Origin of the sequence: Lutibaculum baratangense AMV1 (genome assembly GCF_000496075.1) — a bacterium.
Taxonomy (GTDB): domain Bacteria; phylum Pseudomonadota; class Alphaproteobacteria; order Rhizobiales; family Tepidamorphaceae; genus Lutibaculum; species Lutibaculum baratangense.
This window is the reverse complement of the sequence record NZ_AWXZ01000029.1, coordinates 166656-222198: the sequence shown is the minus strand read 5'-3', so window position 1 is coordinate 222198 and position 55543 is coordinate 166656. Positions and strand designations below refer to the sequence as shown.

Below are 55543 nucleotides of genomic sequence, written 5' to 3'. Positions count from 1 at the left end.
CATACATGGCGCGCGCGCTCGGCGAGGCGAGGGCGGCGGCGGCGCGGGGCGAGGTCCCGGTCGGGGCAGTTCTCGTGAAGGACGGCGAAATCCTCTCGAGCGCCGGCAACCGGACGCTCGAGCTGAAGGATCCATCCGCGCATGCCGAGATGCTGGTGATCCGCGAGGCGGCGCGCCTGCTCGGCTCGGAGCGGCTCGTCGGCTGCGACCTCTGGGTGACGCTCGAGCCCTGCGCGATGTGCGCCGCGGTGATCTCGTTCGCGCGCATCCGGCGCCTCTATTACGGCGCGAGCGATCCGAAGATGGGCGGAGTCGAGCATGGCGGGCGCCATTACGCGCAGACCACCTGCCATCATGTCCCGGAGGTCTATCCCGGCATCGCCGAGCGGGAGGCGGGAGAGCTTCTCAAGACCTTTTTTGCCGGACGGCGGGACTAGAGTCCTGCGCAGTGGCCGTTTTGGTGGCGTCCCGCGGTACTTCGACGCCGCGCCTCACGCCTGCGACTTCACCATCAGCCGGTCGATCTCGCGCTTCAGCCGCTCCTTCGTCGCCTCGGTCGATTCGAGGATTTCCCGCGCTTTCAGGAAGTCGAGCACGCGGTAGGGTGCGATTTCGGGGCGGATCAGGATGTCGGGCGGTCGGCTCGCCATCTTCGCCTTGACGATCGACTGCATCATCAGCTGGCTCGCGCCGAACGCCGTCTCATACGCAGTCGGGATCTTGCCCCCGGGCCCGTGCGGCCCGTTGATGACGTCCACGGCGACCACGAAGTCGGCTCCTTGCGCGGCGATCTCGACCGGGAGGGGATTGCAGGCGCCGCCGTCGACCATCACGCGCTTGTCGACGATCACGGGCTTCAGGACCATCGGGATGGCGATCGACGCAGCGATCGCTCGACGAAGCGGGCCCGCCGTCAGCGCCACCTCATGCCAGCCGTAAAAGTCGGAGGCGACGATCGCGAGCGGGATCTTCGTGTCCTCGATGCGCCCGTCGACCGCGTGCGGCAGGAAGGCGTGCAGCAGGCGCTCGGGATTGGCTTGGGCGCGGTTCGTGAGGTTCGGTGTCATCAGATCGCCGAACCTGCCGCTGCGCGCCCGCCAGAGACGCGCGAAGACCTCCCGGCGATCCTTGAAGACCTCGACCATGTGCTGCCGGATCTCCCGCGCCGAAAGCCCGGCTGCGTATGCCGCGCCGACCACGGCACCCATGGAGGTGCCGGCGATGCGGTGAGGCTTGAGGCCGAGCTCGTCGAAGGCCGCGAGCGCCTGCACATGGGCGAGGCCGCGCGCGCCGCCGGCAGAAAGGGCGAGACCGATGCGGGGTTCCGAGGTCGAGGTCAGGTGGCGCTCAAGCGTCTCCGGCGGCTGTTCCACGAGCTCCGGCAAGGGGCAGTCTCCAAGCTACGTGACATGGGGCGACACCGCCTCCGCCACGGGAGCGAGAAGGCGAGCCGGCAGCCTTTGCACCAGCCATTATGGCTGCGAACGCGGCGAGATGGAGGAGAGAAGCCCCCACTGGATGGACTGCGGCGTTGGCGGTTGGGGGAATAACGGCTAGTCGTCCTCCTCGGGCCGCTCGTCGACCAGTCGCGCGAGCGCGCGCCAGCCGATATCGCGGCGGCAATAGCCTTCGGGCCAGTCGATCCGGTCGATGGCCGCGTAGGCGCGGCTGCGCGCCTCCTCGACCGTTTTCCCGAGCGCCGTCACGCCCAGCACGCGACCGCCCGTCGCAACGAGACGCCCGTCCGGCGTGCGCTCGGTGGCGGCATGGAAGATCATCACGTCCTGGTCCTCGCCCGCCTCGTCGAGGCCCCGGATCTCCGAGCCGGTGTCATAGGCGCCGGGATATCCGCGCATGGCCATCACGACCGTCAGCGCAACCTCGTCCCGCCACCGTATGCTGATCCTGTCGAGAGTGCGGTCGAGCGCCGCGAGGATGATCAGCAGAAGATCGTCCTTGAGGCGCATCATCAGAGCCTGCGCCTCGGGATCGCCGAACCGGGTATTGTACTCGAGGAGCTTCGGCCCGCTCTCGTCGATCATCAGGCCGGCATAGAGTATGCCGCGGAAGGGCATGCCCTCGGCCGCCATCCCCCTGATCGTCGGCTCGACGATCTCCTTCAAGACCCGTTCGCAGAGCTCGGGCGTGAGGACCGGCGCGGGCGAGTAGGCGCCCATGCCGCCCGTGTTGGGGCCGGTGTCGCCGTCGAAGGCACGCTTGTGGTCCTGGGCGGTGGCGAGGGGAACGACCGTCTCGCCGTCGCTGACGCAGAAGAAGCTCGCCTCCTCGCCGGTGAGGAACTCCTCGATCACGATCTCGTCGCTGATCTCGAGGAGGGAGGCGATTGCGCTTTCCGCCTCGCCCCTCGTTTCCGCGATGATCACGCCCTTGCCCGCCGCCAGACCGTCGGCCTTCACGACGCAGGGGAGGCCGACCCTGTCGAGATATGCGGTGGCCTCGGCGGCATCGCTGAAGCGGCCGTAGCGGGCGGTGGGGATGCCGTGGCGGTCGCAGATCCCCTTGGTGAACGCCTTCGAGCCCTCGAGCTGCGCCGCCAGCCGGCTCGGGCCGAAGGCGCGGACGCCGGCGGCCTCCAGATGATCGACCAGGCCTGCGACGAGCGGGGCCTCGGGTCCGACGACGACGAGCTCGATCCCCTGCTCGCGGCAGAAGGCGGTCACCGCCTCATGGTCGCCGACGTTCAGGTCGACGCACTCGGCCACCTCTGCAATCCCGGCATTGCCCGGCGCGGCGTAGAGGCGCTGCAGGAGGGGGCTGGCGGCCAGCGCCCAGGCCAGAGCATGCTCGCGTCCGCCCGATCCGATCAGAAGAACCTTCATGTCGCCCCTTGAAGGTGAAGTTGCGTTTGGCGTCGAACTACCACGCCCTCCGCGCCGGCGTCACCCTCGCTTCGCTGTCCCGCATCACCTATGGTCGGCGGCCATGAACGAGCAGACGAATCTACCCGAGATCACGGTCGGCGAGCTCTCGCTGTCGATCAAGCGCACCATGGAAGACGCGTTTCCCTACGTGCGCGTGCGTGGCGAGATCTTCAACTACAAGGGCCCGCACGCCTCCGGGCACGCCTATTTCTGCCTGAAGGACAGCCAGGCGCGCATCGACGCGATCGTCTGGCGCACGGCGATGCCGCGGCTGAAGTTCAAGCCCGAGGAGGGGCTCGAGGTCGTCGCCACGGGCAAGATCTCGACCTATCCCGGGCGCTCGAGCTACCAGCTGATCATCGAGCAGCTCGAGCCCGCGGGCGCGGGCGCACTCATGGCGCTGCTCGAGGAGCGCAAGAAAACGCTCGCGGCCGAAGGGTTGTTCGCCGAGGAGCGCAAGCGCCCGATTCCCTACCTGCCGCGGGTGATCGGCGTCGTCACCTCGCCGACCGGCGCGGTCATCCGCGACATTCTCCATCGCCTGACGGACAGGCTTCCGACCCACGTCCTCGTCTGGCCGTCTCGGGTTCAGGGCGAGGGGGCGGCGGAGCAGGTTGCGGCGGCCATTCGCGGATTCAATGCGCTGGCGCCCGACGGAGCCCTTCCGCGGCCGGACGTTCTGATCGTCGCGCGCGGCGGCGGCAGCCTCGAGGACCTCTGGTGCTTCAACGAGGAGATCGTCGTCAGGGCCGCCGCCGAGAGTGGCATCCCGCTGATCTCGGCCGTGGGACATGAGACGGACTGGACGCTCATCGATCTCGCCTCGGATGTGCGTGCGCCCACGCCGACGGCCGCCGCCGAGATGGCCGTGCCGGTTCGCGCCGAGCTGGCCGCCATTATGGAGGACCGCTCGCGGCGCCTGTGGGGCTCGTTGTCGCGTCTCGTCCAGGAGCGGAGAAACCAGCTGAGGGCCGCCGAGCGTGGACTGCCGCGCCTGTCCGACCTGCTCGCCATGCCGCGCCAGCGCCTCGACACGCTGTGGGTGAGCCTGCCCATGGCGCTGCGGAACAACACGCGCCAGCACCGCAACCGGCTCGACGTGACGAGGTCCCGCCTGTCGCGGCGCCACCTCGACGAGCGCATCGTCCGCGCTCGCGAGCGCGTCGAATGGCTGGGGGAACGCAAGGAGCGTGCGGAAGCCGTCGCGCTGCAGCGCCGCCGCGAGGTGCTCGACAGGCTCGCGGGACTCCTGTCGGCGCTCTCGCACGAGAAGACGCTCGAAAGGGGCTTCGCGCTCGTCTACCGGCAGGAGGGCTCGCTGATCCACCGCGCAGGGGAGGGGCGGCCGGGCGAAGAGGTGCGGCTGAAATTCGCCGACGGCGAGATCGGCGCCAAACTCGACGGCGAAGAGCCGCCGCCGCGGCCCGCGAGGGGCTCCAAGCCGAAGTCGCCGCGCGTCCCGGCCAAGCAGACGGACCTGTTCGACGAGTAGCCGGCGGGGACGATCCGGCAAAACGTCTCCTTAACGTCCACACGCTAGTAACCTTTCGATCAGAGAGGTTCAGCGATGCGTAGCGTATTTGTCGTGGTCCTTCTCCTGCTCGTCGGCGGGTGCGCGACGGCTCCGAGCAATATCGGGAACACGTGCGCCGTCTTCGATCAGCGCGATGGCTGGTTCAACAACTGGCGCAAGGCGGCCTATCGCACGGAGTCCGAGTTCGGGGTGCCCGTGCACATCCTGATGGCGACGATGTATGTCGAGTCCGGATTCCAGCCGCGGGCGAGGCCGCCGCGCAACAAGCTCTTCGGCTTCATCCCGTGGAAGCGGCAATCGTCCGCGTATGGCTATGCCCAGGCACTCGACGGGACGTGGAAGACCTATCAGCGCGCCACCGGCCGGTCGAGCGCGAGCCGCACGAACTTCGCGGACGCGATCCACTTCGTCGGCTGGTATCATTCGGAAAGCCGCCGCAGGAACGGGATTTCCGTGAACAATCCTTACGACCTCTATCTGGCTTATCATCTCGGCCATACCGGCTATGCGAGAGGCGCTGCACGCAACCACGCCGGCGCCCGGGCCGCAGCGAAGCGCTTTGCCGACATTTCCGGGAAGTACGCGGTGCAGCTGCGCTCCTGCGGCCGGTAGCCGGGCTTGGAAGCGACCCTCCCCATCCCCTATGTTGGGGAGAGGGGCGATCGCCCCGCGCGAACAGGGACCGCAAGCGATGAACCGTTTCGAGCGGCCGATGCCGCAGGGCGAGGCCGTGCTTCAGTATCTCGACGGCGACTTCCGCATCGTGAAGCCGGGCGCCTACGTGACCTGCGCCGTCACCGGCGAGAGGATCCCGCTCGCCGACCTGCGCTACTGGAACGTCGATCGCCAGGAGGCCTACGCCAACCCGGAGGTGGCGATGAGGCGCTATGTCGAACTGCGTGAGGCATCGTCCGGCTGAGTCTTCCGTCGGCGACCGTCCCGCTTCGCGTCGGGTTCGCCCGAGGGCTCGGCGTCGAGGTCGCCGAACGCGCTCGCGACGAGGCCGAAGACGACGGGGGCCGATTCCTCCGAGAATTCGAGTTCGACCGGCAGGGTGAGGACCTGATCGTGAAGCCGTCGCACGGCCTCCGGCTGGTCGCCCCCGAGCCGCGCGGCATCCTTCTCCGTCGTCACCGGATGGGCGTCGAGCTTGCGCGCCTGGTTGAGGATCTCCTCCGCTTCGGCCACCGTATAGGGATGATGGTCGGCGAAGGCCCAGACGCCGGCGACATCTGCGCCCGCCTCTTCGAGCGAGGCGAAGAACTTGGTCGGCCGGCCGATACCTGCGAAGGCGTAGACGCGCTGCCCGGCGAGCCGCCGGCGACCTTCCAAAGGCACTTCGAGCGTCGCTCGCAGCACTGGCAGCCCACGCTTCCGGGCCGCCTCCTCGACCGCCGCCGCGCCGGTTCCGGTGCCGACGACGATCACCCCGTCGGCTCGGGCGAGCTGAGCCTTGAACGGCACCCGCAGGGGGCCGGCGGGGATGATGCGTCCGTTGCCGATCCCGGTCTCCGCGTCGATCACGAGGAGCGACAAGTCCTTGAAGAGGGCCGGGTTCTGGAAGCCGTCGTCCATCACGATGACCTCGCCGTGCTCGACGGCGAGCTTCGCGCCGGCGACGCGGTCGGCGGAGACGATGGTCGGCGCCCGTCGCGCAAGCAAAAGCGCCTCGTCACCCACCTCCGCCGAGCTGTGCTTGTCCTCGACGAGCACGGGGCCCTTCAGCGACCCGCCATAGCCCCTCGTCAGGAACACGGGCTGGCGCCGCGCCGCCAGGAGCATGGAGGCGATCCGCAGGCAGGTCGGGGTCTTGCCGGAGCCGCCGACGGTCGGATTGCCGATGCAGATGACCGGCACCGGCGCGCGCCATCGCGGCTTCCGGGCGAGGCGGCGGCCCGCCACGCCCCCGTAGACCAGGCTCGCGGGCGCCAGAAGGCGCGAGGGCCAGCCGCCTTCGCTGCGAAACCAGAAGGTCGGTGCCCTCATCGTCACCCCTCGGTCGTCATGCGCTCCAGGATGGGCGAAACCGCGTTCAGCGTTCGCGCGATCGCTCCCTCGAACGGGATGATAGCCTCCTTGGCCGCCTCGCCGCGACGGGTCGCGGACGAAGGAGACGACAGAAAACGGTCGACGAGCCGCGCAAGATCCCGGCTGCCGTTGACGATCTCTGCCCCGCCGACCGCATCGAGGGCTTCATAGACCTCCGCGAAGTTCATCACGTGCGGACCGTGCAGAACGAGGCGACCGAGCTTGGCGGGCTCGATCGGGTTCTGCCCCTGGTGCGGGACGAGGGAGCCGCCCATGAAGACCACGGGAGCGAGGCGCATCGCCAGGCCGAGTTCGCCGATCGTGTCGAGGAGGTAGATCTCGGTCTCTGGAGCCACCCGTCCGGCCTGGGTGCGAAGCTGGACCGTCAGGTCTCGCTCGGCCGCCAGATCCAGGACCGCCTGCCGTCGCTCGGGATGGCGCGGCGCGATGATGGTGAGAAGGTCGCGGTGTCGGCCCGCGATCTCCCGGTGAGCATCGAGGATGAGCTCCTCCTCGCCGGGATGCGTGCTGCAGGCCGTCCAGACCGGTCGCCTGTTCAGCGCGTACTGGAAGGCGGCCAGATCGGTCGGGCGGGCGGGAAGGACGGGCGCATCGAACTTCAGGTTGCCGACACTCGCAGCACTCGAGGTGCCGAGTTCTCGATAGCGCCGCGCATCCTGCTCGCTCTTCGCGAGGCAGAGGTCGAAGGCCGGGAAGAGGTCGGCCGCCGCCCTCGGCCTCTGGCGCCACCGCTCGAACGAACGTTCCGACAGGCGCGCATTGACGAGAACGAGCGGAACGTGCCGCTTATGGGCGCTCGAAATGATGTTGGGCCATATCTCGGACTCGACGAAGATCGCGGCGCCGGGGCGCCAGTGGTCGAGGAAGCGCTCGACGAAACGCGGCGAGTCGAGCGGCGAGAACTGATGGAAGGCGCCCTGCGGCAGCCGCTCTCCGGCCAGCCGTGCCGAGGTCACGGTGGTCGTGGTGAGAAGAACGTGCACCGGCCAGTGCGCGAGGATCCGGGCGATCAGCGGGAGGACCGCCATCGTCTCGCCCACGCTGGCGGCATGAACCCAGAGAAGAGGACCTTGCGGCCGCGGTTCGGAGGGAATGCCGAAGCGCTCTCCGCGCCGCGCCATGTCCTCCTTGCCCTTCCGCGCGCGCCACTTCACGAACGAACCCGCGAGCGGCGTGCCGAGACGGGTGGCGATGCGGTAGGCACGCAGGAGCGAGGAGCGCGGGCTCGTCATCGGCGCACTCCCACCGATCGCTCGGCTCTCTCCGTCGCCTCGTTCAGGCTTTCCTCGACGCGAAGCCGTGCGGCCTCCAGCGCGTCGTCGTCGGCGTCGGCGGGAACGAGGATGTGCTCTCCGAAGGCTATGATGCCTCGGCTGAACGGGCGATCGAGCGACGTGCGGTCCCAGGTGTTCAGGACCTTGCGCCGGCTCGTCGCGATGGCGACGGGGACGATCGGTCGCCCGGACTTCTGCGCGAGCGTGACGATGCCGAGCCCCGCCTTGCGCGAGACCTTCGGCACGTCGGCCGTGAGCGCGACGCCGATGCCCTGGTCGAGGGTTTTCAGCAGCGTGCGGAATCCGGTGGCGCCGCCCTTCGTGTTCGTGCGCCGCCGCGTGTCGCCGGAGCCGCGAATGGCTGTCACTCCGAGCCGTTCCGCCGCCACCGCATTGATCTCGCCGTCGCGATGCCTGGAGATCAGCACCCGGAACTCCTGGTGAGGCCGCCGGATCGAGGCCAGGAGAAAATGCTGGCCGTGCCAGATCGCGATGATCGGCGGCCAGGCGGCATCGACCCTCTCGTAGCCGTCGGGGGGATCGACCTCGAACCGGCTCGTGCGGAAGACGAGGGAGAGGTAGGCCGCGATGGCCGCGCCGGCGGCGTGCTGAACGCGCCTCGAACGTCCGATCCGCTTCAGCATGGGGTCAGTCGCCGTTATCGGCAGCCAGGACCTTGTCGAGGTCGGCATCGGGCGCACCGTATTGTGTTCGGTGGAGCCGGGCATAGGGGCCGTCGCGGGACAGGAGCTCCTCGTGCGTGCCTGCCTCGACGACCCGGCCGCGGTCCATCACGTAGATGATGTCGGCCTTGCGGACGGTCGACAGCCGATGGGCGATCATGATGACCGTCCGGCCCTTGAGGAGCTCGTCGAGCGCCGCCTGCAGCTGCGCCTCGGCCTGGCTGTCGAGCGCGCTCGTGGGTTCGTCGAGGAGCAGGATCGGCGCGTTGCGCAGCATCGCGCGGGCGAAGGCGACGCGCTGGCGCTGTCCGCCCGACAGCCGCCCGCCCGCTTCGCCGACGGGGGTGTCGTAGGCTTCGGGGAAGTTCATGATGAAGTCGTGCGCCACGGCGGCCTTCGCGGCGGCGACGATTTCGGCCTCGCTCGCCCCTTCCGAGCCGTAGGTGATGTTCGCGCGGACCGTGTCGTCGAAGAGAACGGGCTCTTGCGTGACGAGAGCGCTCACCTTGCGCACGCTCGTGATCGTGCAGTCGGAGATGTCCTGCCCGTCGATTAGGACGCGGCCCGACTGCGGGTCATAGAAGCGCAGGAGAAGGTTGAGAACCGTGCTTTTTCCGGCCCCGCTCGGCCCGACGAGCGCGACGCGCTTGCCCGCCGGCACAACCATCGAGAATTCCCGCAGCACCGGCTCGCCGGACTTGTAGCCGAAATCGACGTTTTCGAAGCGAATCTCGCCCCGGCCCGGCGTGAGGTCCCTCGCGTCGGGCTTTTCCTCGACGAGACGCGCCTCGTCGAGGATTCCGAACACGCGATTGGCGGCCGCTACCCCCTCCTGTAGCGTCGTCTGGAGCTGCGCGATCGACTTCATCGGCGGGTATACGAACATCGCGGCCGCCGCGAAGCCGGAGAACTGCCCCGCCGTCAGCGTGCCCTGGATGCCCTGATAGCCCGCGTAGAAGATCGCGAGCGCGAAGCCGACGCCCGTCAGCGCCTCCGTCGTCGGCCCCGAGGCCGCGCGCGTGCGCACGCCGCGCATGATGTAGTCGAAGGTGCGGTCGATCGTCGCCCGCGCCTTCTGCGTCTCCTGCTCCTCGCGGTCATAGGCCTTCACGACGCGGATGCCGGTCAGCGTCTGCGACACGAGGGTCCCGAGGTCGCCCGTCTCCTGGAACATCCGCTTGGCGGAGGCGTGCATGCTCTTGCGCTGCTTGCGCATGAACCGGAGCGCCACCGGCATGGCGATCAGCGCGAGGATCGACAGCCGCCAGTCCATGTAGAACATCGCGCCGGTCAGCACGACGACCTTGAGGAGGTTCTGCCCGAGCGCGACGAGCGACGTCGAGGCGGCCTGCCTGATCGACAGGACGTCGTTCATGAAGCTCGACACGAAGCGGGCCGAATGCGTCCGCTGCAGCCAGCCGAGGTCGGCGCGCGCCAGCGTCTCGAACATCCTGACGCGAAGATCCGCGAGCAGCACGTTGCCGATATGGGCCTGCCACACGGTCGCGTAGTACTCGGCGATGCCCTTCGTCACGACGATGGCGATGATCGCCAGCGGCAGGATGATGACGAAGCTCATCTGCTGCTTCACGAAGACCTCGTCGACCGCCTTCTGCAGGAGGAAGGGCATGGCGCCCGTCGTCGCCGCCGACACCGCCATCACGCCGAAGCAGGCATAGAGGATCTTGCGCTGCGGCCACAGGTGCTCGCGGGTGATCCGCCGCGCGACCTCCATCGTCGTGAAGCGGTCGGCATGCAGACTGTCTTCGCGCTCGAGATCGGCGCTCTCAGCGAGTGTCTCGGAAGCCAAGGCGTCTCGTTTCCATGGGCCGTGGTGCCGCGCCGCCGGTCCTAAGCGTCGCGCGGTGCGCCTCGTTGTGGCCGATACGGCGGATCGGCACAAGGCGCCGTCTTTCCTCAGGTGGCGTCGGGCGTCAGCAGCCGGTGCAGGTGGACGATGAAGTAGCGCATCTCCGCGTTGTCGACGGTGCGATGCGCGGCGGCCTTCCATGCGTCGTAGGCCGTGCGGTAGTTCGGGTAGATCCCGACGACGTCGACCTTCGACAGATCCTTGAACTCGATGCCCTGCACGTCCTTCAACTCGCCACCGAAGACGATGTGCAGGAGCTGTTTCGGGGTCTCGGCGGTCTCGGCCATGTCAGCGATCTCCTTCTTGCATGACTGGGGATGTCCGGCGGTGGCGCTCGAGGAGCGCGGCGTGCATCAGGGGCGCCGCTCCCACGAGGGGCGGGTGGCGCGGCTCGTGGCGGTTGAAGACGAGCGGCCGGCCGTCGAAGTCGGTCAACCGGCCGCCTGCTTCGGTCAGGATGAGGGCGGCGGCGGCGAGATCCCAGTCAGCCGCGTTCCGCGAGGCGATGGCGGCATCGTAGGTGCCGCCCGCCACGAGCGCGATGCGCCGCGCGAGCGACCTGTCATAGGTGCGGCGCACCCGGTCGTCGTCCTCGAGACCGATTTCCTTCGCCATCTTCTTCGTCGTGGCGAGATGGGCGCCGGACAGGGACCGCCGATCCGCGACCGCCAGCGGAAGGCCGTTCCGTCTCGATCCTCCGCCGAGCGTCGCCGTCCAGGTCTCGCCGGTGACAGGGGCAATCAGGATGCCCGCCCGCGGCACGCCGGCCTCGACGACGGCCGCGCTGATGACCCAGCCGCTCTCGCCGGCGATGAAGGCGCGGGTGCCGTCGATCGGGTCCACGACGAAGATGCGGTCGCAGCCCAGCCGCCGGGGATCGTCCTCGCGCTCCTCCGACAGCCAGCCATAGGCGGGTCGCGCCGACCTCAGGCTCTCGAACAGCAGGCGGTCGACCGCGATGTCGGCCTCGGTGACGGGCGAGTCGTCGCCCTTCGTCCAGCTCCGGGGGCCGGCGCCGAAGAACCCGCGCGCGACGTCGGCCGCCACCGCGACGGCCTCGGTGAGGAGGTCGAGATCCTGAAGGTCAGCGTCCGCCAACGGTCATCCCCTCGATCAGGATGGTCGGCGCGGCTATCCCCGAGTACCAGGTCGTGTCGCTCGCCGGCCGGAGCCTCAGGAACATGTCCTTCAGGCTGCCGGCGATGGTGATCTCGCTGACGGGATAGGTCAGCTCTCCATTCTCGATCATGAAGCCGGCCGCGCCGCGGCTGTAGTCGCCCGTCACCATGTTGGTGCCGTGGCCGAACATGCTCGTCACGTAGAACCCGCGCCCGATGCCGCCGACGAGCTCCTCCGGAGAGATGGAGCCCGGCTCGAGCATGAGGTTGCTCGAGCCGGGGCTCGGCGCGGAGCCGGCGCCGCGGCCCGCATGGCCGGTCGTCTGAAGGCCGAGCTCCCGCGCGGTGGCGAGGTCGAGGACGTAGCTCTTCACGACGCCCCCCCGACGAGCGCGAGCCGGCGCGGCGCGATGCCCTCCGCGTCGAAGGGGTGCGACCGCAGGCCCCTGCGGATCGTGGCGTCGTCGACGATCGTGACGTCGTCCGGCAGGATCTTCTGGCCGAGCGAGCGGCCGAGGAAGGTCGAGCCCCTGGCGATCGCGCTGCCGTTCAGGGCGCCGGCCACGCTGCCGACGAGCCCCGTCGCCACCCTCGGGTCGAAGACGACCGGCAGGCGGCCCGTCTCGATCTTGCGGGGGCCGAGCCGCTTCACCGCGCGTTCGCCGGCCCGGCGGCCGATCGTGGCGGCGTCCTCGAGATCGTCCATATAGGCGGCGACGGTGTAGTCGTAGTCCCGCTCCATGGCGGTGCCCGTTCCGGCCACGGCCTGGAAGGACACGGAATGGCGCGAGCCCATGTGCCGGCCGGAGAAGCCCTCGCTCGTCGCGAGCACGATTCCCGACAGGCTCCAGCTCGCCGAGGCGCCGCCGCTGTTCGTCACGCCCGCGACGGAGAGCCCGGCCTCCTCGGCCGCCTTGGCGCGGGCCACGAGCTCCTCGGCCGAAACCTCGGTGCGGTCGAGAAGGTCGAGATCCGGCAGATCATGGGCGTAGAGGTCGGCGGTGGCGAGGCCGGCATAGGGATCGGCCGGGGCGCTTCTCGCCATGGCGACGGCGCGCTCTGCGAGAGAGGCGAACCCGGTGCCTTCGGGGTCGCGCGTGGAGACCGTCGCCTGGCGCTGCCCGACGAGGACGCGGAGGCCCAGGACGTCCGTTTCCGACCGCTCCATCTCCTCGAGATCGCCGTGGCGGACCTGCGTGCCGAGCGACACCGAACGTGTCGCCAGCGCATCCGCCGCGTCCGCGCCGGCCTTCCGCGCAGCCTCGACGAGAGCCTCGGCGCGGGAAGCGAGGGCGGACTGGTCGAACAGATCGGACATGGAGCTTCTTCTCGGGTGGCGTGGAGCAAGGTGTAGGGGGCGCTTCGCTGCGTTGCAAGATGGCGCGGCGGGCACGGATGCCGAGGCGCCGCGCAGCTGGCCCACCTGACCCAGAGGTGATGCAGGGCCCCCGGAAAAGCAAGGGTTGCGCGGGTCGTCGCAACCCGAGCGACCACGCTTATATCCTTTTAACCCAAACCCTTAAGCCGAACGGAACGCCCTTCGGTCATGATGCTTCCAGATCCGGCCCCGCCAGAAAATCCATAAGGGCCGCAGGGAGTAGCAGTGATGACGACGTGTTCCGCCGCGGGCGCCATGCCCGGGGATCGGGGAAGGTGTGTCCGGCCCGATCCGCATCAGATGCCAATCCGTATCGGCTATAGCGGCCGCGGCCGGCGCGGCCCCGTGCCGCAGCTTGCCGTCATCCGCCGGGAGACGGTGGTGATCCGCCGCGAATGCGAGGCGGGGGTGCCGCTCTACATCCAGGTGCCGACGCGCTCCTACCGTGGTGTCGTCCTCTCGGCCCGCGCGGGCACCGACGGCCAGGAGATCAGCCTCAGGCTCGAGCACGGCAACGCCGATCTCGCCGTGCCGCTGCCCGTGGAGGGCTCGCCCGAGGACGCCCTCGAGACATGGCATGTGTGGGCCGAGCTCCTCGGATGCCCGCTCCTGATCGAGGATGCCGACGGACGTATCCACGACGTGGAGCGCAGGCTGGGCGGCCTGGCGGTTCGCCCGCCGCGGGCGCGCCGGGCGAACAGGTTCTTCGCGGAGCGCCGCCCGCGCTTTCTGACGCGCCGCAGGGTCGGCGGCGTTGCAACCGGCCCCGTTCTGCGCGAGGACGAGATCATCGCGCGGGGTGTCGAGGACTGACCATCGCCCCCCCGCGCCGCCGGGCAGGGAGGGACGAGACGTGAAGCCGCAGCGAGCCGACAGGGCGCCCCGGGTCTATGTCGAGGCGCCGCTCGCCGACGGCGCCTCCGTCGCTTTCGCGCCGGACACGGTGCACTACCTCGCCAACGTGCTGCGCCGGGTCGAGGGCGATCCCGTCATCCTCTTCAACGGCCGCGACGGCGAGTGGCGGGCCGAGCTCGCCAACCTGCGCAAGAAGGCCGCCGAGGCCCGCCTCGTCGAGCAGCTGCGGCCGCAGGCGCCGGCCCCCGACCTCCACTACTGCTTCGCACCCATCAAGCGCGCCCGCGTCGACTACATCGCCCAGAAGGCGACCGAGCTCGGCGCCGCTCGTCTCGTGCCCGTCATCACCCACCACACGAATGCCGAGCGGGTGAAGACCGAGCGGCTGCGCGCGAACGCCGTCGAGGCGGCGGAACAGTGCGGCATCTGCTGGGCGCCGGAGGTCGAGGAGCCGGTCAGCCTGTCGATGTTCCTGAAGGGGCGGGAGGCCGGCCGGCTTCTCGTCTTCTGCGACGAGGCGGCGCCGGTCGCCGATCCGATCGCGGCGCTTCGGGGCGCTCCGGCCGGACCGATCGCGGTCCTCGTCGGCCCGGAGGGCGGCTTCTCCGGAGAGGAGCGGGCGCTGCTTCTGCGGCAGGAGAACGTGCTGCCGATCTCGCTCGGCCCCCGCGTGATGCGCGCCGACACGGCGGGCGTCGCGGCGCTCGCCCTGGTGCAGGCCGTACTGGGGGACTGGCGGAACGGCGCCGCAGGTGGCACATAGCCGGGTGAAACCTGTGTCACCGGCACCCGCAGCGGCACGCGCGCGGCACACGCCCCCCTGATTTCGAGTTTGCCCGACATGGCCCGAGACGAGACCGACACGATGCCGATCGAGGACCGCGACGCGCTCGTCGCCCACCTCGAGAGCGGCTGCAAGGACCCCGCCGATTTCCGGATCGGCACCGAGCACGAGAAGTTCGGCTTCTACACGCACGACCACACCCCCGTGCCCTACGAGGGGCAGAGGGGCATCCGCGCGCTCCTTCAGGGCATGCGCGACCAGCTCGGCTGGGAGCCTGTGATGGACGGCGACGCCATCATCGGGCTCTACGACGCGAAAAATGGCGGCGCGATCTCGCTCGAGCCCGGCGGCCAGTTCGAGCTGTCGGGAGCGCCGCTCGAGAACGTGCACCAGACCTGCCGCGAGGTGCACGCCCATCTCGGCATGCTGCAGGAGGTGGCCGATCCCATGGGCATCGGCTTCCTCGGCGTCGGCTTCTCGCCGAAGTGGACGCTCGAAGAGACGCCGCACATGCCGAAGAAGCGCTACGAGATCATGACGCGCTACATGCCGAAGGTCGGCACGCGGGGCCTCGACATGATGTACCGCACCTGCACGGTGCAGGTGAATCTCGACTTTTCGAGCGAGGCCGACATGGTCGCCAAGATGCGGGTCGGGCTCGCGCTCCAGCCGCTCGCCACGGCGCTCTTCGCGAACTCGCCCTTCAAGGAGGGCAAGCCGACCGAATTCCAGTCGCTGAGGAGCGAGGTCTGGCGCGACACCGACAACCAGCGCGCCGGCATGCTGCCCTTCGTCTTCGAGGAGGGCTTCGGCTTCGAGCGCTACGTCGACTATGCGCTCGACGTGCCGATGTACTTCGTGAAGCGCGACGTCTACCACGACGTCGCCGGCCAGTCCTTCCGCGACCTGATGGAGGGGCGGCTGCCCGGCCTGCCGGGGGCGAAGGCCTATCGCTCGGACTGGGTGAACCACCTCTCGACGATCTTCCCCGAGGTGCGGCTCAAGCGCTTCATCGAGATGCGCGGCGCCGACGGCGGGCCGTGGCGCAGCCTGTGCGGCCTGCCGGCCTTCTGGGTGGGGCTTCTCTATGACGAGCAGTCGCTCCGGGCGGCGGCCGACCTCGTCGCCGACTGGACGGTCGAGGAGATGCAGGACCTGCGCGACCAGGTGCCGCGGACCGCGCTCGACACGCCCTTCCGCGGCGGCACGCTCGCCGACATCGCCCGCGAGGTCGTCGCACTGGCGCGCGCCGGGCTCGAGCGGCGGGCGCGGGCCTCGGGCCTCGAGACGAGCGAGGCGTGCTTCCTCGACGACGTCGAGGAGATCGCGACGAGCGGCCGGACGCGCGCGCAGACGCTGCTCGAGCTCTACCGCACGACGTGGAATGGCGACGTCGACCGGATCTTCGACGAGTACGCGTACTGATTTTTCCGCGCCACTTCGCGAGGAGCGCCGGCGCCCTGTCAGCAGGGTGTCAGGATCACTCCGCCGCCTCGAGCCGCGCCGCCGGCAGGTTGCCGATGCGCGACACGATGTGGTCGGCGAGCGCGTCGTGGATGGCCGAGGTGGCATGCCTCGCGCGCAGCATGCCGATCTCGCACGGCGGCAGCGGCGGGAAGCCGTCGCGCTCGTCGAGAATGCGCATCTCTGGCCGTATCGCGCTCTCCGGCAGGATCGACACGGCGAGGCCGGCGATGACCGCGCCGGACAGGGCGTTCGCGGATTCGCTCGTGTAGGCGATGCGGTAGGGGATGCCGGCGAGGTCGAGCGCCTCGGTCGCCGAGCGCCGCCAGGCGCAGCTCGGCGCGCCGACCGCGATCGGCAGCGGCGTGCCGAGATAGGCGCCGTGGCCCTGACCCGACACCCAGTGGAGCTTCTCGCGCCGGACGACCTGCGCGGGGGCGGTCATGTCGCAGAGCGTGACGATCGCGATGTCGACCTCGCCCCGCTCCAGGCAGCCCTTGAGGGTGAGCGAGCTCGTGCAGTGGACGGCGAGCTCGATATGCGGGTGGGTGCGGGCGAAGGCGGAGAGCACGCCCGGCAGCAGGCGGTCGTAGTCGTCGGGCAGGCCGAGGATCACGCTGCCCTGGAGCTGCGGGTCGGTGAAGGCGGCTGAGGCCTCGAGGTTCAGCCGGACGAGGCGCTGGGCGTAGTCGAGGAGGCGGAGCCCGTCGCGCGAGAGGCGGATGCGGCGCCCGTCGCGCTCGAAGAGCGGCCGGCCGATCTGCTCCTCGAGCTTCTTCATCTGCATGGAGACCGCGGACTGCGTCTTGTGCACCTCCTCGGCGGCGCGGGTGAACGACCCGCTCTCGGCGATCGCGACGAAGGTGCGGAGGAGCTCGATGTCCAGCATCGTTTTGTTTCATCAAGAATGATGATGGAGATCATTACAAACATTCGTTGGATTAATCAATCCCCTGCGGCGCATGGTCGCTCCCGACGTGACGGAAACACCCAGGAGAGTGCCATGCAGCACACGATCGAGAGAGCCGGGCTCGGCACCGTCGGGCCCGTGCTGGCAGCCACCCTCGCCTTTGCCCGGAGGGCTTTCAGGGCCTATCGCCACCGCCGGGAGGTCGAGATGCTCCTGACGGCGAACGACCACATGCTGGCCGATATCGGCCTGTCGCGGGCGGACGTCGTGGGGGCGCTTCAGGTCCCGATGGGCGACGACCCGTCGCTCGAGCTGATCCGCGCCCGCCAGGAGCGGCGCCGCGCGCGCATCCGCACCAAGTGAGGCGGAGCGGAGCCCGCGGGCCAAGGGCCCTGCGACATCTCATCCGATGTTCTGAAATCGCCCGGGCGATGACGCAAACAGGATCACGAGGGCCCGCGGCCCGTGACATCAAGACGCTCATTGGACGCCTCGCCGGCAAAGCGGGGCGTCCTTGGTTTCAGTCACACGAAACGGGAGCTGTGATCGATGGCAACCACCTACGCCGCCGGCGAATTCCAGCCCCGCAAGACACGGTCGATCACCGCGTTCTTCCGGGGTGTCCAGAAGCGCATGGGCCTCACGTCGCGCCGGCAGGGAGACGTCCTGTCGCTGCGCAACGCGGACGACCGGATGCTCGCCGACCTCGGCCTGAACCGCGGGCAGCTGTCGCGCATCCTGAATGCGACGACGCCCTTCGCGGGCTACGACCAAGCCGACATCATCGCGCGGAACCAGTTCCGTCGCATCTGAGCGCCAGACGCAACCGACGTGATAAAGGCGGCTCATGGGCCGCCTTTTTCGTCTTGCGGGCGGCAGTCCGCCTCAGCCCGTGCCGCCGACGGTGATCGCGTCGATGCGGATCGTCGGCTGCCCGACGCCGACCGGCACGCCCTGGCCGTTCTTGCCGCACGTGCCGATGCCGGGGTCGAGCTTCATGTCGTTGCCCACCATGCGCACGCGGGTCAGCGCGTCAGGCCCGTTGCCGATCAGCATCGCGCCCTTGACGGGCGGGCCGATCCTGCCGTTCTCCACGAGATAGGCCTCGGTGCAGGAGAAGACGAACTTGCCCGAGGTGATGTCGACCTGTCCGCCCCCGAAGGACACTGCGTAGAGGCCGCGCCCGACGCTCTCGAGGATCTCGCCCGGATCGTGCTCGCCCGCGCGCATGTAGGTGTTCGTCATGCGCGGCATCGGGTTGTGGGCGAAGGACTGGCGGCGACCGTTGCCGGTCGCCTCGCGGCCCATCAGTCGCGCGTTCTGCCGGTCCTGCATGTAGCCGACGAGGATGCCGTCCTCGATCAGGACGTTGCAGCGCGAGGGCGTGCCCTCGTCGTCGATCGTGATCGAGCCGCGGCGGTCGGGCAGGGTGCCGTCGTCGACCACGGTGACGCCCGGCGAGGCGACGCGCTCGCCCATCAGCCCGGCGAAGGCGGACATCTTCTTGCGGTTGAAATCTCCTTCGAGCCCGTGGCCGACGGCCTCGTGAAGGAGGATCCCCGGCCATCCCGGCGCGAGCACGATGTCGAGCTCGCCCGCGGGGGCGGGCACGGCCTCGAGATTGACGAGCGCCTGCCGCAGCGCCTCGTCCGCCACGGCCCGCCAGTTCTCCGGCGTCACGAAGCGCAGGAAGCCCTCCCGTCCGCCCATGCCGTGGCTGCCGGTCTCCTGACGCTCGCCGTCGCCGACGATGACCGAGATGTTGATCCGGACGAGAGGCCTGACGTCCCGGTGGGTCTGGCCGTCCGCACGAATGATCTCGACCGTCTGATGCTCGGCTGCCAGGCTCGCCGACACCTGACGGACGCGGGGATCCCTGGCCCGGAGATAGGCGTCGATCTCGGCGAGCAGGTCCGACTTCGCGGAGAAGCTCGGCGCCTCCAGCGGATTGGCCGCGCCGTAGAGGTGCCGGTTCGTCCCCTGCGGCGGCATGGCGAGCGTGCCGCCGCGCCCCGCGGAAACGGCGCGCACGGTGTCGGCCGCGCGCTTCAGGGCCTCCGCCGAGAGCTCGGTCGAGTGGGCATAGGCGGAGGTCTCGCCGGCGACCGCCCGCATGCCGAAGCCGCGCGAGGTGTCGTAGGTCGCGGTGCGCAGCCGCCCGTTGTCGAAGGCGAGCGCCTCGAACATGCGGCTCTCGACGAAGAGCTCCCCGTCGTCGGCGCCCTCTAGAGCCCCCGAGAGGATGCCGCGCGCCTGCTCCGGATCGATGCCGGCCGCGTCGAGAAGCCGGTCGCTTTTGTCGCTCATGAGCTTGTGCCTCGAATGGTGTCGGTTCCCAACATAGGTGTGCGGCCGCCCCGCGTCAGGTCCCGGGGATCGGCCGGGGCACGAATTCGCCGCCCCGACGTTGGCTCCTGCAGAAAGAGGGAGGCAACGCATGTTCTTCGACAGCTGGAGCGATCTCGTCCGCATCCTGGTCGTGGGGACGCTGGCCTATGCCGGGCTCGTCCTGTTCCTCCGGATTTCCGGCAAGCGGACGCTCGCGAAGATGAACGCCTTCGACCTGGTCGTCACGGTGGCTCTCGGCTCGACGCTCGCGACCGTGCTCTTGTCGAAGGACGTGGCGCTGCTCGAGGGGCTCCTCGCCTTCGCCCTGCTGATCGCCCTGCAATACGGGATCGCCTGGGCCTCGGTGCGGTCCGAGACCGTGACGAAGGTGGTGAAGGCGGAGCCCACCCTCATCCTTCACGAGGGGAGGATACTGCCCGACGCCCTGCGGCGCTCCCGCGTCGTCGAGGCCGAGGTGCTGGCCGCGCTGCGCGAGCAGGGCCATGCCGACATGCGGGAGGTGCTGGCGGTCGTGCTGGAAACGGACGGCAGCTTCAGCGTCATCGGCAAGAGGCCCGAGGGCGGTGCCACCGCCAGCACGCTGCGCAACGTCGACCGCGCCGGCGGCTCGTCCGGGAGTCAGGGCAGCGCGGCGTAGCCTTCGGTGAAGCCGTCGAGGGAAACGGGGATGCCGATTCCCTCCTCTGGCGTCTGGAAGATCACGAAGGTCGCCGATTCGCCGTTCCTGAGCTTGGAGACGAGGTCGCCGTCCACGATGACCTCCGCCACGCAGCCATTGGGCAGGCACCGGATGAAGGCCGCCCGCCCGATGTCGGCGTCGTCGACATAGAGGCCGAGGCCCGAGGGCAGCAGAACCCCGAGAGGCGCGAGCACGCGCAGGATGTGGTCCTGCCCGTCCGCCGTCTTCAGGACGATGACCGTCAGCCCGACATTCTCCCGGTCCTCCGCCGTCACGCTCTGCATGAGCGCGCATTGCTCGTTCTGGGCGCCCGGAGGCGTGTCGCAGCGGATCTGCCATTCACCGTACGTTCCGCGCACGTCGCTCTGGGCGGCCGCGGGTGAGACGCAGAGTGCGGCGGCCAAGACGGCGGCGACGGCGAGAACCGGGCGCGCCACCACGGGGCGAAGCTGCGGAAGGCGGATTTTCATGGGGCTGCCGAGATTTGTCCTGAAAGTGGTCATGCCGAGGGACTCACAGGCGCGGTGAGGTGTCAAGCACGGCCCGCATGGGCGGCCTCCGGAGGCCGCCCACGGCTGCTCCTCCACCTGCTCTGCGGGCAATTGTCGCGCCAGAGTGGGGCCAACCTCATTGCCCATCACGGCAGGAATGTGATTTTAAGAGGTCCCCACTCGTGCGGCCGCTCGCCCGAAAACAAGAATGCGCCGCGGAGGAGGGGTCGACGGTACAACGAGGAGCCCGAATCGATGCGATCGACCTGGCGTGGCACGACGGCGGTTGCGCTCGCGGCAATCAGCGCGGTGGCGCTGAGCGCGGCACCTGCCTCTGCGCAGCAGCCGACACCCTGGCAGTATACTTTTCAGGGGGCGGCGACCCCGGTGATGGAGTCGATCAACGAGTTCCACACCTTCCTGATGGTCATCGTCACGGTGATCACGCTCTTCGTGATGGCGCTGCTCGGCTGGTGCATCTACCGCTACAACGAGAAGGCCAATCCGGTCCCCTCGAAGACGAGCCATCACACCATGCTCGAAGTGGTGTGGACGGTCGCGCCGGTGCTCATCCTGGTCGTCATCGCCATCCCCTCGTTCCGGCTCCTCTACTACCAGCTCGACATTCCCGAGGCCGACCTGACGATCAAGACGACCGGGCAGACCTGGTACTGGGACTACGAGTATCCGGACTACGAAGGCGTGGCCTTCAGCGCGAACATGGTGCCGGAGGAGGAGCTTCAGGGCGGCCAGCCGCGCCTGCTCGCGGCCGACAACGCCGTCGTCGTTCCCGTCAACAAGACGGTGAAGGTCCTCGTCACCGCCGATCCGATGGGCGTCATCCACGCATGGGCGATGCCGGCTTTCGGCGTGAAGATCGACGCGGTTCCGGGCAGGATGAACGAGACGTGGTTCCGGGCGGAGAGGGAAGGCGTCTACTACGGCCAGTGCTCCGAGCTCTGCGGCGTCAACCACGCCTTCATGCCGATCGAGCTGCACGTCGTCTCGGAGGAGGAGTTCGAACAGTGGATTTCGCAGCAGCAGACCGCGTCGCGCTCGCTGCCGGAGGACGTCAAGCTCGCCGAGCTCGCGTCCGAGGCGCAGTGAGCCGCCTGTCGGGAATCCATTAAGAGGATCTGAGGAAACATGGCGAGTTACGCTGGGGCCCACGAGGCCCATGACGAACACCATCCGACCGGCTGGCGACGCTGGCTCCTGTCCACGAACCACAAGGACATCGGCACGCTCTACCTGATCTTCGCGATCATGGCGGGCTTCGTCGGCGCCGGGCTCTCCGTCATGATGCGGCTGGAGCTCATGAGCCCCGGCGTGCAGTATTTTGCCGACGGCCAGATCTTCAATGTCTTCGTCACCGCCCACGGCCTGATCATGGTCTTCTTCATGGTCATGCCGGCCCTGATGGGCGGGTTCGGCAACTGGTTCATGCCGCTGATGATCGGCGCGCCCGACATGGCGTTCCCGCGCATGAACAACATCTCCTTCTGGCTTCTCGTGGCCGCCTTCCTGCTGCTCGTGATATCGCTCTTCGTGCCGGGCACACCCGGCGGGATGGGCGCTGGCACCGGGTGGACGGTCTATGCGCCGCTCTCGACCACGGGCCACATGGGAATGTCGGTCGACTTCGCCATCTTCGCCCTGCACGTGGCCGGCGCCTCGTCGATCCTCGGTGCGATCAACTTCATCACGACGATCTTCAACATGCGCGCGCCGGGCATGACGCTGCACAAGATGCCGCTCTTCGTCTGGTCCGTGTTCGTGACGGCCTTCCTCCTGCTGCTGGCGCTGCCGGTGCTGGCGGGCGCCATCACCATGCTGCTGACGGACCGCAACTTCGGCACGACCTTCTTCTCGCCGGAAGGCGGGGGCGATCCGATCCTCTACCAGCACCTGTTCTGGTTCTTCGGTCACCCGGAGGTCTACATCGTCGTGCTGCCGGCCTTCGGCGTCGTCAGCCAGGTCATCGCGACCTTCTCCAAGAAGCCTGTCTTCGGCTATCTCGGCATGGCCTACGCGATGGTCGCGATCGGCGTCATCGGCTTCGTCGTGTGGGCGCACCACATGTACACGGTCGGCCTCGACGCGGACACGCAGGCCTATTTCGTGGCCGCCACGATGGTCATTGCGGTGCCCACCGGCATCAAGATCTTCTCCTGGATCGCCACGATGTGGGGCGGCTCCATCCAGTTCAAGACCCCGATGCTGTGGGCGGTGGGCTTCATCTTCCTGTTCACGGTCGGTGGCGTGACGGGCGTCATCCTGTCCAACGCCGGCGTCGACCGCGCCTTCCACGACACCTACTACGTCGTGGCGCACTTCCACTACACGATGTCGCTCGGCGCGACCTTCGGCATCTTCGCGGCCTGGTACTACTGGTTCCCGAAGATGTTCGGCTACATGTACAACGAGACGATCGGCAAGCTGCACTTCTGGCTGTCCTTCGTCGGCGTGAACATGGTCTTCTTCCCGCAGCACTTCCTCGGGCTCGCCGGCATGCCGCGCCGCTATGTCGACTATCCCGATGCGTTCGCGGGCTGGAACTTCGTGTCGTCGATCGGCTCCTACATCTCGATGCTGGGGCTGCTCGTGTTCCTCTTCGGCGTGTTCCAGGCCTTCCGGGCCAAGGTTCCCGCCGCCGCCAACCCGTGGGGCGCAGGTGCGACGACGCTGGAGTGGACGCTGTCCTCGCCGCCGCCGTTCCACCAGTTCAACACGCTTCCCCGCATCTCCTGATCGGGCGAGCTTCCCGCCGCGCCTTCCGCGCGGCGGGCCCCTTCAAAGAGTTCGAGTGAGCATGACCCTTCGCCAGCTGGACGTCACCGCAAGCGCCGCCGACCTCGCCCGCGGCGGCGAGATCGGCGACTACATCGCGCTTCTCAAGCCGCGCGTGATGTCCCTCGTCATCTTCACCGCCCTCGTCGGCATGCTGTGCGCGCCGGTGACGCCGCACCCGGTGCTCGCGCTCGCATCGCTGCTCGCCATCGCGGTGGGCGCCGGCGCGGCCGGGGCGCTCAACATGTGGTACGACGCGGACATCGACCGCATCATGAGCCGCACGCGCTCCCGGCCGATCCCGGCGGGCCTCGTGTCGCCGGAGGAGGCGTTCAGCTTCGGCCTGACGCTGTCGATCGGGTCCGTGCTGGTTCTCGGCCTCGCGGCCAACTGGCTCGCGGCCGGCCTGCTCGCCTTCACGATCTTCTTCTACGCCGTCGTCTACACGGCCTGGCTGAAGCGCCGGACGCCGCAGAACATCGTGATCGGCGGGCTGTCGGGCTCGCTGCCGCCGCTGATCGCCTGGACCGCCGTCACCGGCTCGATCTCGCTGGCGCCGGTCGTGCTCGTCGCGATCATCTTCATGTGGACGCCGCCACATTTCTGGGCGCTCGCCCTCGTCCGCTCCGGCGACTACGAGCGGGCGGGCGTCCCGATGCTGCCGGTCGTCGCCGGCCGGGCCGAGACGCGCCGGCAGATCCTGCTCTACTCGCTGGCGCTCGTGCCGCTCGGCATCGTGCCGGCGGGAATAGGCCTCGGCGGCGCCTTCTACCTCGCGGTGTCCGTGGCTCTCGGGACGGTGTTCCTGTGGCTCGCCGTCCGGCTCGCACGCGGCGGCGAGGACGGGGTCGGCCCGGTCGCCAAGCGGCTCTTCGCCTTTTCGATCCTCTATCTGTTCGGCCTGTTCGCGGCGCTGCTCGTGGAGCGCGTCGCGGGCCTGCCGTCGCTGATCTGAGATGAGCGAGGAAGGCGAAAGGCTCACGCCGGAGCAGTTGCGGCGCAGGCGCAGGCGGTCGATCGCGATCGCCCTCGCACTCGGCGCGCTGATGGTGCTGTTCTACCTCATCACCATCGCGCGGCTCGGATCGGCTTGAGGTATCGGAGGTTCGCGATGAGCGACAACGAACACCGCAGGAAGAACCGCAAGGCGGCGATGATCGCGAGCGTGTGCGGCTTCGTCGTCGTCGGCATGGTCGGGATGTCCTATGCGGCCGTCCCGCTCTACGACCTGTTCTGCCGGGTGACCGGCTATGGCGGCACGACCCAGCGCGCGGAGGCCGCGTCCGACGCGGTGCTCGACCGCGAGATCACGATCCGCTTCGACTCGAACGTCGCGCGCACGCTGGCCTGGACGGTCGAGCCGGAGGTGCGGCGCATGAAGCTCAGGATCGGCGAGACCGGCAACACGTTCTATCTCGCGACGAACGTCTCGGACGGGGATCTCGTCGGCACCTCGACCTTCAACGTATCGCCGCCGCAGGCGGGGTTGTATTTCAACAAGATCGAGTGCTTCTGCTTCACCGAGCAGCCGCTCGGCGCGGGCGAGGACAAGGAGATGGGCGTCGCGTTCTTCGTCGATCCGGCGATCATGGAGGACGCCGACGCGCGGGGCCTGAGCGAGATCACGCTGTCCTACACGTTCTTCCCCGTGCGCGGGCAGGACGGGGAGACGCAAGGCGCGGCCCGGCCGGCCGGTGAGACGACGAAGCTTGCGGCGGGCGGCGCGCCCGGCGCGGCGGAGAATCGATAGGGTTTAGAGGCAGGATCCGGCTGCCCGGCCTCGGACCGGGCGGCCTGACGAGGGGACTGAAACGACATGGCGGACGCCCACGCGAAGCACCACGACTACCATCTTGTGGATCCGAGCCCCTGGCCGATCATCGGCGCGCTCGCGGCCCTCGTCATCACCACGGGCGGCGTGCTCTTCATGCACGGCATGGGGCCCTGGCTCCTGATCCTCGGCGCCCTCATGGTGGTCTTCACCATGATCTCCTGGTGGCGGGACGTGGTGCGCGAGGCCGAGCACGGCGGCTACCACACGCCCGTCGTGCAGCTGCACCACCGTTACGGCATGATCCTCTTCATCGCGTCGGAGGTCATGTTCTTCGTCGCGTGGTTCTGGGCCTATTTCGACGCGTCGCTCTTCCCGCACGAGGCGATCCAGTACAGCCGCGTCGAGGCGCTCGGCGGCGTGTGGCCGCCGGAGGGCATCGAGACCTTCGACCCCTGGCACCTGCCGCTCATCAACACGCTGATCCTCCTGACCTCCGGGACGACGGTGACCTGGGCGCACCACGCGCTCCTGCACAACGACCGCAACGGCCTGAAGTGGGGCCTGATCCTCACGATCGCGCTCGGCCTGATCTTCACCAGCGTCCAGGCCTACGAGTACTCGCACGCCGCCTTCGACTTCGGCGGCAACATCTACGGCGCGACCTTCTACATGGCGACGGGCTTCCACGGCGCGCACGTGATCATCGGCACGATCTTCCTGATCGTCTGCCTGATCCGGGCGCTCAAGGGACACTTCACCCCGACGCACCATTTCGGGTTCGAGGCCGCCGCCTGGTACTGGCACTTCGTCGACGTGGTCTGGCTCTTCCTGTTCGCCAGCATCTACGTCTGGGGTGCGTGATCGGACACTCTGACACCATGGTCGGCTCCGACCGTAGGACCGAAGACGAAGGCGCGGCTCCCATCGCCGCGCCTTCGGTGCTTTCCGTGGCGCTTCGCGCCCGCTGCCCGCGCTGCGGCGAGGGCGAGCTCTTTCGAGGGTTCCTGCAGACGCGCCCGAACTGCCCGTCCTGCGGCCTCGACTACCGCTTCGTCGACTCCGGCGACGGGCCCGCCTTCTTCATCATGTCGATCGTCGGCGCCCTGATCGTCGCCGGCGCCTTGATCACCGAGGTGACGGTGCAGCCCCCCTACTGGGTGCACCTGTCGATCTGGCTGCCGCTGATCCTGATACTGTCCTTCGGTCTCATGCGGCCGACGAAGGCGCTCATGATCGCCCTCCAGTATCGCCACAAGGCGGAGGAGGTCCGCTTCCCCACGCATGGCGGACCCGGCGGCGAATGACCGGACGGCGACTCGTCCTCGTCAGCGCCTTCACGGCGCTCGCCTTCTCGATCCTGTGCGCGCTCGGCTACTGGCAGGTGCAGCGCCTCGCGTGGAAGGAGCAGCTGATCGCTGCGGCGGAGACCCGGGCGACCGCACCCGCCGTTCCGCTCCCGCCCGCAGCCGAGTGGCCGTCGCTCGATCCCGAGGACTACGAATACCGCTCCGTCAGCGCGACGGGGCACTTCCGCCACGATCGCGAGGTCCACGCCTACACCACGCTGTCCGAGCCCCGCGGGTCTTCCGGCGGGCAGGGCTACTGGGTGCTGACGCCGCTCGATCTCCAGGACGGGTCGGGAAGCGTCGTCGTCAATCGCGGCTTCGTGCCTGACGAACGCAAGGATCCCGCGACGCGTCAGGAAGGGCTCGTCGAGGGGGAGGTGACTGTCGAGGGGCTGATGCGTGCCCCGCAGACCGGCAGCTGGATGCTCCCGGACGACGATCCGCAGCGCAACGTCTGGTTCACGCGGGATCCCGAGAAGATCGCGGCGGTCGAGGGACTGGACGGGCCGGTCGCCCCCTTCACGATCGACCAGGTCGGTCCGGCGCCCCCCGGGGGACTGCCGCAGCCGGGCGAGACGCGGCTGCAGTTCGAGAACTCGCATCTCGGTTACGCGATCACCTGGTTCGGCCTCGCCGCCGCCCTGGTCGCCGTCTACGTGGCGCTCCTGCGCGGCCACCTCCGGCGAAACTGAGCGCGCCGCCAAACGCGCCGGCAAACCGCAAGTTTTTGCCCCCAAGGGCGTTCCAGCAGCAGCCCCGTTGGTCTAGGGTCTGCGGCGGTCAGCCCGATTTCTGGACGCAGATTCCGTGAAATATGTCAGCACACGCGGGGAAGCCCCCGCGCTCGACTTCGCCGACGTTCTCCTGAGAGGGCTCGCCGCCGATGGCGGCCTCTACGTGCCGGAGGAGTGGCCGCGCTGGGAGCCTTCGCAGTTCGCGAGCCTCGCCGGGTTGCCCTACGCCGACGCCGCCAGGCGCGTCATGCTGCCCTTCGTGGACGGTGCGATCGAGGAGGAGCGGCTGGCGGAGATCCTCGACGGGGCTTACGAGACCTTCCATCACCCCGCGATCGCGCCGCTCGTGCAGCTCGACCCCGGGCTCTTCGTGCTGGAGCTCTTTCACGGCCCAACGCTCGCCTTCAAGGACGTGGCGATGCAGGTCCTGGGGCGGCTCATGGACCACGTGCTGGCCGAGCGGGGCCGCCGGGCGACGATCGTCGGCGCGACGTCGGGCGACACGGGTGGCGCGGCGATCGAGGCCTTCCGGGGCTCCGAGCGGGTGGACATCTTCATCCTCTATCCGCACGGCCGGGTGAGCGACGTCCAGCGCCGGCAGATGACCACGCCCGAGGAGGCGAACGTCCACGCGATCGCGATCGACGGCAACTTCGACGACTGCCAGACGATCGTGAAGGGGCTCTTCGCCGACCACGCCTTTCGGGAGAGGACGGCGCTGTCGGCAGTCAACTCGATCAACTGGGCGCGCATCCTGGCGCAGGTGGTCTACTACGTCACCTCGGCCGTCGCGCTCGGCGCGCCGCACCGGCCCGTCAGCTTCTCCGTGCCGACGGGCAATTTCGGCGACGTTTTCGCCGGCTACGTCGCCCACCGGATGGGGCTGCCGACGGATCGCCTTGTGGTGGCCACAAACGTCAACGACATCCTTGTGCGCGCCCTCGACGAGGGACGATACGAGGTTCGCGGCGTCGTCGCGACGCAAAGCCCGAGCATGGATATCCAGATCTCCAGCAACTTCGAGCGTCTCCTCTTCGAGGCCTCCGGTCGCGATCACGCCTTCATCCGCCAGGCCATGTCGAGCCTGAAGCAGAGTGGCGCCTTCACGATCGGAGAGGCCGTGCTGGGCCGAATCGGTGAGAAGTTCTCAGCGGTCCGCGTCGACGAACAGGCCTGCGCCGACACGATGGCGCGGCTCCATCGGGAGGCCGGCTACCTGCCCGACCCCCACACGGCGATCGGGATCGCGGCCGGCGCCGAGGCCGTGGCATCGAGCGAGGCGCCGATGGTGGCGCTCGCGACCGCCCATCCCGCGAAGTTCCCCGACGCCGTCGAGAACGCGACCGGCGTGCGCCCGGCGCTTCCGGTCTGGGCGACGGACCTCGCCGAGAAGCCGGAGCGCTTCGAGCCGATGCCGGCGGACCAGCGGGCCGTCGCGGACCACATTCTCTCCCACGCAAGAAGCACCGCTTTCGAGGTTTCCTGAGTGACCGTAGACATTTCGATCCTCCCGAACGGCCTGAAGGTCGTGACGGAGCGCATGCCCCAACTCGAGACGGCCGCGCTCGGCGTCTGGGTGCGCGCGGGCGCGCGCGACGAGCGGCCTGAGGAGAACGGCCTGTCGCACCTGCTCGAGCACATGGCGTTCAAGGGGACGAAGCGCCGCTCGGCCCGGATGATCGCCGAGGAGATCGAGCAGGTCGGCGGCGATCTCAACGCCGCGACGAGCCACGAGATGACGGCCTACTATGCGCGGGTGCTCGCCGACGACGTGCCGCTGGGGCTCGACATCCTCGCCGACATCCTGCGCGAGAGTCAGTTCGACGAGGCGGAGCTGAAGCGCGAGAAGCAGGTGATCCTCCAGGAGCTGGGCGCCGCCCTGGACGATCCCGAGGATCTCGTCCACGAACTGCTGCAGGAGGCGGCCTTCCCGCAACAGGCGATCGGCCGCTCGATCCTCGGCACCCGCGACACCGTGCCCGCCCAGAGCCGGGAGGCTCTGTTCGGCTATCTCGGCCGCTTCTATCGCGGCCGCAGCCTCGTCGTGGCGGCGGCGGGCGCGGTCGACCACGACGCGATCGTGCGCCAGGTCGAGGGACTGTTCGGCGACCTGCCGGCCGAGCCGCGCGAGCCGGTGGTGCCGGCGAGCTTCCGCGGCGGCGAGCGCCGCGCCGAGAAGGACCTGTCGGAGGCGAACCTGCTCCTCGCCTTCGAGGGGCCGTCCTTCCTGGACGAGAAGTTCTATGCCGCGCGCATCGCCGCGGGCGTGCTGGGGGGCGGCATGTCATCGAGGCTCTTCCAGCGCCTGCGCGAGGAGATGGGGCTCTGCTATGCCATCTACGCCTTCACCTTCGCCTATTCGGACACGGGCCTCTTCGGCCTGTCGGCGGCGACCTCCGAGGATTGCGTGAAGCCGCTGATCGACGCGGCGGCCGAGGAGATCGTCCGGGCCGCGGAGGAGGTCGACGAGGCCGAGACGGCGCGGGCGCGGGCGCAGATGAAGGCGGGGCTCCTGATGAGCCTCGAAAGCTGCTCCGCGCGCGCCGAGAGGATCGCGCGCCAGACCCTTTTCCTCGGCCAGCCGATGGCGCTCGACGAGATGGTGGCGCGGATCGATGCCGTGGACGCTGCGAGCGTGCGCGCGGCGATCGCCACGGCGTTCACCGGGTCGGCCCCGGCCCTTTCGGCCGTCGGGCCGATCCATGAACTTGAAAGTGCAGAGCGGATAGCGCGAAAATTGGCCTCTGCCGCGCCGCGCGCGGCGTGAGCTTCGCCACGGGCCGTTGGGGCGAGCCCGGGCGGACAGGGAATCGGACGGTAGAGGAATGGCGTTTCTGAGGTCGGTCGGGGGTGATCCTGGCCCCGCGATCCGAGGCCGGCGGATCTATCTCCGGCAGCCCCAGCTGGGGGACTTTCCGCAATGGGCGTCGCTCCGTGAGGCGAGCCGTGCCTTCCTCGTTCCCTGGGAGCCGACCTGGCCCGCCGACGACCTGACCAGAGGTGCCTTCCGGCGTCGCATCAGGCGCTACGCGCAGGATGTCCGCGACGACACCGCCTATCCGTTCTACGCGTTCCGCCTCGACGACGACGCGCTGCTCGGGGGACTGACGCTCTCGAACGTGCGCCGGGGGGTGACGCAATCCTGCTCGCTGGGGTATTGGGCGGGGGCGCAGCATGCCGGGCGGGGCTACATGAGCGAGGCGGTCGTCGCCGTCCTGCCCTACGTGTTCGAGCATCTGCGCCTCCACCGCATCGAGGCCGCCTGCCTGCCCACCAACGCGGCCTCGATCAGGCTCCTGGAAAAGGTCGGGTTCGTGCGCGAGGGCTATGCCAGGCGCTATCTGCGGATCAACGGAAGCTGGCAGGACCACTTCCTCTTCGCCATGCTGCATGATGATCCGCGTCCCGTTATCCGCTAGCGCCCCCGTGGCCTGGCGGACGGGACATCCGGACCGAGGATCGTAGGTTTGAGTAAAAGTTCGCCGCTGGCTTGGCCAGCTCTCATCTTGGTCTTCGCCCTGTCCGTGCTCGTCGCGTCTGGGCCGGCCCGCGCGGTCGACGCCGTTCCGGTGCCGCTCGACAGCGAGGCGATCGATCTCGGTCCATTGACCGAGATCTACCCGCTCTACGGCGACCGCATCCAGGTGTCGACGGCGCCGGATGCGGAGGGCCTGGTGCGGCGGATCGAGGTGCGTTCGCAGGAGGCGGGGCGAACGGCGTCGTGGGCGGTCTTCGCGCTGCGCAACGATTCCGACGAGCAGATCGACCGGCTGCTGGTGACGCCGCATTACCGGTTCGTGGGGTCGGGCATCGTGAGGCCCGACCTCGGGAGCCGTAGGATCGAGACGATCACGCCGAGCCAGGGCTTCAGGCCGGACCGGCAGGAGGCGCCCGATGCCGACACCTTCCTCATCACGCTCGATCCGGGCGCCGTCGTCACCTTCGTCGCGGAGCTGCAGTCGCCGAAGCTGCCGCAGCTCAGGCTGTGGGAGCCCGACGCCTACAAGGACAAGCTGAACTCCTTCACCCTCTACCACGGCATGGTGCTGGGCATCGCGGGCCTCCTCGCGCTGTTCCTCACCGTCCTGTTCGTGGTCAAGGGCACGCTCGTCTTCCCGGCCGCCGCGAGCCTCGCCTGGGCGGTGCTCGCCTATCTCTCGATCGATTTCGGCTTCTGGAACCGGATCTTCCAGATGCCGCCGCAGGGCGACCAGGCGGTGCGGGCAGCGGCGGAGGCCATGCTGGCCGCCACGCTGCTCATCTTCCTGTCGTCCTATCTGAGCCTCAATCGCTGGCACATCCGCGTGCTCGCGCTGATCGGCATCTGGCTGGTCGCGCTGATCGCCGTCGCGGGCGTGGCGGTCTACGACGCCCCGATGGCGGCGGGCATCGCGAGACTGTCGTTCGGCGCCATCGGCGCGCTCGGGCTGCTTCTCATCATCGGCCTCGCCTTCCGCGGCTTCGACAGGGCCGTCCTGCTCGTGCCGACCTGGCTCCTGCTGCTCGCCTGGACGGCGGGCGCATACATGGCCGCGACGGGGGAACTGTCGAACGATCTCGTGTCGGCCGCCCTGAATGGCGGCCTCGTGATGCTCGTGCTGCTCGTCGCCTTCACGGTGATGCAGCACGCCTTCGCCGGCAGCGCGCTGGCGCACGGCCTCCTGTCGGACTTCCACCGCCAGGCGCTCGCCCTGATCGGGGCGGGCGATCTCGTCTGGGACTGGGACGTGCAGCGCGACCGCGTCTATGTCGCGCCCGAGCTCGAGGAGCGCCTGGGCCTCCGGGTGGGGCATCTCGACAGCTCCGTGCGCCGCTGGCTCGAGGTGCTGCATGCAAGCGACCGCGACCGCTTCCGCGCGACGATCGACGCCGTGGTCGAGCAGCGGCGGGGGCGCGTGTCGCAGGACTTCCGGCTGCGCTCCGCCGACGGGCACTACTACTGGTATCGCCTGAGGGCGCGCCCGATCCTCGGAGAGGACGGCGAGGTCGTCCGGCTCATCGGCACGCTGGTCGACGTCAGCGAGTCGAAGCACGCGGAGGAGCGGCTGCTGCACGACGCCGTGCACGACAACCTCACGGGCCTGCCGAACAGGCAGCTCTTCCTCGACAGGCTCGACGCGGCGATCCAGCGGTCCCGCGCCGAGGGGCCGGTGCGGGCGACCGTCATGGCGCTCGACATCGACCGCTTCCGGCAGGTCAACGATTCCTTCGGGATCGCGCTCGGCGATTCCGTCCTCCTGTCGATGGCGCGCCGGCTGCAGCGGCTCCTCAAGCCGGGCGACACGCTGGCGCGGCTCGGCGGCGACCAGTTCGGAATCCTGATCGTCTCGGAGAACGACCCGCACAGGGTCGCGGCGCTGGCCGAGAGCATCAGGCGCACGATCCGCACGCCGATGGGCTTTTCCGACCGCGAGGTCTTCCTGACCGCCTGCCTCGGCATCGCCGTCTATGACGGCTCGGACCGGCGCAAGGAGGAGGTGCTCGAGGACGCCGAGATCGCGATGTACAACGCCAAGCGCCACGGCCCGGACCATGTCGAGGCGTTCAAGCCGGCGATGCGCTCGTCGGGCGCGATGGATCGGATGTCGCTCGAATCCGACCTCCGCCGGGCGCTCGAGCGCGAGCAGATCAAGCTCGTCTTCCAGCCGATCATGCGGCTCGACACGAAGCACATCGCGGGCTTCGAGGCGCTGGTGCGCTGGGACCACCCGCGCCACGGACGGCTGAACCCGCAGGAGTTCATCACGATAGCGGAGGAGACGGGCCTGATCGTCGACATCGGCCTCTTCGTCTTGGAGCGCGCGGCGCGCCAGCTGGGGGCCTGGCAGAAGGAGATGCGCTCCGAGGCGCCGCTCTTCGCTTCCGTGAACGTCTCGAGCCGGCAGCTCCTGCGCCACGACCTGATCAACGACATCCGCTCTGTCCTGATGCGCAACGAGGTGGTGCCCGGCACGCTGAAGCTCGAGCTGACGGAATCGCTCTGCATGGAGAACCCCGAATACTCCTCGCAGATGCTGCAGCGGGTGCGCGAGCTCGGCGCAGGGCTCGCGCTCGACGATTTCGGGACGGGCTACTCCTCGCTGAGCTACCTCCAGCGCTTCCCCTTCGACACGATCAAGGTCGACCGCTCCTTCGTGCGCCAGAACGGCCACGGCGCCCAGCCGGTCATCCTGCGGGCGATCGTGCGGCTCGCCCACGATCTCGGCATGCACGTGGTGGCGGAAGGGGCGGAGACCGACGAGGACGCTATGGAGCTCTACTCGCTCGGCTGCGAGTACGCCCAAGGCTTCTTCTTCGGCGAGCCGATGTCGGCGGAGGAGGCGCGCCACCTCCTCCTGCGCCAGTCACAGATGGTGCACTGAGGCGCGGCCGCGCTCTAGGCGTGGCCGGCGTCGCTCGCGAGCATCGCGGGGTCGATCCCGATCGTCGCCATCGCGCGGGCGTATTTCGACTCCACGTCCTCGTCGAAGATGATGGTGGGGTCGGCCGGGCAGTGCAGCCAGCCGTTCTCCTGGATCTCCCGCTCGAGCTGCTCCGGCCCCCAGCCGGCATAGCCCAGGGCTAAGAGCGAGCTTTCGGGGCCCTGGTCGCTGGCGATCGCCCGCAGGACGTCGAGCGTCGCGGTCAGCGAGATCCGCTCGTCGATCGGCAGCGTCGAGTTCTCCAGATACCAGTCGCCGGAATGGAGCACGAAGCCGCGCCCCGTCTCGACGGGGCCGCCGACATGCACGTGCTTTCCCTCGACGCGTGGCGGAAGGCGGATGTCGTCCGCGCCGATGATGTCGAGCTGGCGGAGGAGGTCGGGGAACGAGATATCGTCCTTGCGGCGGTTCACGATGATGCCCATCGCCCCGTCGGCCGAGTGCGCGCACAGATGGATCACGCTGCGCTGGAAGCGCGGATCGGCCATCGAGGGCATCGCGACCAGGAGGTGGCCCTCGAGATAGCGCGGGCTTTTCGGTACCACCGACATGTTCCTCTTCTTCCTTCGACCGATTCTAGCCCCGGCCGGGTCATTTGGAAATGCCGCAGGCCGGACGTGGGTTCACGCCGACTTGACGGGAGGGGCTCCCTCCTGCACCGCTCGCAGGTGTATGCTCCGCCCGCCGCTCATGCGACAGGACGACCCGAAGGAGAGGACATGCGAGGCTTCACGTCCGGTGCCGGCATTCTGGGGACGGCCCTGCTCGCGCTCTCGCCGGCGGCGGGCGCCCAGGGCCTCGTCGTGCCCGAGTTCGACGTCTCGCTCATCTCGGGCGGCCGGCACGAGGACGGGCGCTATCTCGCCGCGATCCGGATCGATCTGCCCGAGGGTTGGAAGACCTACTGGCGCAATCCCGGCGACTCGGGGATCCCGCCGAGCTTCGACTGGTCGGGCTCGGAGAACCTCGCCGATGTCGAGGTCGTGTGGCCCGCGCCCGAGCTCTTCGACGACGGCTATGGCTGGGTCATCGGCTACGACCAGAGGCTCGTGCTGCCCGTGCGCCTGACCGCCGAGGACCCCTCGAAGGCCGTCTCGGTCGACCTCGATCTCTCCTACGCGGTGTGCCGCGAGATCTGCGTCCCGGAGGAGGCGAGGCTCGGCGCGGTCGTCGACGAGACGGGGGAGGCGAGGGCCGAAGTCGTGCGGGCGCTCGAGGAAGCGCCGCAGCGTGTCGAGCGGGCGGACCCTTACGGGGTGGTCGACGCCTCTCTCGCGCAGCGGGACGGAAGCCAGGTTCTCGTGGTGAGGGTCCGCTTCCCCGAGAGCGCGGGCGAGCCGAGGCTCCTCGTCGAGGGCCCGGCGGAGTGGTACCTGCCCGTGCCGGAGCGGGTGCAGGCGGGCGGCGACGGCCAGGAGACGTTCGAGGTGGCGCTGCCGGACGATGCGGAGGTGCGGGAGGCCGCCTTCGTCGCCACAGGCCTCTCGCGATCCTTTTCCTTTGAGCAGCCATTCCGGGTCGACTAGAAACTTTGCGCGTCATTGGACACCGCAAGCAGGGATTTCATCAGACGATGATCAAGATTGGCGACAGTCTTCCGGAGACGACGTTCTGGGTCATGGGACCCGAAGGGCCGCAGGAGACGACGACGAGCAGCTATTTCGGTGGTCGGCGGATCGCCGTCGTCGGGATACCCGGCGCCTTCTCTCCTACGTGCCAGGAGCGTCATCTGCCGACCTTCATCGAGCGCCATGACGATCTGCTCGCCAAGGGGATCGACGCCGTCGCCTGCATCGCAGTAAACGACGCGTTCGTCCTCGCCGCCTGGAGCCGGGCGACCGGCGCCGAGGGAAAGATAGATTTTCTGGCCGATGGAAACGCCGAATTCGCGCGGGCGACAGGACTCGACAACGATGTGACGTCCCGTGGTCAAGGCGTCCGGTCGAAGCGCTACGCCATGGTCGTGGACAACGGTGAGGTCAAGGATCTTCGAGTCGAGGAGACGCCGCGTGACACCGCCGTCTCCACGGCCGACCAGCTGCTCTCCGCGCTCTAGAGCGCGGCCGCGCCGCCGGCGGCCGGTACGCGCGCCGGCGGTGCGGCAGGCGGCAGGACCTTTCTCCGGAGCACGCTCGAGCAGACCCATGAACCGCATCTATTCTTCGCTGCCCACCACCGTCTTCGAGGCGATGTCGGCGCTCGCCCGCGAGACCGGCGCGATCAATCTCGGCCAGGGCTTCCCTGACCATGCCGGCCCCGAGGACGTGCGCAGGAAGGCCGCTGAGGCGGTTCTCGACGGCTACAACCAGTACCCGCCGATGATGGGGATACCGGAGCTGCGCCAGGCGATCGCGGCGCATTATGCGCACCATCAGGGGCTGTCGCTCGACTGGCAGAGCGAGGTGATGGTGACCTCGGGCGCGACGGAGGCGATCGCCGACGCGCTGTTCGGCCTGATCGAGGAGGGCGACGAGGTCGTCCTGTTCCAGCCGATGTACGATGCCTACGTGCCGCTCGTGCGCCGAGCCGGGGGCATTCCGCGCTTCGTGACGCTGAAGCCCCCGCACTGGAAGATCACCCGCGAGGCGCTCGAACCCGTCTTCAACGAGCGCACTAAGCTCGTGCTGATCAACAACCCGCTCAATCCCGCCTGCAGCGTCTCGTCGCGCGAGGAGCTCGAGCTCGTCGGCGAATTCGCGGAGGCGTCGGACGCGATCGTCGTCGCCGACGAGGTGTGGGAGCACGTCGTCTATGACGGCCGCAAGCACGTCTCCGTGCTCAACATCCCGAGCTTGCGCGAGCGCGCCGTGAAGATCGGCTCGGCCGGCAAGATCTTCTCGCTGACGGGCTGGAAGGTCGGCCTCGTCTGTGCCGCCCCGCCGATCATGCACGTGCTGGGGAAGGCGCACCAGTTCATGACCTTCACGACGCCGCCGAACCTGCAGGTCGCGGTGGCCTACGGTCTCGGCAAGGACGACGACTACTTCGTCTCGATGCGGCAGGAGTTGCAGACGAAGCGGGACCGGTTCGCGGCGGGCCTCGCCCAGGCCGGCTTCCCGGTCCTGCCCTCGGCGGGCACCTACTTCATCCCGGTCGATCTCGCGCCCCTGGGGGTCGGCGACGACGTCTCGTTCTGCGAGCGCCTGGTCCGGGAGGCGGGGGTCGTCGCGATCCCGGTCTCGGCCTTCTACGAGGAGGAGCCGGTGAAGACGGTGCTGCGCTTCTGCTTCGCAAAGAGCGACACGACGCTCGACAGCGCACTGGAGCGCCTGTCGCGGCTGGACCTCGAGGCGACGGCCGCCGCGGCCGGTTGACTTTGGAGGCGCGGCGCGGCGGTTCACCTGTCGGCGTATTTCGACGCCAGGGCGCGAACCTCGTCGGGATCGACATTGAAATACTGGGCGATGGTCGCCTCGGTGAGGCCCATCTCGCGCAGAGCCTCGAGAGCCCGAGGGGAGACCGGCCAGCACCTGAAGGCACCTCCGCGGATGTGGAACACGATCTCGCGGGTCGATGGTGTGACGTGGCCCAGCATGTCGGCCTCCCTCTTAGTGTTGTTCTCGCGGGCTTTCCTCTTCTCCGTCCTCCCAGTGTGCCGCGTCGTCCATGGCACTTCTATGGCATCTTCGCGCAACCACCCTCAGGGTCGGCAGACGTACTTGCGGAGCGAGGTCTTCCACCGCTGATAGGCTCGGTGGGTCGTCGAGCCTGGCGGCCTCCGAGGGCGCGGAGGCGCAGTCGCGGCCCCGGCGAGCCGGGGCCCTCGATGCCTCAGCTTCCGAGGACCTCGAGCTTCACCCGGCCGACACCGCGGCCGAGCAGGCTCACGTTCTCCGCGGCCTTCCGGGATAGGTCGATGACGCGGTTGCCATGGAAGGGGCCCCGGTCGTTGATGCGGACGACGACGGACTTGCCGTTCGCGACATTCGTGACGCGGACCCTGGTCCCGAAGGGCAGGCTCCGATGTGCCGCCGTCAGGTCGTTCATGTTGAAGCGCTCGCCGCTGGCCGTGCGCCGACCGTTGAACTTCTGGCCGTACCACGACGCGGCGCCCGAGAAGGTCTTCGTCACCGCCGCGGTGCCATGCGCGGCCGCCTGCTCAATCGAGGGGACGAAGAGGGAGCCGGCGACCAGGGCGGCGAGGAGGATCTTCGGAGCAAAATTCATCGGAACCTAAATACCCGTAGCTGCGTTTCATCTGGCTGTTGTTGATCAGCAGTCGGGCGTTTGCCCCAGGAGATTGACGACAAGGGGAACCGGACGGGGCGGAAATCCGGCATTGTCTGGCCCGGGCGCCTCAATCTCGCCGTCGCGGACGGAGCGGGGGCGGGTGCTTCGTGTCACGACGAGTTGGCCGACTGCCGCGGAAAAGCACGCGTAGCGGCGTCCATCGGCTCCGGCCAGAGGTGCCGGCCGATGGGGCTCGTGGCCGGGATGTGCGGTTCCGGACCCAAATCGAGCGAGTTTCCGAGCCGCCGACGGCTTGTCCCGGTGATTTCTCCCAGCTATATGGGGCGCTGGTCGCGGAGTGTAGCGCAGCCTGGTAGCGCACCTCGTTCGGGACGAGGGGGTCGCAAGTTCGAATCTTGCCACTCCGACCAACTTCCGGTTGTCCATCCCAGATCTTTCTCGCCAGACCCTCATACCATCCCCCGTACGCCCGCGCCCTCTCGACCGCGATCGGCATGCATTTCAGCGCCTCGGTCCCGAACTTCTACGTTCAGGAGCACTTCCCGTACTGGGGGCATGTCGAGGTGCTGGAGAACCCGCTCGAGCCCGAGGTGGTCGGCGGGCGGCTGCCGGTGAGGGATGCGCCGGGCTTCGGTGTCGCGCTGCGGGAGGAGGCCCTCCGCGACTTCGCCTTCGCCCGCATCGACCTCGCCTGACGTCGAGGCCGGCCGCCGGGGCACGGAGCGGCCGGCTGTGTCACAATGACGGCCCCTCAGGACGTGACAGGTCAGCCACCGTGAATCTTCAGCAGATTGCCGCGTTCCGGGCCGTGATGATGACCGGCACGGTCAGCGGCGCGGCCGAGATCCTCGGGCGCAGTCAGCCCGCCGTCAGCCGGATGATCGACCGGCTGGAGGCCCAGATGGGCCTCGCGCTCTTCGAGCGCAGGAAGGGCCGCGTGACGCCGACGCCGCAGGCGCATCAGCTTCTCGACGAGGTGGAGCGCGCCTATGTCTCGCTCGATTCGCTGCAGAGCTTCGCCTCGCGCCTGGCGAAGGGGCAGGGAGACCAGGTGAGCCTCGCCTCGATGCCGGCGCTCGGCCTGAGCTTCATGCCGCGGGTGATCGCGAGCTTCCGGGAGGCGTGGCCGGAAACGCGGGTGATCCTCAACATCCGGATGTCGCCGACGGTCGAGGAATGGGCGGCGGGGCAGCAGGTCGATTTCGGCCTCGCAGAGATGCCGGTCCGCCGGTCGGGCTTCGAGACCGAGATCTTCAGCGACTTCCCCTACATCGCGGCCGTGCCGGAGGGGCACGAGCTGGCCGACCGCTCCTGCCTCGGGCCGAAGGACCTGCGCAAGGCGCCGCTGATCTACTGGACCTCCTTCGTCTCGGCCCGCCACCTGATCGACCAGGCCCTCGTGACCTCGGGCGTGCGCGTCGACGCGATCTGCGAGACGAGCCTCTCGGCCGCGGCCTACGAGATGGTGAAGCAGGGGCTGGGGATCGGCATCATCGATCCCTACACGGCGGTCCTGCAGCGGGACGAACGCATCCGCCTCATCCCCTTCCGGCCGGCAATCCCGTTCAGCGTGGCTCTTCTGCGCCCGGAGTTCCGTGGTGCCACGCCCGCCGTCGAGCAGATGCTGGACGTGGCGCGCTCCGTGCGGGACGGCATCAGGGCGCAGCTCGCCGACTGATGGCGCTGGTCCCAAGAGTAGGCGGTATGCCGTCTGCGCATACTCATCCGCGATAATTCGATTTTGGACATTGCGGGCGCCCCGCCATAGTCGACCCGAGCTTTCTCGGGCTTGAGGCCGATGCCGCAGAACCTGACGCATCTCGATGGGCTGGAGTTCGACGTCGCCGTCATCGGCGCCGGCATCAACGGCGCGGCCGCCGCCCGCGAGCTGGCGACGCGGGGGCACTCCGTCCTTCTCTGCGACAAGGGCGACTTCGCCTCCGGTGCGAGCAGCCGCTCCTCACGGATGCTGCATTGCGGGCTGCGCTATTTCGAAGCCGAGCGGCCGTTGCGGACGTTCGGGCTTCACCCCCGGCGGTTCTTCCAGGCGGTGACGATGGCGCGCGCGGGGATGGAGGCGCGCAGCGAGATCGCGGCGACGGCGGGAGGGGCCGTCCAGCCCTTCACCATGTGCTTTCCCGTCTATCCCGAAAGCCCGGTGAAGAGCTGGCATCTCGACGTCGGCCTGCGGCTCCTCCGGCGTATCGGGCCGAGCGAGCCTCCGCTCGATTACCGCAGGATCGACGGCGATTTCGAGAGGCACCTGCCGTTCGCAGCGGATCTGCGCGACCTCGACCGGCTGAAGGCGGTGGCGACCTACCGGGAATACGTGTTCGACTGGCCGGAGCGCTTCTGCGTCGACGCCGCCCTGGAGGCGGAGGCGGCCGGTGCCGCGGTCAGGACCTTCTGCCGTGCGTCCCTGGTCGAGCGCGACGCGTCGGGGCGCTGGCTCGTGGAGCTTGCCGAGAGGTCCGGCACCCGCGCGACGGTTCGGGCGCGTCTCGTCTTCAACATGGCCGGCACCTGGATCGACGAGGTGAATGCCGGAGCATCGAGCGCGACACGGTCGCCGGGGCGCCTGATCCGCGGCACGAAGGGCGCCCACATGATGGTCCGCCTGCCGGAGACCTATCGCGGCTATGGCATCGCGACGATGAACCGGCGGAACATGCCGTTCTATTGCCTGCCTTCGCACGAGGACCTCCACTATTTCGGGCCGACGGAGACACCGTTCGACGGGGACGCCACGGATCTGTCGACCACCGAGGAGGAGATCGATTTCCTGCTCGGCGAGGCGAACTTCCTCCTGCCGGGCCTGAAGCTCACCCGCTCCGACATCGTCCTGACCTGGGCCGGCGTGCGGCCGCTCACCTGGGACGAGGACCTGCCGATGGGCCGCCGCTCGCGCGAGATCCACGACCTGGCGGGCGAGGGGATGCCGGGCGTCTACGCGATGACCGCGGGCCCCATCATGTCGCACCGGAGCGCGGCCCGTGCCTTGCGTGAGCGGGCGGAAGCCGAACTCGGCCGGCCGAAGGATGCCGGGTGCCGCGAGGACCGGCCCTGGCACATCTCGCAGGACGCCCCGCGCCTGTCGCGCGGACTGCCGTCCGGGAACGCGCGCCGGGCCGCCCTGCGTCGTGCCGTCCTCGACGAGCACGCGCGCGACCTGAAGGGCCTCCTCTACACGCGCACGCCGCTCGCCTGGCGCCGCCATCTCTCGCGCGACGAGGTCGAGGAGGCGGCGTCGTCTCGCCGAAGTTCCGGGTCGCGATCCCCGACGTGGCGGAACGCCACGGCCTCGACGTGGCCCGGCGCATGGCGGGGCTCGGCCACGAGGCGGTCGGGACCGTCCGCCATCTCGTCGAGCGGTACGAGATCGCCGATGCCGGGCTCGCGATGACGGGCAATCTGCGATGCGCCCATTCCGATACCGCCCTCCGGTCGCTCACCGCCGAGGCGCGGATGCTGCGCGAGCAACTGGGCGACACGACCGTTCACGTCCTGGGGCGTGAGGAGGTGGTCGAGGAGACGGGGTCGGAGGACTTCTTAGGCGGCCTGCTCGTCGAGGATGCCGGCCTCATCCATACGCTGAACTATGTGCTCGGCCTCGCCGCCGGCCTCGCGCGGCGCGGTGCGAGGATCTACGAGGAGAGCCCCGTCACGTCGATGAAGACCGAGGGGCAAAAGGTGATCCTCGAAACGCCCCAGGGGGCGGTCGAGGCCGACCGCGTGCTCCTGGCGACGAACGGATACTCCGACCTCTCGGCGGGAACGGCCGCGCTGCGGCGCTCCGTCATCCCGTTCCGCAGCGCCATGGTCGCCACCGCGCCGCTGACGGCGGACCGGCGCGCGCGCCTCCTGCGTCATGGCCGGAGCTGCAGCGAGACGCGGCGGATGATGCGCTGGTTCCGGCCCTACGAGGACCGGCTGATCTTCGGCGGCCGGGGCGCGTTCGGCCGATCGGACAGCGACCGCGCCTTCGCGGCGCTCGAGCGGGCGATGCGCCAGATCTTCCCGGCCCTTCGGGACACGCCCGTCACCCACCGCTGGTCGGGCCTCGTCGCGATGACGACGAGCGCGGTGCCGCAGGTCGGGCGGCTCGATGAGAGGGTGAGCTTCGCGCTCGGCTACAACGGCGCCGGCATCGCGATGGCATCCCTGATGGGCGGATATGCCGCCGACGTGAGCCTCGGCGAAACGCCCGATCTCGCCCTCATGGGGCCGGGGAAGCTCCAGAACGTGCCGCTCTACCCGCTGCGCGAGCCGGCGGTCCGGCTCGTCGCGGGATGGTATCAGTTCCTGGACGCGATCGGGCGATAGAGGGGCGCGATCACGCCGCGCTCGTCAGGATCTCGTGCCTGTGGCTCGCCATCAGGCGGCGCGTCTCGACGTGGCGCTGCGGCGAGGCGATCTCGTGGGCATCGACATGATCGACGATGCGCCCGGCATGCATGACGACGATCTCGTCGGAGATCCAGCGCACGACGTCGATGTCGTGCCCGATGAAGGCCATGGCGAAGCCGCGCTCCTCCTGCAGGCGCTTCAGGAGGAGGAGGATCTGCACCTGTACCGTCATGTCGAGCGCGGACACCACCTCGTCGCACACGAGGACCTTCGGGTCGCACAGGAGGGCGCGGGCGATGCAGACGCGCTGGCGCTGCCCGCCCGACAGCTGGTGCGGATAGCGCTCCGCCATCCCGGGCTCGAGCCCGACCTCCTCGAGCGCGGCCTCGATCGCGCCGTGGCGGGCCTCGTCGGCGCCGGCGAGAGCGAGAGGTTCGCCGAGCAGGCGCCGCACCGTCAGGCGCGGGTTGAGCGCTCCGTACGGGTTCTGGAACACGAACTGGACCGATCGACGCGAGGCGCGGGGAAGTCGCGGAGCCGACGGCGTGAGCCTCGCGCCGAGCACGCGGATCGACCCTTCCGCCGGGGGGCGCAGCCCGGCGAGCGCGCTCGCGAGCGTGCTCTTGCCGGAGCCCGACTGGCCGAGAATGCCGAGCGTTCGACCCGCCCTGAGCGCGAGACTGGCCTGGTGGACTGCCCGCACCGGCCGCGCGAACAGCCCCTTCCCGCGATAGTCGATCGACACCGCGTCGGCCGCCGCGACAATTTCGGCCTCTCCGCCGGCGGGCCGCGGCGCGCACTCCAGCGTCCTGCGCGCCTCGACGAGGCCGGTCGTGTAGGGGTGACGCGGGTGGGTCAGCACCTCGCCGGCCCGGCCGGCCTCCACGACCTCGCCCCGGCGCATGACCGCGACCTCGTGGGCCAGCGCGCGGGCGACGGAGAGGTCGTGGGTGATGAAGAGCATCGCCATGCCGCGACGGCTCTGGAGTCCTGCGAGGAGAGCGATGATGCCCGCGGCGATCGTGGCGTCGAGCGCGCTCGTCGGCTCGTCCGCGATCAGGAGGTCCGGCTCGCCCGCAAGCGCCATCGCGATCATGACGCGCTGCTGCTGCCCGCCGGAGATCTCGTGCGGGTAGCGCGCGGTCATGGCCTCCGGCAGCTCGACCTCCCGGAGAAGGCGAGCCGTCCTGTCGCGGCGCTCGGCCCCGCGGCGAACCCCGGCCCGCGCGAGCGCCTCCTCGATCTGGTCGCCGATGCGCATGAACGGGTTCAGGCAGGCGCCCGGGTCCTGGAAGACGATGCCGATGCGGTGTCCCCTCAAGCGTCGCATCGCCCGCTCGTCGTCGAGGGGCACTTCGGCGGCGTCGAAGACGAGGCGGGAGGAGGGTTGGCAGTCGACCCCGTGCGGCAGGAGGCCGAGCATGGCGAGGGCGGTCATCGACTTGCCCGAGCCGGACTCTCCGATCAGGGCGAGCGTGCGTCCCCGCTGAAGGGTGAACGAGACGTCCCGCAGGATGTCCGTCGCCCCGGCGCGGACGCCGAGGTTGCGGATCTCGACGAGCGGTGCAGCGGTCATCGCGACAGCCTCGGATCGATGGTGTGGTGGACGAGGTCGATGAGGGCGTTGACGACGACGAGCCCGACCGCCGCCACCGTGATCGCCGCCTGGACGACGGGATAGTCGCGGCCGTGGATCGCGTTCAGCATCAGGCTGCCCAGTCCCGGCAGCCCGAACAGGATCTCCATCGTCAGCGTGCCCGCCACCAGCCCGGCGAGGACGAGGCCCGACATGGCGAGCGCGACCGGCAGCGCCGTCGGCAGAAGGTGGAACAGCGCGATGCGCCAGGGGCGCAGGCCCTTCGCCCGGGCGGTCCGAACATGGGCGGAGGTCGCCGCCTCGCGCAGCTCCTCGAAGAGCGGCTTGCCGATCTGCCCGGCATTGTCGATGCCGATGATCATGACCGGCATCAGGAGCCCGCCGAGGACGGGCAGCCAGCCGAGCCAGATCGAGAAGACGAGGATCGCGATCACGCCGACGCAGAAGGTCGGCAGCGCGATCGCCCAGACGTTGACGAGGTTCACGAGCCCGGCGAGCCAGCGGCTTCCCGTCATGACCGCCGCGACGGCGATGCCCACCGCGATCGCCAGCCCGACGAGGAAGGAGAGGAAGGCGAGCCTGAGCGTGGAGGGCAGGGCGTTGGCCAGCATCTCCGACACCGGGCGGTGGTAGCGCAGCGAGACGCCGAAATCGCCCTGGAGGGCGCTGCCGGCCCAGTCGGCGAACTGGACGGGGAGCGAGCGGTCGAGCCCCATCTCCGCCCGCAGCCGGGTCTCCTGGGCGGCGGTCAGGTTGCCCTCGAGCGCCAGGCGGTCGACGGCGTCGCCCGGAACGATGCGGCACATGAAGAAGACGAGGACGACGATGCCGATCGCCTGCAGGCTCATGCGGGCGAGGCCGTATCCGAGGTCGAGGAGGCGTTTCGTCACAGGATGTCCTCCCGCACCGGCTCGGAGCGGGCGCGCCGCAGCGGGTCGAGCGTCTTGCGCAGGGCGTCGCCGACGAGAAGGAGGCTCACCGTCAGCGCGATGAGCGCGAGAACGGGCGCCAGGATCGCGTGCGGCGCGAGCTCGATGTAGCGGCTCGCGTCCGAGACCATGCGGCCCCATGTCGGGGCGTCGGGCGAGGAGCCGAGCCCGAGGAAGCTCAGGACGGATTCCGTCACGATGCAGCGCGGCAGGATGATCGCGGCCTGGGTGACGAGGCCGCCCATCACGTTCGGCAGGATGTGCAGCGCCAGGACATGCAGCCTGCCGCCGCCGAAGAGCCCTGCCGCCTTCACGTAGTCCTGCGCCGCCTCGCGCTTGTAGGAGGCGCGGGCGATGTAGGCGAAGAAGGGCGCGAACGAGATGCCGAGGGCGAGGGTGACGGGGCCGGTGCCCGCGCCGATCGCCACGATCAGGAGGAGCGCCAGCAGAATGCCCGGCATCGCGCGCACCAGGTCGATGAAGCCGAACACGATCATCTCGGGCACCCGGCCGAGCGCGAGCGCGGCGAGGCCGAGGGCCGCGCCGATGAGGAACGCGACGAGCGTGCCGCCGATGCCGACGAGGAGCGTCGTGCGGGCGCCCACCACGAGGCGCGAGAAGACGTCGCGGCCGATATGGTCGGTGCCGAGGAGGTGCGCGGCGCCGGGTCCCTGGTTCAGGCTCAGGAGATCCTGCGCCAGCGGGTCGTGCGTCGCGATCAGCGGAGCGAAGGCCGCCGCGAGCGCGATCGCGAGAACGATCGCGCCCCCGACGAGGGGCCCGGACGCGCCGGCGCGCGGGGCTCCTCGCGACCTCGCCTCGAGGGCGAGTGCCATCGTCGTTCAGTCCCTGGCGAGCCAGGTCTGGGCGATGCCGCCCGTGGCCCAGTTCGGCGACCAGGTGAAGCCCGGCTCGTAGCCCTGAACCTCCTCGCGCATCGCGATCGTGTTCGCGGCGTGGCCGAGGACGACGGTGTAGTAGCCGTCCATCACCCGGCCCCAGGCGTCGAGGTAGAGCGCCTTCCGCTCGGCCTCGTCGGGCTCCGCCACGGCCGCCTTGATCGTCGCGTCGAGATCGGCGTCCTGGATGCCGCCCCAGAGGACGGGGTTCGGCCCGTCGCTCATCAGCCGCACGAAGCGCAGGAAGATGTCGGCGCGCGGGCCCGACGCCATCGCGTTCATGTCCCAGTCGTACTGGCCGAGCCGGTTCTGGGCACCCAGATCGTCGAGCGCGACGTGGTTCACCTTGAAGCCGAGCTGGCGGACCATCTGCACGACGACCTGCGGATAGTTCTCCTGCCAGGACACGAATTCGATCGTGATCTCCTCCGGCGTCACGCCGGCCTCGGCCAGCATCGCCTTCGCCTTGTCGAGGTCGGGCGCGGCGTGCCGGTCGGCGTCGTGCAGCTCCTGGTCGAAATAGACGTGGCCGGGCATCACCATCTGGTTCGTCACGACCCCGTCCTCGCCGGCCATGAAGTTCATGAAGGCCTGCTTGTCGACTGCGTACATGATCGCCTCGCGAACCTTCGGGTTGTCGAAGGGCGGGCGGGGATTGCGGTTGTTGAAGGAGACGAAGTACCAGGTGGAGTCCTTCAGCGTGCTGACGCGGATGTCGCCGCTCCGGCCGAGCTGGCCCGCCACGTCGCGCGGAACGCTGGCGATGTGGATCTCGCCCGCCCGCATCGCGCTCGCCTTGTCGAGATCGTCGCGCAGGTTCGCCTCCACGGCCTCGAGATACGGCATCTCGCCGCGCCAGTAGTCGTTGTGCGCGGGAGCGTAGAGGCGCAGCTGCGGCTGCCACTCGCCGAAGCTGAACGGGCCGGTGCCGATCGGCGTCGTGATCGTCTCGTCCCAGCCTTCCGACTTCGGCGACACGATCCAGAGTTCAGAGAGCAGGTTCGCCAGCGGCGCGTAGGGCTCGGTCATGGTGAGGACGACGGTGCGCTCGTCGCGCCCCTCCACCGTGCCGACGAGCTTCATCGCGGAGGCGAGCCAGCCGCCCGAGATGTTTTCCTTCACGCGCTCGAAATTCGCCACCACGTCCTGCGCGGTCATGGTGTCGCCGTTGTGGAACTTCACACCCTCGCGCAGGGTGAAGGTGTAGGTCAGGCCGTCGTCGGAGATCTCGTAGCTCTCGGCGAGGAACGGCTCGACGCCGCCGTCGGGCCCGATCGAGGTGAGCGCCTCGACATAGAGCTGCTGCACGGCGATGGAGCCGGTGTGGCGATGGGGATCGGAGGTGTCGAGGCCGAGCGTCGCGTAGTGCAGCACGCCTCCGCGGCTGACCTCCTCGGCGACGAGCGGAAGGGGAAGCGTCGAGGCGAGCGTGGCGAAAGCGACGCCGGCGATCAGCTGGCGGCGGCTCATGGCGAGCAGGGGCGTCTTCATTGTCGTGCTCCGGCGTTTTTTCAGGGGTGGTCGGTCTGCAGGGGGCGGCCGTCGAGATCCTCGGCGGCGAGCCCCAGGTGGGCGAGGCAGGTGGGGGCGATGTCGACGATCGAGCTCGGCGGTTCGCGGCGGACTCCGGGGCGGAAGCCGCGGCCGGCGATCATCAGCACCGGCGACTGCTCGTAGGTTCCGAGGCCGCCGTGCTGCCCGCATCCGTCCCGGTCGGGCTTCGTGCCGAGCGCCTTCACGGCGAAGCTGCGACCGGGGATGCCGTGTTCGTTCGGCGCCTCGCTCGAAGCCATGGAGATCGCGATCGCGAGTCCGTGGGCCTGGTCGTGCCCGTGCTCGGCCAGCGCCTCGCCGTGAAAGACCTCGCCGGCCCAGGGCTGGGCGCGAAGATGCTCGGCGATGGCCGCGACGCGATCTTCGTGTCGGGGGTGCACGTAGACGAGCGCCGCCGTTCCGTTCGGCGCGACCACGACGTCGTCGCTGTCGGCGGCCGCCTTCAGGCCCGCGTCGACCAGCGACTGCGCGACGTCGACCGTCCCGTCGACCGTCTGGTGGCCGTGGTCGGACCCGACGATCAGCAGCACGTCCTCGCCCCGAGCCGCCAGCTCCTCCACCGCCTCGATGAGGGTGCCGGCAATCGCGTCGGCCTCGCACAGCACGTCGAGATGCGCGGCCGATCCGAGCGGCACGGCATGCTGGGTCGTGTCGGGCTCGGACAGCCACAAGACCGACAGGGCCGCCCGGCCGGGCAGGACCTCGTCGACGAAGCGGCGGGCCATCGCCCGGTCGCCGTCGATGCCGGGTGCGATGTCGAGGCCCTCCGCCTCGGGTAGCGGGACGCGGCCCGGGCCGTAGGAGCCCGCGCGGTGATAGACGTGGCCGTGCCCGTCGGGATCGTGAGCGCTGGCGGCTCCCGGCGAGACGTTGTTGAACACCACGACGCCGCCGTGCCCGGCGAGCCGCTCGGCCATCGTCGGCATCTCGAGGGATCGCCCCGTCACGGTCCGGCGGTGCTCGAAGAAGCCCGGGACACCGACGTCGTGCAGCCTGAGCCGGCCGTCCTCCATCAGCGCGCAGGTGTTGCCCGGCAGCCCGTTGCGGCGGGGATGGCAGCCCGTCGCGAAGGCGGCGGAGACGACGCGCGTGCACGAGGGGAACACGGAGCGGTGGTTCGCGAAGCTCTCCGCCCTCTCCGCGAAGCGCGCGAGGCTCGGCGTCGTGTCGGGCCGGAGGAGGTCTCGCCTCAGGCCGTCCAGCATGATTGCGACGATGCGCGCCATGGCTCAGTCGGTCCCGTTGATGGCGACGTCGAAGATGTCGAAATTGCGCAAAGTCCCCCCGGTGCGCGCTTGGTAGGCGGCGTTGAGCGGGCGCGAGAGGATGAAGGGCACGCGCTGCTCCTCTAGGCCGCCATGCGACCTGAGCCGCGTCCCGGCGAGCTGGCCGATGTCGTGGTTCTCGGCACGGGCGCCCAAAGCCACACCCGGCTCCGCGATCACGACGAAGTCGGCCTCCCGCTCCGGCGGCAGCTCGAAGCGCGCGCACGCCTCGTCCCTCGGCAGGACGAGGGCGACGCCGTCGATTGCGGAAATGGCCGCCTGCACCGCGTCGGGGGCGAGGTCGGGAGCCAGGAGATGCACCCGGACGAAGCCGCCCAGCGCGCCGTGATGCCGCACGAAGGGATCGGTGATCGGGCAGATGACGCGCGTCCGGTCTCGTCCGAAACGGGCATCGAGCGCGTCGCCGAGGTAGACGACGTTGGGCGAGCCGTCCTGCCGCGCCATGTCGCTCATGCCGTGGTCGGCGACGATGCCGACGGTCGCGCCGAGCCCGATGAGCCGGCCGACGCGCCTGTCGACCTCGGCCATGAACCGGTTCGCCGCCTCCGCGCCGGGCGCGTGGCTGTGCTGGACGAGGTCCGACAGCGAGAGATACAGGAGGTCGACCGGCCCTTCCTCGAGAAGCCGCACGCCCGCGTCGAGCACGAAGAGGGAGAGGTCCGGCTGGTACTGCTCCGGCGACGGGCGCCCGACGAGCCTCGTCGCGTCCTCTATGCCGTTCTCCGCCATGGTCGCGGCGTCGGCGCGCTCGGCGGAGAAGGAGATGCCGTCGAGGTCCTTCGCGAGCGCCCTCAGGAGCTTGTCCTTGGCCGTCACCGCGGCGACCCGCGCGCCGGCCTTCGAGAACGCCGCGAGGACCGTCGGCGCGATCATGCCCGCGTCATCGAGCATCATCACCTCGCGTCCGGTCTCGGCGTCGAGGTAGTAGTTGCCGGAGATCCCGTGCACGCTCGGCGGCGCGCCGCAGACGATCGAGACGTTGTTGGGGTTCGTGAAGGTCGGCATCGCCGCCAGTGCCTCGACCGCGAAGCCCGTCTCGATCATCGCCTCGAGATGCGGGACGACGCCCGCCTCGCAGGCCGCCTCGACATAGGCCGGGTCGCAGCCGTCGTAGCAGATGACGACGATGGGCCGCCGCGGCCAGCGGTAGGTCCGGCCGTTGACGACGAGGCTCCGATCGTCGGCCGGGATCGGCCGAGGCTGCACGGCGGGCATGCTCTCTCCCTGTAATGAAACTGCCACGAGCTTCCGGTATCGTATCCGGCTCAAGTGGTTTTCAGTAATAACTTGATAAGTGTTATTATGTCTGTGGTGGTTCTGCGGGCAAGCGAAATAAAATCTGCGATATGTGAAAGCAAGTCACATGACAAAACGCCGACTTCCGTCGCTCAAATCTTTACTAGCCTTGGAAAGCGTTGTCCGGAACGGTAGCGTCTCCGGGGCGGCGGAGGAGCTCTGCGTCACCCACGGCGCCGTCAGCAAGCAGATCTCGCATCTGGAGCAGTGGGTGGGACGCCCGCTCTTCACGGAGAAGCGACGCGGCATGATCGCGAGCCCTGACGGCGAGCGGCTCGCCGCCGCGATGGGCGAGGCCTGCGCCATCCTCGCCCGCGCGCTCGACGAGATCGAGGCGGAGGACGAGACGACCGTGCTGACGGCCGTGGCGCCGGCCACCTTCGCGATGCGCTGGCTGATCCCGCGCCTGCCGGGCTTCCAGGGGGCCGATCCGGGTCTGCGGGTGAGGGTCAGGCCGACCCACACGACGGAGGACTGGGACGCGCTCGAGTTCGACGTGATGATCCGTCGGGGCAGGGCGCTCGCGCCACGCCTCGAGCCACGCCCGCTCTTCGTCGAGGAGCTTGGGCTGGTGACGGTGCCGGGCCTCGCGGGCGCGAGCGATCCGCTGGCCCTGCCACTCGTGGCCGCCGACACGCGCCCCGGCGAGCTCGAGAGGTGGCTGAGCCTTGCGACGCGCGCGCGGAAGATGCCGCAGGCCATCCGCTTCCCGCACTTCTACGTGGCGCTCGAGGCCGCACTGTCCGGCATAGGCGCGCTCGTCGCGCCGCTCTTCCTCGTCGAGGAGCTCCTGCGCGGCGGGCATCTGGTCGAGCCCTGGCCGCAATGCCGGGTGCCGGGCGCCGCCTATTGCGTCGGGATCAACCCCGACGGCGCGAACGTCGCCGCCTCCCGCCTCTTCGCCACCTGGCTCGCCACGCGTGCGGGAGGAGGGGCATCCGCCCGGGGCGGCGCGGCCGTGGATCAAGGGCTCGCCGCGCCCGGACCAGGCCGGGAGAGGCGTGGGCCCGCGCTATCGGGAGACGCGACGCTGCCGGGCTGAACGCCTGGCCGAAGCCCGCCAGGGCCGGCGATCCGGCTTCCGCATGAGCGCCACGTCCTTGCGCGGTATCTCGCACGTCCAGCCATGCTCATTCGCGATGAAGCGAAGCGTCTCCTCGCGGTAAAACACGACGTGGGTGAGGTCCTTGCGGTAGTGCCAGCCGGCGAATTTCTCGTCGTCGGTCTGGAAGCAGGTCATGATGCCGAGCCAGGCTCCCGGCTCGAGCAGCCCGTCGAGACGGCGGAACTCGCGGGCGGGATCGTGGAAGTGCTCGACGACCTCGGAGCAGAGGATGAAGTCGTAGCGCTCTGACAGCGCCCCGGGATCGTCCGCGAAGAACGGATCGTACGGCACGACCTCGTGTCCGGATTCCTCGAAGATCGCGGCGAGGGCGGAGCCGCCGCCGCTGCCGAAATCGAGGCCCCTGCGGGGCCCTTCGAGCCTGGCGAGCAGGGGATCGCCGAGCCTTGAGACGAAGCGCCGGTAGCCCGGGTCGTGCGGGTTGTTGCGATGCAGCCGATACTCCGCCCGCTCCGCTTCGGGCGAGGGGTGCATCGTCGGATCGAGCAGGGTCGCGGCGCAGGCGTCGCACCGCCAGTAGGTCCGGCCGTCGACGTGGCAGAAGAGGCGCGGGCCGGGCGACCCGCAGACGAGGCAGGAACCGAGGGCTGGTGTCGCGGCCGTCATCGCACCCGGCCGGCCTCCCACGGCGTCCCGCCGGCGCTGTCGGGTGCCGTCATCGCCACGGCATCCGGTACGTCGGACCCGCTAGAGACTGGCGGCGTCAGCGGCATGGGCGGAGGCCACGACCCGCGGCACGATCAGGAGGTCCGTCGTGCCGCGGCGCAGCAGGGCGGAGCTGACGCTTCCGAGGAGACCGCGCATGAGGCCCCGCCGCGCATGCGTCGAGACGACGATCAGGTCGCAGTTCTCCCGTTCCGCCGTCTCCTGCATGAGAGCGGCGGGCTCGCCCTCGAGGACCCTGAGGCGCGTGCGGCGGGCCAGTTGCGCGTCGAGCGTCGCGTGCAGGCGCTCGGCGAGGCCTTCGGCCATCTCCCGGCCGTGTGCCTCGATGTCCTCCCGGCTCGCTCCGGCGTAGGCCATGAGACCGGCCGCGAGCGCGTCGAAGGCATGGAGGATCACGAGTTGCTCGGGCCGCACCTCGCCCCAGCCGTCGATCACGTGGGCGAGCTCCATCGCCTCGCCACTCTCCACCCCGAGGAGCGCCCTGAGATAGGGTTTCGCCTCCGGGCGCCGGGCGATCAGGACGGGCACGGAGGACAGCCTGACGAGCCGCTCGATCGTCGTGTCCCTGAAGACGTCGCGGATGGCGCTGTGCCGATGGTCGCCCGCGACGATCAGGCCGGCGCCCGCGGACGCGGCTTCTTCGTGCAGGGCGACGTAGATGTCGCCGGTGACCACAAGGTGGCGCGCCGGGACGGAGCCCGCCCGGGCCGCCACCTCGGCCGAAAGATACTCCTCGGCCTCGGCCACGAGGCCCTGCACGATTCCCCGCGGCTGGTCGTCGTCGACGACGTGCAGGACGAGCAGCTCCGCGCCGGCACCCCTTGCGATGAGGGCCGCCCGGTCCACGGCCCTGTCTCCCCGCTTCGACAGGTCCGTCGCTGCGACGACCATCCTCATGCGGCAGCTCCTTCGCTTGTTCTTCCGAACGACACCATATCCGCGTCGAGGTCGATGATGTCCTTCACGGCCGCGCTCGCCGCCGCGGCGAAGGGGTAGAGGACGAGGTCGGTGCCGCCTTCGCCGAGGCGCCGGCCTTCCGCGTCGTCCCGCGCGGTGATCGCGATGCGGCCGCTGAAGGTGTGACTGCGCAACGCGGCGAGCAGGCCGCTCCGGGCATCGGTCTCGGTCAGGAGGATCGTTCCGTAGGGCACCGCCAGCACGATCCAGCGCGCCTGCCCGAGCGGGAGCTCGGCCCAGAACTCCTGCTCCGTCACGTCGCCGAACCGGACGCGACGGCCCTTGCTCCTCCACTCCCGCACCGCGCGGGGATCGACGTCGACACCCAGCACCTGCATCCCCGCATCCTCGAGCTTCACGAGCAGCTCGCCGCCGAACCGTCCGAGGCCGAAGAGTATGACGTCGGTCGGACGCTCGCCGACGTTCTCGCCGGGGCCTTCCGGGCGGCGCCCGAAGTCGAAGGGCGCGAGCAGCGGCTGCGCCCAGCGGTAGAGCTGCTGCGAATAGGTGATCATGTAGACCGAGGTGGCGATCGTCACGAGCCCCACGAGCGTGACGAGCCCGACGGCCGACTGGTCGACATGGCCGAGGCTCACGCCCATCGCGATGAAGATGAGCGAGAACTCCGAGATCTGGGCCACGGTGAGGCCGGCGAGGAAGCCGGTGCGCGCGCGGTAGCCCATCCACGCCATGATCAGGACGACGATCAGCGGGTTGCCGACCAGCACGAACAGCGAGAATGCGACGGCGCTTCCCAGATGCGAGCCGAGGGTCGAGAGATCGAGCGCCGCGCCGATCGAGAGGAAGAAGAAGAGGAGCAGGAAGTCGCGCATGGACGAAAGCCGCGCCGAGATCATGTCCCGGTGAGCCGTGGAGCCGAGCGAGACGCCGGCGATCAGGCCTCCGAGCTCCTTGCCGAGCCCGGCGACATCGGCGACGGAGGCCGCCGCGGCTGCCCAGCCGATGCCGAATATCACGAGAAGCTCCGGCGTCCGCGCCAGCCGCTCGACGAGCGGATCGGCGAGATAGCGGACGAACAGGACGAGGAACACGATGGCCCCGACGAGGGCGCCGAGCGTCCGGACGAGCGAGCCGGCGCCGCCTTCGCCCGCGCCGATGCCGAGCGTCGACAGGGCGACCATCGCGACGACCACGAAGATGTCCTGCACGATGAGGAAGCCCAGCGCGATCTGGCCGTGCAGCGTCTCGAGCTCGCGCTTGTCGGTGAGGAGCTTCACGATGATGATGGTCGACGAGAAGGTCAGCGCCACCGCGACGTAGAGGCTCGTGACCGCGTCGAGCCCGAGGGCGAGGCCGATCAGGAAGCCCGCGACGGAAGTGAACACGACCTGCCCCAGCCCGGTCGCCACGGCGACGGGACCGAGCGTGCGAACCAGCCGCCAGTCGAGCTTCAGGCCGACGAGGAACAGAAGGAGGGCGATCCCGAGCTCCGCGAGGAAGTGGATCTGGTCGTCGGTTCCGGTGCCCGTCGTGAAGAGGGCGCCCGAGACGATGCCGATCGCGATGAAGCTGACGATGACCGGCTGGCGCAGCGCCGCCCCGACCGCTCCCAGGGCAGCCGCAGCCAGCAGGAGCCAGGCGATCTCCTGGAAGATGAGGTCCGTCCCCGCTACCATGAGGGCACCGGATCTGCCGAGACCGCGCGGCAGGGCGAACGGCCGGATAGAGCCCGGCCGCCCGGGACGGAACGCATCGTGAGGTGAGACATGAGACCCGCTGCCATCGTTCTTATCGCGAGCGCCCTGACGGCCAGCCCCGCATTGGCCGAGGCAGACGCGACGGCCTCTGGCGAGGAGGCGTACCGGGAGGCCTGCGCCGAATGCCACCGCAGCCCCGAGCGCCTCGTCCGCGGCATGCGCGGCGACGAGAGCGAGCGGCGGGAGCGCCTGGAGGCTTTCCTCATCGACCACCACGCACCGGATGAGGGCATGCGCCAGTCCGTCATCGCCTATCTCCTGAGCCTCTGATCATCGCAGGGCGAATGCGGCGGCGCCCGCGGCCAGTACGAGGCCGATCGCTGCGAACCGTCCGTTCTGGCGCCGATCGGCCCTCGATCCCGGGCCGGCAGAGTAGTCGAAGCGCTCGTAGACCACGTTCTGGATCGGCAGGCCGAGGTCGAGAAGCGCGTCGGCCGCCGAGGTGATCATCCCATGTCGGCCGCAGATCATGGCGAGTGTCCGCGTCCGGTCGAGACCGCGCAGCGCGACCTCGAGCCGCGCCCGGTCGATCATGCCGACGGAGCCCTTCCAGCCCGCCGCAGGCGTCTCGCTCACGAGATCGACCTCGAGGTCTATCAGGGACGCGAATTCCGCGATCTCCCGTTGGGCGACGATCTTGTCGGGGCTGCCCCCGCCATAGACGAGCCGGACCGGACGCGGGTCTGCGGACGCTGCGAGGTCGCGCAGGAGCCCGAGGATCGGTGCTATGCCGACGCCGCCGGCCACCAGCAGGATGGCGTCGGCGTCCCGGCCGTCGACCGCGAAGCTGCCGTGCGGCCCGTCGATCCCGATGCGGGTGCCGGGCTTCACCTCGCCGATCCGCCGCGTGAAGTCGCCGATTTCCTTGATCACGAGGCGCAGGCCCGGCTGCCGCGGGGAGGAAGCGATCGAGAACGGGTGGTCGAAGAGAGGGAACAGGCGGGGTGCGACGGTCATCCAGACGAACTGCCCGGCGCCGTAGCGGAACGTCCCCGTGTCCCGCTCGGGCGCGAGCTCCAGTTCCCAGAGGGCCGTGCCGATTTTCGTGTTCGAGACGAGCCGCCAGCCGTCCCGGCGCAGGCGCCACCACCTGACGCCGTAGAGAACGGCGATGCTCGCGACCACGAGGCCTGCAACGGCCAGCCACGCGATGGCGACGATCCGCTCCGCGGCATAGGTGCCGACGGTGAGCGCGTGGTGCAGCCCACCGGCCACCGCCACGACCGCCAGCACGAGGTGGCCGCCGCGCCATGCCTCGTAGGGGAACGGCAGGCGTTCGCGGAGGACCGCGAGGAGCACCAGCAGGATCGCCGCCAGCCACGCCACGACGCCGGTCGCGAGGCGCGGCGCGGCGAACATGCCGAGGATGCGGTCGACCCCGCGGGCCGGATTGTCGATCAGCGTCGGCGCGACGTAGAGGAGGGGGTGGAGGATCACCGCCATGAGGATCCACCGTGCCGCCTGCTTGTGGAACGCCATCGTCACGTCGATGCCGAGCCGGCCGGCGAACGTCTCGAAGCGGCCCGAGGTCACGAACTGCACGGCCATGGAAGCCAGGGCCACGGATCCGGCGGCCGTGCCGGCTTCGGACCAC

54 protein-coding genes, 1 tRNA gene and 2 pseudogenes (1 of these 57 running past the window's edge) are annotated in these 55543 nt (G+C 69.4%); 32 read left to right on the top strand and 25 right to left on the bottom strand.

The window, feature by feature from the left end; translation table 11 throughout:
- The first annotated feature begins 5 nt into the window (after window positions 1–5).
- Entirely contained in the window at window positions 6–437 is a 432-nt protein-coding gene (locus N177_RS11090; protein ID WP_023432416.1) for a nucleoside deaminase, read from the top strand.
- A 54-nt stretch (window positions 438–491) separates the two neighbouring features.
- On the opposite strand, the gene N177_RS11085 is transcribed toward N177_RS11090, so the two are convergent.
- Complete coding sequence (locus N177_RS11085; RefSeq protein WP_023432415.1) at window positions 492–1385, bottom strand: patatin-like phospholipase family protein; 894 nt, start codon at window positions 1383–1385, stop codon at window positions 492–494.
- A 168-nt stretch (window positions 1386–1553) separates the two neighbouring features.
- Window positions 1554–2840, bottom strand: a complete 1287-nt coding sequence (gene purD, locus N177_RS11080; RefSeq protein WP_023432414.1) for a phosphoribosylamine--glycine ligase — start codon at window positions 2838–2840, stop codon at window positions 1554–1556.
- 103 nt (window positions 2841–2943) lie between these two features.
- On the opposite strand from purD, the gene xseA reads away from it, so the two are divergent.
- The 3 genes from xseA (at window position 2944) to N177_RS11065 (ending at window position 5335) form a co-directional block, all read left to right on the top strand.
- Window positions 2944–4374, top strand: coding sequence for an exodeoxyribonuclease VII large subunit (gene xseA / locus N177_RS11075; RefSeq protein WP_040485575.1), 1431 nt, complete (start codon window positions 2944–2946; stop codon window positions 4372–4374).
- A 75-nt stretch (window positions 4375–4449) separates the two neighbouring features.
- Window positions 4450–5028 carry a transglycosylase SLT domain-containing protein gene (locus tag N177_RS11070; RefSeq protein ID WP_040485574.1) on the top strand — a complete coding sequence of 193 codons (579 nt, stop codon included), beginning with the start codon at window positions 4450–4452 and terminating at the stop codon, window positions 5026–5028.
- Between the two features lie 79 nt (window positions 5029–5107).
- The gene (locus N177_RS11065) at window positions 5108–5335 is read left to right on the top strand and encodes a DUF2093 domain-containing protein (protein ID WP_023432411.1); all 228 of its coding nucleotides are present in this window, start codon (window positions 5108–5110) and stop codon (window positions 5333–5335) included.
- Here the strand turns inward: N177_RS11065 and lpxK are convergent.
- From lpxK to N177_RS11030, 7 genes and pseudogenes are all read right to left on the bottom strand, one after another.
- The gene (gene lpxK / locus N177_RS11060) at window positions 5302–6402 is read right to left on the bottom strand and encodes a tetraacyldisaccharide 4'-kinase (protein ID WP_023432410.1); all 1101 of its coding nucleotides are present in this window, start codon (window positions 6400–6402) and stop codon (window positions 5302–5304) included. The two genes, N177_RS11065 and lpxK, sit on opposite strands and share 34 nt — an antisense overlap.
- 2 nt (window positions 6403–6404) lie before the next feature.
- A complete protein-coding gene (locus N177_RS11055; RefSeq protein ID WP_023432409.1) occupies window positions 6405–7697 on the bottom strand; it encodes a 3-deoxy-D-manno-octulosonic acid transferase in 1293 nt (430 codons plus the stop codon).
- Window positions 7694–8383 (bottom strand): lysophospholipid acyltransferase family protein, encoded by a 690-nt coding sequence (locus N177_RS11050; RefSeq protein ID WP_023432408.1) that lies wholly within the window; start codon window positions 8381–8383, stop codon window positions 7694–7696. The genes N177_RS11055 and N177_RS11050 overlap by 4 nt, the downstream gene beginning before the upstream one ends.
- 4 nt (window positions 8384–8387) lie before the next feature.
- Window positions 8388–10232 (bottom strand): ABC transporter ATP-binding protein, encoded by a 1845-nt coding sequence (locus tag N177_RS11045; protein ID WP_023432407.1) that lies wholly within the window; start codon window positions 10230–10232, stop codon window positions 8388–8390.
- Between the two features lie 107 nt (window positions 10233–10339).
- Entirely contained in the window at window positions 10340–10579 is a 240-nt protein-coding gene (locus N177_RS11040; protein ID WP_023432406.1) for a DUF4170 domain-containing protein, read from the bottom strand.
- 1 nt (window position 10580) lies between these two features.
- Window positions 10581–11390, bottom strand: coding sequence for a 3'(2'),5'-bisphosphate nucleotidase CysQ (locus N177_RS11035; RefSeq protein ID WP_023432405.1), 810 nt, complete (start codon window positions 11388–11390; stop codon window positions 10581–10583).
- Window positions 11377–12728, bottom strand: a pseudogene (locus tag N177_RS11030) (TldD/PmbA family protein). The gene N177_RS11035 and the pseudogene N177_RS11030 overlap by 14 nt, the downstream one beginning before the upstream one ends.
- Window positions 12729–13016: 288 nt before the next feature.
- On the opposite strand from N177_RS11030, the gene N177_RS11025 reads away from it, so the two are divergent.
- The 3 genes from N177_RS11025 to N177_RS11015 all read left to right on the top strand — a co-directional run bounded on the left by N177_RS11025 (window position 13017) and on the right by N177_RS11015 (window position 15852).
- A complete protein-coding gene (locus N177_RS11025; RefSeq protein ID WP_341872334.1) occupies window positions 13017–13601 on the top strand; it encodes a DUF6101 family protein in 585 nt (194 codons plus the stop codon).
- A 40-nt stretch (window positions 13602–13641) separates the two neighbouring features.
- On the top strand, window positions 13642–14406 hold the full coding sequence (locus N177_RS11020; protein WP_023432401.1) for a 16S rRNA (uracil(1498)-N(3))-methyltransferase: 765 nt from the start codon (window positions 13642–13644) through the stop codon (window positions 14404–14406).
- A 78-nt stretch (window positions 14407–14484) separates the two neighbouring features.
- Window positions 14485–15852, top strand: a complete 1368-nt coding sequence (locus N177_RS11015; protein ID WP_023432400.1) for a glutamate--cysteine ligase — start codon at window positions 14485–14487, stop codon at window positions 15850–15852.
- A gap of 55 nt (window positions 15853–15907) precedes the next feature.
- Here the strand turns inward: N177_RS11015 and N177_RS11010 are convergent, their stop codons facing one another.
- A complete protein-coding gene (locus tag N177_RS11010; protein ID WP_023432399.1) occupies window positions 15908–16780 on the bottom strand; it encodes a LysR family transcriptional regulator in 873 nt (290 codons plus the stop codon).
- A 114-nt stretch (window positions 16781–16894) separates the two neighbouring features.
- On the opposite strand from N177_RS11010, the gene N177_RS20615 reads away from it, so the two are divergent.
- Together N177_RS20615 and N177_RS20610 are read left to right on the top strand one after the other, a co-directional pair.
- Window positions 16895–17164 (top strand): YjiS-like domain-containing protein, encoded by a 270-nt coding sequence (locus N177_RS20615; protein WP_023432398.1) that lies wholly within the window; start codon window positions 16895–16897, stop codon window positions 17162–17164.
- 186 nt (window positions 17165–17350) lie between these two features.
- Entirely contained in the window at window positions 17351–17614 is a 264-nt protein-coding gene (locus N177_RS20610; RefSeq protein ID WP_023432397.1) for a hypothetical protein, read from the top strand.
- A 72-nt stretch (window positions 17615–17686) separates the two neighbouring features.
- Here the strand turns inward: N177_RS20610 and tldD are convergent, their stop codons facing one another.
- The gene (gene tldD / locus N177_RS11000; protein WP_023432396.1) at window positions 17687–19108 is read right to left on the bottom strand and encodes a metalloprotease TldD; all 1422 of its coding nucleotides are present in this window, start codon (window positions 19106–19108) and stop codon (window positions 17687–17689) included.
- 130 nt (window positions 19109–19238) lie between these two features.
- Here tldD and N177_RS10995 point away from each other — a divergent pair, with 130 nt between their 5' ends.
- Entirely contained in the window at window positions 19239–19787 is a 549-nt protein-coding gene (locus N177_RS10995) for a DUF421 domain-containing protein (RefSeq protein ID WP_023432395.1), read from the top strand.
- Here N177_RS10995 and N177_RS10990 read toward each other — a convergent pair.
- Entirely contained in the window at window positions 19769–20299 is a 531-nt protein-coding gene (locus N177_RS10990) for an invasion associated locus B family protein (protein ID WP_040485573.1), read from the bottom strand. The genes N177_RS10995 and N177_RS10990 overlap by 19 nt on opposite strands.
- A 276-nt stretch (window positions 20300–20575) precedes the next feature.
- Between N177_RS10990 and coxB the strand changes: the two genes are divergently transcribed.
- The 12 genes from coxB (at window position 20576) to N177_RS10930 (ending at window position 33326) form a co-directional block, all read left to right on the top strand.
- Window positions 20576–21427, top strand: coding sequence for a cytochrome c oxidase subunit II (coxB, locus tag N177_RS10985; RefSeq protein WP_023432393.1), 852 nt, complete (start codon window positions 20576–20578; stop codon window positions 21425–21427).
- Window positions 21428–21466: 39 nt separating this feature from the next.
- A complete protein-coding gene (gene ctaD / locus N177_RS10980) occupies window positions 21467–23071 on the top strand; it encodes a cytochrome c oxidase subunit I (protein ID WP_023432392.1) in 1605 nt (534 codons plus the stop codon).
- A gap of 61 nt (window positions 23072–23132) precedes the next feature.
- A complete protein-coding gene (locus tag N177_RS10975; RefSeq protein ID WP_023432391.1) occupies window positions 23133–24065 on the top strand; it encodes a heme o synthase in 933 nt (310 codons plus the stop codon).
- 1 nt (window position 24066) lies between these two features.
- The gene (locus tag N177_RS21870) at window positions 24067–24204 is read left to right on the top strand and encodes a hypothetical protein (RefSeq protein ID WP_023432390.1); all 138 of its coding nucleotides are present in this window, start codon (window positions 24067–24069) and stop codon (window positions 24202–24204) included.
- A 17-nt stretch (window positions 24205–24221) separates the two neighbouring features.
- Window positions 24222–24860 (top strand): cytochrome c oxidase assembly protein, encoded by a 639-nt coding sequence (locus N177_RS10965; protein WP_023432389.1) that lies wholly within the window; start codon window positions 24222–24224, stop codon window positions 24858–24860.
- A gap of 66 nt (window positions 24861–24926) precedes the next feature.
- Entirely contained in the window at window positions 24927–25745 is an 819-nt protein-coding gene (locus N177_RS10960; protein WP_023432388.1) for a cytochrome c oxidase subunit 3, read from the top strand.
- 17 nt (window positions 25746–25762) lie between these two features.
- Window positions 25763–26188 carry a DUF983 domain-containing protein gene (locus N177_RS10955; RefSeq protein WP_023432387.1) on the top strand — a complete coding sequence of 142 codons (426 nt, stop codon included), beginning with the start codon at window positions 25763–25765 and terminating at the stop codon, window positions 26186–26188.
- On the top strand, window positions 26185–26922 hold the full coding sequence (locus N177_RS10950; protein WP_023432386.1) for an SURF1 family protein: 738 nt from the start codon (window positions 26185–26187) through the stop codon (window positions 26920–26922). Before N177_RS10955 ends, N177_RS10950 begins: the two co-directional genes overlap by 4 nt.
- Window positions 26923–27037: 115 nt before the next feature.
- Window positions 27038–28450 carry a threonine synthase gene (gene thrC, locus N177_RS10945; RefSeq protein WP_023432385.1) on the top strand — a complete coding sequence of 471 codons (1413 nt, stop codon included), beginning with the start codon at window positions 27038–27040 and terminating at the stop codon, window positions 28448–28450.
- Window positions 28451–29731 carry a M16 family metallopeptidase gene (locus N177_RS10940; RefSeq protein ID WP_023432384.1) on the top strand — a complete coding sequence of 427 codons (1281 nt, stop codon included), beginning with the start codon at window positions 28451–28453 and terminating at the stop codon, window positions 29729–29731. It begins immediately after the preceding gene.
- Window positions 29732–29789: 58 nt separating this feature from the next.
- Window positions 29790–30383: a GNAT family N-acetyltransferase gene (locus N177_RS10935; RefSeq protein WP_023432383.1), complete on the top strand. Its 594-nt coding sequence runs from the start codon at window positions 29790–29792 to the stop codon at window positions 30381–30383.
- Window positions 30384–30467: 84 nt separating this feature from the next.
- Entirely contained in the window at window positions 30468–33326 is a 2859-nt protein-coding gene (locus N177_RS10930) for an EAL domain-containing protein (RefSeq protein WP_040485631.1), read from the top strand.
- A gap of 14 nt (window positions 33327–33340) precedes the next feature.
- On the opposite strand, the gene N177_RS10925 is transcribed toward N177_RS10930, so the two are convergent.
- Window positions 33341–33937, bottom strand: a complete 597-nt coding sequence (locus tag N177_RS10925) for a YqgE/AlgH family protein (RefSeq protein WP_023432381.1) — start codon at window positions 33935–33937, stop codon at window positions 33341–33343.
- 168 nt (window positions 33938–34105) lie between these two features.
- On the opposite strand from N177_RS10925, the gene N177_RS10920 reads away from it, so the two are divergent.
- The 3 genes from N177_RS10920 to N177_RS10910 all read left to right on the top strand — a co-directional run bounded on the left by N177_RS10920 (window position 34106) and on the right by N177_RS10910 (window position 36700).
- Window positions 34106–34912 (top strand): protein-disulfide reductase DsbD domain-containing protein, encoded by an 807-nt coding sequence (locus N177_RS10920; protein ID WP_023432380.1) that lies wholly within the window; start codon window positions 34106–34108, stop codon window positions 34910–34912.
- Between the two features lie 47 nt (window positions 34913–34959).
- Window positions 34960–35442 carry a peroxiredoxin gene (locus N177_RS10915; protein ID WP_023432379.1) on the top strand — a complete coding sequence of 161 codons (483 nt, stop codon included), beginning with the start codon at window positions 34960–34962 and terminating at the stop codon, window positions 35440–35442.
- Window positions 35443–35530: 88 nt separating this feature from the next.
- Window positions 35531–36700, top strand: coding sequence for an aminotransferase (locus tag N177_RS10910; protein ID WP_023432378.1), 1170 nt, complete (start codon window positions 35531–35533; stop codon window positions 36698–36700).
- A gap of 23 nt (window positions 36701–36723) precedes the next feature.
- Here the strand turns inward: N177_RS10910 and N177_RS10905 are convergent, their stop codons facing one another.
- Window positions 36724–36921: a hypothetical protein gene (locus tag N177_RS10905; protein ID WP_023432377.1), complete on the bottom strand. Its 198-nt coding sequence runs from the start codon at window positions 36919–36921 to the stop codon at window positions 36724–36726.
- Window positions 36922–37157: 236 nt separating this feature from the next.
- Window positions 37158–37553: a septal ring lytic transglycosylase RlpA family protein gene (locus N177_RS10900; protein ID WP_023432376.1), complete on the bottom strand. Its 396-nt coding sequence runs from the start codon at window positions 37551–37553 to the stop codon at window positions 37158–37160.
- A gap of 357 nt (window positions 37554–37910) precedes the next feature.
- Between N177_RS10900 and N177_RS10895 the strand changes: the two genes are divergently transcribed.
- From N177_RS10895 to N177_RS22045, 5 genes and pseudogenes are all read left to right on the top strand, one after another.
- Window positions 37911–37987: transfer RNA gene (locus tag N177_RS10895), tRNA-Pro, on the top strand.
- Complete coding sequence (locus N177_RS10890) at window positions 37973–38272, top strand: enolase C-terminal domain-like protein (RefSeq protein WP_280113383.1); 300 nt, start codon at window positions 37973–37975, stop codon at window positions 38270–38272. Before N177_RS10895 ends, N177_RS10890 begins: the two co-directional genes overlap by 15 nt.
- Before the next feature lie 80 nt (window positions 38273–38352).
- On the top strand, window positions 38353–39255 hold the full coding sequence (locus N177_RS10885) for a LysR substrate-binding domain-containing protein (RefSeq protein WP_023432374.1): 903 nt from the start codon (window positions 38353–38355) through the stop codon (window positions 39253–39255).
- Window positions 39256–39375: 120 nt separating this feature from the next.
- The gene (locus N177_RS10880; protein ID WP_023432373.1) at window positions 39376–40980 is read left to right on the top strand and encodes an FAD-dependent oxidoreductase; all 1605 of its coding nucleotides are present in this window, start codon (window positions 39376–39378) and stop codon (window positions 40978–40980) included.
- Window positions 40869–41900, top strand: a pseudogene (locus N177_RS22045) (NAD(P)/FAD-dependent oxidoreductase); the annotation flags it as partial. The gene N177_RS10880 and the pseudogene N177_RS22045, both read left to right, overlap by 112 nt.
- A 10-nt stretch (window positions 41901–41910) precedes the next feature.
- On the opposite strand, the gene N177_RS10870 reads toward N177_RS22045, so the two are convergent.
- From N177_RS10870 to phnA, 6 genes are read right to left on the bottom strand one after another with little or no spacing between them, the layout of a single operon-like run.
- On the bottom strand, window positions 41911–43500 hold the full coding sequence (locus N177_RS10870) for a dipeptide ABC transporter ATP-binding protein (protein ID WP_023432371.1): 1590 nt from the start codon (window positions 43498–43500) through the stop codon (window positions 41911–41913).
- Window positions 43497–44411, bottom strand: coding sequence for an ABC transporter permease (locus tag N177_RS10865; protein WP_023432370.1), 915 nt, complete (start codon window positions 44409–44411; stop codon window positions 43497–43499). The genes N177_RS10870 and N177_RS10865 overlap by 4 nt, the downstream gene beginning before the upstream one ends.
- Entirely contained in the window at window positions 44408–45286 is an 879-nt protein-coding gene (locus tag N177_RS10860) for an ABC transporter permease (protein ID WP_023432369.1), read from the bottom strand. Before N177_RS10860 ends, N177_RS10865 begins: the two co-directional genes overlap by 4 nt.
- Before the next feature lie 6 nt (window positions 45287–45292).
- Window positions 45293–46840, bottom strand: a complete 1548-nt coding sequence (locus tag N177_RS10855) for an ABC transporter substrate-binding protein (RefSeq protein WP_023432368.1) — start codon at window positions 46838–46840, stop codon at window positions 45293–45295.
- Window positions 46841–46860: 20 nt separating this feature from the next.
- On the bottom strand, window positions 46861–48129 hold the full coding sequence (locus tag N177_RS10850) for an alkaline phosphatase family protein (protein ID WP_023432367.1): 1269 nt from the start codon (window positions 48127–48129) through the stop codon (window positions 46861–46863).
- Between the two features lie 3 nt (window positions 48130–48132).
- Window positions 48133–49404, bottom strand: coding sequence for a phosphonoacetate hydrolase (gene phnA, locus N177_RS10845; RefSeq protein WP_023432366.1), 1272 nt, complete (start codon window positions 49402–49404; stop codon window positions 48133–48135).
- Between the two features lie 148 nt (window positions 49405–49552).
- On the opposite strand from phnA, the gene N177_RS20605 reads away from it, so the two are divergent.
- Window positions 49553–50527, top strand: coding sequence for a LysR substrate-binding domain-containing protein (locus N177_RS20605; protein ID WP_081718485.1), 975 nt, complete (start codon window positions 49553–49555; stop codon window positions 50525–50527).
- On the opposite strand, the gene N177_RS10835 is transcribed toward N177_RS20605, so the two are convergent.
- From N177_RS10835 to N177_RS10825, 3 genes are all read right to left on the bottom strand, one after another.
- The gene (locus tag N177_RS10835; RefSeq protein WP_081718484.1) at window positions 50498–51214 is read right to left on the bottom strand and encodes a class I SAM-dependent methyltransferase; all 717 of its coding nucleotides are present in this window, start codon (window positions 51212–51214) and stop codon (window positions 50498–50500) included. The genes N177_RS20605 and N177_RS10835 overlap by 30 nt on opposite strands.
- Before the next feature lie 81 nt (window positions 51215–51295).
- On the bottom strand, window positions 51296–52171 hold the full coding sequence (locus tag N177_RS10830; RefSeq protein WP_023432363.1) for a universal stress protein: 876 nt from the start codon (window positions 52169–52171) through the stop codon (window positions 51296–51298).
- Window positions 52168–53868, bottom strand: coding sequence for a cation:proton antiporter (locus N177_RS10825; protein WP_023432362.1), 1701 nt, complete (start codon window positions 53866–53868; stop codon window positions 52168–52170). The genes N177_RS10830 and N177_RS10825 overlap by 4 nt, the downstream gene beginning before the upstream one ends.
- 90 nt (window positions 53869–53958) lie before the next feature.
- Here N177_RS10825 and N177_RS10820 point away from each other — a divergent pair, with 90 nt between their 5' ends.
- The gene (locus tag N177_RS10820) at window positions 53959–54219 is read left to right on the top strand and encodes a cytochrome c family protein (protein ID WP_040485571.1); all 261 of its coding nucleotides are present in this window, start codon (window positions 53959–53961) and stop codon (window positions 54217–54219) included.
- On the opposite strand, the gene N177_RS10815 is transcribed toward N177_RS10820, so the two are convergent.
- A protein-coding gene (locus N177_RS10815) for a ferredoxin reductase family protein (protein ID WP_023432360.1) crosses the window boundary here: on the bottom strand, window positions 54220–55543 show its 3' portion. 140 nt of this gene lie beyond the right edge of the window; the window shows 1324 of its 1464 coding nt (coding positions 141–1464); its start codon lies off the right edge, out of view — the gene reads right to left on this strand; it ends in the stop codon at window positions 54220–54222.

Coding starts and splice junctions, on each gene's coding strand:
- N177_RS11090 (WP_023432416.1), top strand. CDS start 6: ATGGCGCGCGCGCTCGGCGAGGCGAGGGCGGCGGCGGCGCGGGGCGAG.
- purD (WP_023432414.1), bottom strand. CDS start 2,840: ATGAAGGTTCTTCTGATCGGATCGGGCGGACGCGAGCATGCTCTGGCC.
- xseA (WP_040485575.1), top strand. CDS start 2,944: ATGAACGAGCAGACGAATCTACCCGAGATCACGGTCGGCGAGCTCTCG.
- N177_RS11070 (WP_040485574.1), top strand. CDS start 4,450: ATGCGTAGCGTATTTGTCGTGGTCCTTCTCCTGCTCGTCGGCGGGTGC.
- N177_RS11065 (WP_023432411.1), top strand. CDS start 5,108: ATGAACCGTTTCGAGCGGCCGATGCCGCAGGGCGAGGCCGTGCTTCAG.
- lpxK (WP_023432410.1), bottom strand. CDS start 6,402: ATGAGGGCACCGACCTTCTGGTTTCGCAGCGAAGGCGGCTGGCCCTCG.
- N177_RS11055 (WP_023432409.1), bottom strand. CDS start 7,697: ATGACGAGCCCGCGCTCCTCGCTCCTGCGTGCCTACCGCATCGCCACC.
- N177_RS11050 (WP_023432408.1), bottom strand. CDS start 8,383: ATGCTGAAGCGGATCGGACGTTCGAGGCGCGTTCAGCACGCCGCCGGC.
- N177_RS11040 (WP_023432406.1), bottom strand. CDS start 10,579: ATGGCCGAGACCGCCGAGACCCCGAAACAGCTCCTGCACATCGTCTTC.
- N177_RS11025 (WP_341872334.1), top strand. CDS start 13,017: ATGACGACGTGTTCCGCCGCGGGCGCCATGCCCGGGGATCGGGGAAGG.
- N177_RS11015 (WP_023432400.1), top strand. CDS start 14,485: ATGGCCCGAGACGAGACCGACACGATGCCGATCGAGGACCGCGACGCG.
- N177_RS11010 (WP_023432399.1), bottom strand. CDS start 16,780: ATGCTGGACATCGAGCTCCTCCGCACCTTCGTCGCGATCGCCGAGAGC.
- N177_RS20615 (WP_023432398.1), top strand. CDS start 16,895: ATGCAGCACACGATCGAGAGAGCCGGGCTCGGCACCGTCGGGCCCGTG.
- N177_RS20610 (WP_023432397.1), top strand. CDS start 17,351: ATGGCAACCACCTACGCCGCCGGCGAATTCCAGCCCCGCAAGACACGG.
- tldD (WP_023432396.1), bottom strand. CDS start 19,108: ATGAGCGACAAAAGCGACCGGCTTCTCGACGCGGCCGGCATCGATCCG.
- N177_RS10995 (WP_023432395.1), top strand. CDS start 19,239: ATGTTCTTCGACAGCTGGAGCGATCTCGTCCGCATCCTGGTCGTGGGG.
- N177_RS10990 (WP_040485573.1), bottom strand. CDS start 20,299: ATGAAAATCCGCCTTCCGCAGCTTCGCCCCGTGGTGGCGCGCCCGGTT.
- coxB (WP_023432393.1), top strand. CDS start 20,576: ATGCGATCGACCTGGCGTGGCACGACGGCGGTTGCGCTCGCGGCAATC.
- ctaD (WP_023432392.1), top strand. CDS start 21,467: ATGGCGAGTTACGCTGGGGCCCACGAGGCCCATGACGAACACCATCCG.
- N177_RS10975 (WP_023432391.1), top strand. CDS start 23,133: ATGACCCTTCGCCAGCTGGACGTCACCGCAAGCGCCGCCGACCTCGCC.
- N177_RS21870 (WP_023432390.1), top strand. CDS start 24,067: ATGAGCGAGGAAGGCGAAAGGCTCACGCCGGAGCAGTTGCGGCGCAGG.
- N177_RS10965 (WP_023432389.1), top strand. CDS start 24,222: ATGAGCGACAACGAACACCGCAGGAAGAACCGCAAGGCGGCGATGATC.
- N177_RS10960 (WP_023432388.1), top strand. CDS start 24,927: ATGGCGGACGCCCACGCGAAGCACCACGACTACCATCTTGTGGATCCG.
- N177_RS10955 (WP_023432387.1), top strand. CDS start 25,763: ATGGTCGGCTCCGACCGTAGGACCGAAGACGAAGGCGCGGCTCCCATC.
- N177_RS10950 (WP_023432386.1), top strand. CDS start 26,185: ATGACCGGACGGCGACTCGTCCTCGTCAGCGCCTTCACGGCGCTCGCC.
- N177_RS10935 (WP_023432383.1), top strand. CDS start 29,790: ATGGCGTTTCTGAGGTCGGTCGGGGGTGATCCTGGCCCCGCGATCCGA.
- N177_RS10925 (WP_023432381.1), bottom strand. CDS start 33,937: ATGTCGGTGGTACCGAAAAGCCCGCGCTATCTCGAGGGCCACCTCCTG.
- N177_RS10920 (WP_023432380.1), top strand. CDS start 34,106: ATGCGAGGCTTCACGTCCGGTGCCGGCATTCTGGGGACGGCCCTGCTC.
- N177_RS10915 (WP_023432379.1), top strand. CDS start 34,960: ATGATCAAGATTGGCGACAGTCTTCCGGAGACGACGTTCTGGGTCATG.
- N177_RS10910 (WP_023432378.1), top strand. CDS start 35,531: ATGAACCGCATCTATTCTTCGCTGCCCACCACCGTCTTCGAGGCGATG.
- N177_RS10905 (WP_023432377.1), bottom strand. CDS start 36,921: ATGCTGGGCCACGTCACACCATCGACCCGCGAGATCGTGTTCCACATC.
- N177_RS10900 (WP_023432376.1), bottom strand. CDS start 37,553: ATGAATTTTGCTCCGAAGATCCTCCTCGCCGCCCTGGTCGCCGGCTCC.
- N177_RS10880 (WP_023432373.1), top strand. CDS start 39,376: ATGCCGCAGAACCTGACGCATCTCGATGGGCTGGAGTTCGACGTCGCC.
- N177_RS10870 (WP_023432371.1), bottom strand. CDS start 43,500: ATGACCGCTGCACCGCTCGTCGAGATCCGCAACCTCGGCGTCCGCGCC.
- N177_RS10860 (WP_023432369.1), bottom strand. CDS start 45,286: ATGGCACTCGCCCTCGAGGCGAGGTCGCGAGGAGCCCCGCGCGCCGGC.
- N177_RS10855 (WP_023432368.1), bottom strand. CDS start 46,840: ATGAAGACGCCCCTGCTCGCCATGAGCCGCCGCCAGCTGATCGCCGGC.
- N177_RS10850 (WP_023432367.1), bottom strand. CDS start 48,129: ATGGCGCGCATCGTCGCAATCATGCTGGACGGCCTGAGGCGAGACCTC.
- phnA (WP_023432366.1), bottom strand. CDS start 49,404: ATGCCCGCCGTGCAGCCTCGGCCGATCCCGGCCGACGATCGGAGCCTC.
- N177_RS20605 (WP_081718485.1), top strand. CDS start 49,553: ATGACAAAACGCCGACTTCCGTCGCTCAAATCTTTACTAGCCTTGGAA.
- N177_RS10835 (WP_081718484.1), bottom strand. CDS start 51,214: ATGACGGCCGCGACACCAGCCCTCGGTTCCTGCCTCGTCTGCGGGTCG.
- N177_RS10830 (WP_023432363.1), bottom strand. CDS start 52,171: ATGAGGATGGTCGTCGCAGCGACGGACCTGTCGAAGCGGGGAGACAGG.
- N177_RS10825 (WP_023432362.1), bottom strand. CDS start 53,868: ATGGTAGCGGGGACGGACCTCATCTTCCAGGAGATCGCCTGGCTCCTG.
- N177_RS10820 (WP_040485571.1), top strand. CDS start 53,959: ATGAGACCCGCTGCCATCGTTCTTATCGCGAGCGCCCTGACGGCCAGC.